Source organism: Yoonia sp. (genome assembly GCF_965660735.1).
Taxonomy (GTDB): domain Bacteria; phylum Pseudomonadota; class Alphaproteobacteria; order Rhodobacterales; family Rhodobacteraceae; genus Yoonia.
This window is the reverse complement of record NZ_CBFIBD010000015.1, coordinates 1-55,794: the sequence shown is the minus strand read 5'-3', so window position 1 is coordinate 55,794 and position 55,794 is coordinate 1. Positions and strand designations below refer to the sequence as shown.

52 protein-coding genes, 1 tRNA gene and 3 pseudogenes are annotated in these 55,794 nt (G+C 58.6%); 33 read left to right on the top strand and 23 right to left on the bottom strand.

The window, feature by feature from the left end; genetic code table 11:
* The 3 genes from ACTG4B_RS07850 to ACTG4B_RS07840 form a co-directional block, all read right to left on the bottom strand.
* A partial coding sequence (locus ACTG4B_RS07850) for a trypsin-like peptidase domain-containing protein (RefSeq protein ID WP_439155137.1) occupies positions 1–945 on the bottom strand: 945 nt, incomplete at its 3' end.
* 50 nt (positions 946–995) lie between these two features.
* On the bottom strand, positions 996–1,250 hold the full coding sequence (locus ACTG4B_RS07845) for a hypothetical protein (RefSeq protein WP_439155136.1): 255 nt from the start codon (positions 1,248–1,250) through the stop codon (positions 996–998).
* 60 nt (positions 1,251–1,310) lie between these two features.
* The gene (locus ACTG4B_RS07840; protein WP_439155135.1) at positions 1,311–1,844 is read right to left on the bottom strand and encodes an Hsp20/alpha crystallin family protein; all 534 of its coding nucleotides are present in this window, start codon (positions 1,842–1,844) and stop codon (positions 1,311–1,313) included.
* Positions 1,845–2,346: 502 nt separating this feature from the next.
* Here ACTG4B_RS07840 and ACTG4B_RS07835 point away from each other — a divergent pair.
* Positions 2,347–2,436: transfer RNA gene (locus ACTG4B_RS07835), tRNA-Ser, on the top strand.
* Positions 2,437–2,607: 171 nt separating this feature from the next.
* Here the strand turns inward: ACTG4B_RS07835 and ACTG4B_RS07830 are convergent.
* Positions 2,608–2,766, bottom strand: a pseudogene (locus ACTG4B_RS07830) (IS3 family transposase); the annotation flags it as partial.
* 250 nt (positions 2,767–3,016) lie between these two features.
* A complete protein-coding gene (locus tag ACTG4B_RS07825; protein WP_439155134.1) occupies positions 3,017–4,036 on the bottom strand; it encodes a LacI family DNA-binding transcriptional regulator in 1,020 nt (339 codons plus the stop codon).
* Between the two features lie 143 nt (positions 4,037–4,179).
* Here ACTG4B_RS07825 and ACTG4B_RS07820 point away from each other — a divergent pair, with 143 nt between their 5' ends.
* From ACTG4B_RS07820 to ACTG4B_RS07735, 18 genes and pseudogenes are all read left to right on the top strand, one after another.
* Positions 4,180–5,259: a sugar ABC transporter substrate-binding protein gene (locus tag ACTG4B_RS07820; protein ID WP_439155133.1), complete on the top strand. Its 1,080-nt coding sequence runs from the start codon at positions 4,180–4,182 to the stop codon at positions 5,257–5,259.
* Positions 5,260–5,337: 78 nt separating this feature from the next.
* Entirely contained in the window at positions 5,338–6,852 is a 1,515-nt protein-coding gene (locus ACTG4B_RS07815) for a sugar ABC transporter ATP-binding protein (RefSeq protein WP_439155132.1), read from the top strand.
* Positions 6,845–7,810, top strand: a complete 966-nt coding sequence (locus tag ACTG4B_RS07810) for an ABC transporter permease (protein WP_439155131.1) — start codon at positions 6,845–6,847, stop codon at positions 7,808–7,810. Before ACTG4B_RS07815 ends, ACTG4B_RS07810 begins: the two co-directional genes overlap by 8 nt.
* Positions 7,807–8,760, top strand: a complete 954-nt coding sequence (locus ACTG4B_RS07805; protein WP_439155130.1) for an ABC transporter permease — start codon at positions 7,807–7,809, stop codon at positions 8,758–8,760. Before ACTG4B_RS07810 ends, ACTG4B_RS07805 begins: the two co-directional genes overlap by 4 nt.
* Positions 8,761–8,763: 3 nt before the next feature.
* Positions 8,764–9,720 (top strand): SMP-30/gluconolactonase/LRE family protein, encoded by a 957-nt coding sequence (locus tag ACTG4B_RS07800; protein WP_439155129.1) that lies wholly within the window; start codon positions 8,764–8,766, stop codon positions 9,718–9,720.
* A complete protein-coding gene (ltnD, locus tag ACTG4B_RS07795; RefSeq protein ID WP_439155128.1) occupies positions 9,717–10,622 on the top strand; it encodes an L-threonate dehydrogenase in 906 nt (301 codons plus the stop codon). The genes ACTG4B_RS07800 and ltnD overlap by 4 nt, the downstream gene beginning before the upstream one ends.
* 62 nt (positions 10,623–10,684) lie before the next feature.
* Positions 10,685–11,641 (top strand): Bug family tripartite tricarboxylate transporter substrate binding protein, encoded by a 957-nt coding sequence (locus ACTG4B_RS07790; RefSeq protein ID WP_439155127.1) that lies wholly within the window; start codon positions 10,685–10,687, stop codon positions 11,639–11,641.
* 63 nt (positions 11,642–11,704) lie between these two features.
* Positions 11,705–12,157, top strand: coding sequence for a tripartite tricarboxylate transporter TctB family protein (locus ACTG4B_RS07785; protein ID WP_439155126.1), 453 nt, complete (start codon positions 11,705–11,707; stop codon positions 12,155–12,157).
* Between the two features lie 10 nt (positions 12,158–12,167).
* A complete protein-coding gene (locus ACTG4B_RS07780) occupies positions 12,168–13,661 on the top strand; it encodes a tripartite tricarboxylate transporter permease (protein ID WP_439155125.1) in 1,494 nt (497 codons plus the stop codon).
* 50 nt (positions 13,662–13,711) lie between these two features.
* The gene (gene otnK / locus ACTG4B_RS07775) at positions 13,712–14,980 is read left to right on the top strand and encodes a 3-oxo-tetronate kinase (RefSeq protein ID WP_439155124.1); all 1,269 of its coding nucleotides are present in this window, start codon (positions 13,712–13,714) and stop codon (positions 14,978–14,980) included.
* Positions 14,977–15,627 carry a 3-oxo-tetronate 4-phosphate decarboxylase gene (gene otnC, locus ACTG4B_RS07770; protein WP_439155123.1) on the top strand — a complete coding sequence of 217 codons (651 nt, stop codon included), beginning with the start codon at positions 14,977–14,979 and terminating at the stop codon, positions 15,625–15,627. Before otnK ends, otnC begins: the two co-directional genes overlap by 4 nt.
* Positions 15,624–16,388, top strand: a complete 765-nt coding sequence (locus ACTG4B_RS07765; protein ID WP_439155122.1) for a hydroxypyruvate isomerase family protein — start codon at positions 15,624–15,626, stop codon at positions 16,386–16,388. The genes otnC and ACTG4B_RS07765 overlap by 4 nt, the downstream gene beginning before the upstream one ends.
* Before the next feature lie 160 nt (positions 16,389–16,548).
* Positions 16,549–17,565: a LacI family DNA-binding transcriptional regulator gene (locus tag ACTG4B_RS07760; protein WP_439155121.1), complete on the top strand. Its 1,017-nt coding sequence runs from the start codon at positions 16,549–16,551 to the stop codon at positions 17,563–17,565.
* 93 nt (positions 17,566–17,658) lie between these two features.
* The gene (locus ACTG4B_RS07755) at positions 17,659–18,756 is read left to right on the top strand and encodes a TRAP transporter substrate-binding protein (protein WP_439155120.1); all 1,098 of its coding nucleotides are present in this window, start codon (positions 17,659–17,661) and stop codon (positions 18,754–18,756) included.
* A 64-nt stretch (positions 18,757–18,820) separates the two neighbouring features.
* Entirely contained in the window at positions 18,821–19,339 is a 519-nt protein-coding gene (locus tag ACTG4B_RS07750) for a TRAP transporter small permease subunit (protein WP_439155119.1), read from the top strand.
* Positions 19,332–20,939, top strand: a complete 1,608-nt coding sequence (locus ACTG4B_RS07745) for a TRAP transporter large permease (protein WP_439155118.1) — start codon at positions 19,332–19,334, stop codon at positions 20,937–20,939. Before ACTG4B_RS07750 ends, ACTG4B_RS07745 begins: the two co-directional genes overlap by 8 nt.
* A 6-nt stretch (positions 20,940–20,945) precedes the next feature.
* Entirely contained in the window at positions 20,946–21,665 is a 720-nt protein-coding gene (locus ACTG4B_RS07740) for a dienelactone hydrolase family protein (protein ID WP_439155117.1), read from the top strand.
* Positions 21,666–21,668: 3 nt separating this feature from the next.
* Positions 21,669–22,145 (top strand): annotated as a pseudogene (locus ACTG4B_RS07735) (alpha/beta fold hydrolase); the annotation flags it as partial.
* 51 nt (positions 22,146–22,196) lie between these two features.
* On the opposite strand, the gene ACTG4B_RS07730 reads toward ACTG4B_RS07735, so the two are convergent.
* Positions 22,197–22,991: an SDR family oxidoreductase gene (locus ACTG4B_RS07730; protein ID WP_439155116.1), complete on the bottom strand. Its 795-nt coding sequence runs from the start codon at positions 22,989–22,991 to the stop codon at positions 22,197–22,199.
* 342 nt (positions 22,992–23,333) lie between these two features.
* Positions 23,334–24,479 (bottom strand): helix-turn-helix domain-containing protein, encoded by a 1,146-nt coding sequence (locus ACTG4B_RS07725; RefSeq protein WP_439155115.1) that lies wholly within the window; start codon positions 24,477–24,479, stop codon positions 23,334–23,336.
* Between the two features lie 185 nt (positions 24,480–24,664).
* Between ACTG4B_RS07725 and ACTG4B_RS07720 the strand changes: the two genes are divergently transcribed.
* The 3 genes from ACTG4B_RS07720 to ACTG4B_RS07710 all read left to right on the top strand — a co-directional run bounded on the left by ACTG4B_RS07720 (position 24,665) and on the right by ACTG4B_RS07710 (position 27,154).
* Positions 24,665–25,360, top strand: a complete 696-nt coding sequence (locus ACTG4B_RS07720; RefSeq protein WP_439155114.1) for a hypothetical protein — start codon at positions 24,665–24,667, stop codon at positions 25,358–25,360.
* 128 nt (positions 25,361–25,488) lie between these two features.
* On the top strand, positions 25,489–26,319 hold the full coding sequence (locus ACTG4B_RS07715) for a MipA/OmpV family protein (protein WP_439155113.1): 831 nt from the start codon (positions 25,489–25,491) through the stop codon (positions 26,317–26,319).
* 145 nt (positions 26,320–26,464) lie between these two features.
* Positions 26,465–27,154, top strand: a complete 690-nt coding sequence (locus tag ACTG4B_RS07710; protein ID WP_439155112.1) for a hypothetical protein — start codon at positions 26,465–26,467, stop codon at positions 27,152–27,154.
* Between the two features lie 60 nt (positions 27,155–27,214).
* Here the strand turns inward: ACTG4B_RS07710 and ACTG4B_RS07705 are convergent, their stop codons facing one another.
* Positions 27,215–28,177 carry an alpha/beta fold hydrolase gene (locus ACTG4B_RS07705; protein ID WP_439155111.1) on the bottom strand — a complete coding sequence of 321 codons (963 nt, stop codon included), beginning with the start codon at positions 28,175–28,177 and terminating at the stop codon, positions 27,215–27,217.
* Positions 28,178–28,263: 86 nt separating this feature from the next.
* Between ACTG4B_RS07705 and ACTG4B_RS07700 the strand changes: the two genes are divergently transcribed.
* Complete coding sequence (locus ACTG4B_RS07700) at positions 28,264–28,977, top strand: helix-turn-helix transcriptional regulator (protein ID WP_439155110.1); 714 nt, start codon at positions 28,264–28,266, stop codon at positions 28,975–28,977.
* Positions 28,978–28,983: 6 nt separating this feature from the next.
* Here the strand turns inward: ACTG4B_RS07700 and ACTG4B_RS07695 are convergent, their stop codons facing one another.
* Positions 28,984–29,529, bottom strand: coding sequence for a hypothetical protein (locus ACTG4B_RS07695; RefSeq protein ID WP_439155109.1), 546 nt, complete (start codon positions 29,527–29,529; stop codon positions 28,984–28,986).
* A gap of 77 nt (positions 29,530–29,606) precedes the next feature.
* Between ACTG4B_RS07695 and ACTG4B_RS07690 the strand changes: the two genes are divergently transcribed.
* Positions 29,607–30,170, top strand: a complete 564-nt coding sequence (locus ACTG4B_RS07690; RefSeq protein WP_439155108.1) for a Crp/Fnr family transcriptional regulator — start codon at positions 29,607–29,609, stop codon at positions 30,168–30,170.
* A gap of 6 nt (positions 30,171–30,176) precedes the next feature.
* Here the strand turns inward: ACTG4B_RS07690 and ACTG4B_RS07685 are convergent, their stop codons facing one another.
* The gene (locus ACTG4B_RS07685; RefSeq protein WP_439155140.1) at positions 30,177–31,076 is read right to left on the bottom strand and encodes a LysR family transcriptional regulator; all 900 of its coding nucleotides are present in this window, start codon (positions 31,074–31,076) and stop codon (positions 30,177–30,179) included.
* Positions 31,077–31,166: 90 nt separating this feature from the next.
* Here ACTG4B_RS07685 and ACTG4B_RS07680 point away from each other — a divergent pair, with 90 nt between their 5' ends.
* Genes ACTG4B_RS07680 through ACTG4B_RS07670 form a run of 3 tightly spaced genes read left to right on the top strand, consistent with a single transcriptional unit; the run spans position 31,167 to position 33,331 of the window.
* The gene (locus ACTG4B_RS07680) at positions 31,167–31,877 is read left to right on the top strand and encodes a DUF4386 domain-containing protein (protein ID WP_439155107.1); all 711 of its coding nucleotides are present in this window, start codon (positions 31,167–31,169) and stop codon (positions 31,875–31,877) included.
* Positions 31,878–31,889: 12 nt separating this feature from the next.
* The gene (locus tag ACTG4B_RS07675) at positions 31,890–32,912 is read left to right on the top strand and encodes an NAD(P)-dependent alcohol dehydrogenase (RefSeq protein WP_439155106.1); all 1,023 of its coding nucleotides are present in this window, start codon (positions 31,890–31,892) and stop codon (positions 32,910–32,912) included.
* Positions 32,912–33,331 (top strand): DUF4345 family protein, encoded by a 420-nt coding sequence (locus ACTG4B_RS07670; RefSeq protein WP_439155105.1) that lies wholly within the window; start codon positions 32,912–32,914, stop codon positions 33,329–33,331. Before ACTG4B_RS07675 ends, ACTG4B_RS07670 begins: the two co-directional genes overlap by 1 nt.
* Before the next feature lie 402 nt (positions 33,332–33,733).
* Here the strand turns inward: ACTG4B_RS07670 and ACTG4B_RS07665 are convergent.
* The 4 genes and pseudogenes from ACTG4B_RS07665 to ACTG4B_RS07650 all read right to left on the bottom strand — a co-directional run.
* Positions 33,734–34,200 (bottom strand): annotated as a pseudogene (locus tag ACTG4B_RS07665) (IS5/IS1182 family transposase); the annotation flags it as partial.
* Positions 34,188–35,540 (bottom strand): MATE family efflux transporter, encoded by a 1,353-nt coding sequence (locus ACTG4B_RS07660; protein ID WP_439155104.1) that lies wholly within the window; start codon positions 35,538–35,540, stop codon positions 34,188–34,190. The pseudogene ACTG4B_RS07665 and the gene ACTG4B_RS07660, both read right to left, overlap by 13 nt.
* A 29-nt stretch (positions 35,541–35,569) precedes the next feature.
* Positions 35,570–36,307 (bottom strand): amino acid ABC transporter permease, encoded by a 738-nt coding sequence (locus tag ACTG4B_RS07655; RefSeq protein WP_439155103.1) that lies wholly within the window; start codon positions 36,305–36,307, stop codon positions 35,570–35,572.
* A gap of 10 nt (positions 36,308–36,317) precedes the next feature.
* The gene (locus ACTG4B_RS07650; RefSeq protein WP_439155139.1) at positions 36,318–37,052 is read right to left on the bottom strand and encodes an amino acid ABC transporter ATP-binding protein; all 735 of its coding nucleotides are present in this window, start codon (positions 37,050–37,052) and stop codon (positions 36,318–36,320) included.
* Between the two features lie 127 nt (positions 37,053–37,179).
* On the opposite strand from ACTG4B_RS07650, the gene ACTG4B_RS07645 reads away from it, so the two are divergent.
* Entirely contained in the window at positions 37,180–37,959 is a 780-nt protein-coding gene (locus ACTG4B_RS07645; protein ID WP_439155102.1) for a transporter substrate-binding domain-containing protein, read from the top strand.
* A 76-nt stretch (positions 37,960–38,035) separates the two neighbouring features.
* Positions 38,036–38,683, top strand: coding sequence for a glutathione S-transferase family protein (locus ACTG4B_RS07640; protein WP_439155101.1), 648 nt, complete (start codon positions 38,036–38,038; stop codon positions 38,681–38,683).
* A 65-nt stretch (positions 38,684–38,748) separates the two neighbouring features.
* On the opposite strand, the gene ACTG4B_RS07635 is transcribed toward ACTG4B_RS07640, so the two are convergent.
* The 5 genes from ACTG4B_RS07635 to xylF form a co-directional block, all read right to left on the bottom strand.
* Positions 38,749–41,961: an efflux RND transporter permease subunit gene (locus ACTG4B_RS07635; RefSeq protein ID WP_439155100.1), complete on the bottom strand. Its 3,213-nt coding sequence runs from the start codon at positions 41,959–41,961 to the stop codon at positions 38,749–38,751.
* Positions 41,954–42,934: an efflux RND transporter periplasmic adaptor subunit gene (locus tag ACTG4B_RS07630; protein WP_439155099.1), complete on the bottom strand. Its 981-nt coding sequence runs from the start codon at positions 42,932–42,934 to the stop codon at positions 41,954–41,956. Before ACTG4B_RS07630 ends, ACTG4B_RS07635 begins: the two co-directional genes overlap by 8 nt.
* Before the next feature lie 221 nt (positions 42,935–43,155).
* Positions 43,156–43,908 carry an ATP-binding cassette domain-containing protein gene (locus ACTG4B_RS07625; RefSeq protein ID WP_439155098.1) on the bottom strand — a complete coding sequence of 251 codons (753 nt, stop codon included), beginning with the start codon at positions 43,906–43,908 and terminating at the stop codon, positions 43,156–43,158.
* Positions 43,908–45,212 (bottom strand): sugar ABC transporter permease, encoded by a 1,305-nt coding sequence (locus tag ACTG4B_RS07620; protein ID WP_439155097.1) that lies wholly within the window; start codon positions 45,210–45,212, stop codon positions 43,908–43,910. Before ACTG4B_RS07620 ends, ACTG4B_RS07625 begins: the two co-directional genes overlap by 1 nt.
* Before the next feature lie 97 nt (positions 45,213–45,309).
* Positions 45,310–46,314, bottom strand: a complete 1,005-nt coding sequence (gene xylF / locus ACTG4B_RS07615) for a D-xylose ABC transporter substrate-binding protein (RefSeq protein WP_439155138.1) — start codon at positions 46,312–46,314, stop codon at positions 45,310–45,312.
* 247 nt (positions 46,315–46,561) lie between these two features.
* Between xylF and ACTG4B_RS07610 the strand changes: the two genes are divergently transcribed.
* On the top strand, positions 46,562–48,103 hold the full coding sequence (locus tag ACTG4B_RS07610; protein ID WP_439155096.1) for a CRTAC1 family protein: 1,542 nt from the start codon (positions 46,562–46,564) through the stop codon (positions 48,101–48,103).
* Here ACTG4B_RS07610 and ACTG4B_RS07605 read toward each other — a convergent pair whose 3' ends face one another.
* Both ACTG4B_RS07605 and xylA read right to left on the bottom strand, forming a co-directional pair.
* Positions 48,104–49,162: a sugar phosphate isomerase/epimerase family protein gene (locus ACTG4B_RS07605; protein WP_439155095.1), complete on the bottom strand. Its 1,059-nt coding sequence runs from the start codon at positions 49,160–49,162 to the stop codon at positions 48,104–48,106.
* Between the two features lie 25 nt (positions 49,163–49,187).
* Complete coding sequence (gene xylA / locus ACTG4B_RS07600; RefSeq protein WP_439155094.1) at positions 49,188–50,495, bottom strand: xylose isomerase; 1,308 nt, start codon at positions 50,493–50,495, stop codon at positions 49,188–49,190.
* Between the two features lie 116 nt (positions 50,496–50,611).
* Between xylA and ACTG4B_RS07595 the strand changes: the two genes are divergently transcribed.
* Positions 50,612–51,763 (top strand): ROK family transcriptional regulator, encoded by a 1,152-nt coding sequence (locus ACTG4B_RS07595; RefSeq protein ID WP_439155093.1) that lies wholly within the window; start codon positions 50,612–50,614, stop codon positions 51,761–51,763.
* On the opposite strand, the gene xylB is transcribed toward ACTG4B_RS07595, so the two are convergent.
* Positions 51,748–53,199, bottom strand: coding sequence for a xylulokinase (gene xylB, locus ACTG4B_RS07590; RefSeq protein ID WP_439155092.1), 1,452 nt, complete (start codon positions 53,197–53,199; stop codon positions 51,748–51,750). The two genes, ACTG4B_RS07595 and xylB, sit on opposite strands and share 16 nt — an antisense overlap.
* Before the next feature lie 63 nt (positions 53,200–53,262).
* Positions 53,263–54,288, bottom strand: coding sequence for a LacI family DNA-binding transcriptional regulator (locus ACTG4B_RS07585; RefSeq protein ID WP_439155091.1), 1,026 nt, complete (start codon positions 54,286–54,288; stop codon positions 53,263–53,265).
* Between the two features lie 158 nt (positions 54,289–54,446).
* Between ACTG4B_RS07585 and ACTG4B_RS07580 the strand changes: the two genes are divergently transcribed.
* Both ACTG4B_RS07580 and ACTG4B_RS07575 read left to right on the top strand, forming a co-directional pair.
* Entirely contained in the window at positions 54,447–54,620 is a 174-nt protein-coding gene (locus ACTG4B_RS07580) for a hypothetical protein (RefSeq protein WP_439155090.1), read from the top strand.
* A 34-nt stretch (positions 54,621–54,654) separates the two neighbouring features.
* The coding region (locus tag ACTG4B_RS07575; protein ID WP_439155089.1) for a TRAP transporter substrate-binding protein at positions 54,655–55,794 on the top strand (1,140 nt) is incomplete at its 3' end.

Sequence of the window (55,794 nt, the reverse complement as noted above, 5' to 3'; positions counted from 1 at the left end):
CCCGTTGACGGCGGTAATGACGTCGCCGGGTGCAAGACCGATATCGTCGGCCACGCTTTCGGGCACGACCTCAACAACCACCGCGCCACGGTCTATCGGCACATCCAGTGCCACCGCCAGATCAGGTGTCAGATCGCGTATCATCACGCCAAGTTGCCCGCGCCGCACATTACCAAATTCGATAATCTGATCCATCACGGATCGGGCCATGTCGATCGGCACAGCAAATCCGATTCCAACATTGCCCCCGCTGCGCGATACGATCGCCGTGTTGATCCCGACAAGCTGCCCATCCAGTGTCACCAGCGCACCGCCAGAATTGCCGGGGTTGATCGACGCATCTGTCTGTATGAAATCCTCATACCCCTGCGGGTTTATCCCGGACCGGCCAAGCGCACTGACGATACCCAATGTGACGGTTTGCCCAATGCCAAACGGGTTGCCGACCGCAACGACATAGTCGCCAACCAAAAGGTGGTCGGACGTGCCCATACGCAGCCCCGAAAGGTTCCCTGCGGGGATTTTTAGCACAGCGATGTCGGTGCCAGGATCACTGCCGACCAATTCGGCGTCCAATTCTCGGCCATCCTGAAGGGTAACGCTGATCGTATCGGCCCCGTCGATGACATGGTGGTTGGTCATCACATACCCCTCGTCGGCATCGACAATTACGCCCGACCCGACACTGGCGCGTTGCATGTCCGGCAATTGATCCGGCAGGTCAAAGAATTCCTGAAAAAGCGGGTCCTGAAAAAGCGGATTGATCTGCATGGGCCGGTTGGCCTCGGCCGCGATATTGACCACGGCGTCCGTGATGTCTGCAATCACCGGCGCGATCGTGGGGATTCCGCGTGCGTCCGACTGGGTCGGCACTTGGGCGGAAACCCCGCCAGAGAACGCTGCCAGAGACAGGGCAAATGAAGAAATGATGATAAGAAATCGCATTTTGATAGCCTTTCTTCCTGTGTGACATCTGAAACAGCGGGCACCGCATCTCAGGCAAAGTGCAAGCTGTCTGTGGCAATGACATCCCCCGCCGTGTTTCGTGCGATATCTTCGATCACGTCCATGTCGTGACGCCTGTCGACCCTGCCCTTTCGCGTCACCGTGCCGGCAGACGCCGGCACGTCGCCTTTCGGCGCTGCGACCGTGATGTTGCGGCGGGCGGCCGCGACCTGCGCCTTGTTGACGCGCAGTTCACAGCGCATGTCCGACAATACGTCAGGTCTTGGTTCTTGATCAGGTCGCATAGCGGTCTTTCCTTTCCTGTGCGGCTCTGCGGGGTCTTGCGATCCGCAAAGGCCGTCACATCAGACAGCCGCCCTGACCTTGATCTTGCGCGCCGGATGCTGCGCTTCGGGCAACTTGGGCAGGTGCACCGTGAGGACACCATTCTTGAAAGAGGCCGCGATCTGGTCCTGATCTATGCCGTCGGGCAAAGGGATACGTCGCGAAAAGCTGCCAAACCGGCGTTCGGATACATATCGCTTGCCGTCCTTGTCATCTTCCTCGGTCTCTTCCTTTTTCTCGCCGCTGATCGTCAAAGTGCTGTCCGTGACCTGCACGTCGATCTCCTCTTCGGTCATGCCCGGCAGATCGGCGATCAGCTTCACCTCGTTTTCCTTGTCGATGACGTCAAGTGTCGGGACCGCTGTCGGCAATCGTATCGCCGGGGCCGCGCCGCTGCGGCGGAGGGGCGACCATCCGCCTGCCTGCAAGAAATCGTCAAACAGATCGTCAATATTATTGCGAAGCGTCCAGAACGGTGTCCAGCCGCGGTCATAAACCGGGACAGCGGCCCCCTTGTCAGTGATCGCGGGTGAGCGGGTGTCGGTCTCGGTCATGGGATTTCCTCCATCGAAAGGTGATTGAAACAGGCGGCGAACCCAAGGACACAGGACCGGCCACGCCGCCGAATGCGCCCGGGACACAGGCCGTTGCAGCGGCTAGACCCTTCTATGCGCTTCAGCCTGTTTGGCATTAACGCCCGTTAGTGTCCCATTGCTCGGGCCACGAAAAATGCGCCGCATCATTTCACGGGCGGCAAAAGTGAACCCGTGATCATGACATGCGCACCCATCGCACCAAAATTGGAGCCGGCATCAAGCCGCAACAGGTCCAAGGTGCCTGTGCGTCCGGCGAGAATATCATCTTGCGTCAACCACTGTCGAAACGGCACTGTTTCCTTGATTTATCACGGCGAAACACCCGTGCCGATTTGTAAACACCATTCAGAAATGTCACCGATTGGCGCTCAAATCTTTGATTATGTGATTTTCCGCAAGAGGCCGGCCCAGTGGAATTTTGGCCTTGTTTCTTGGACTATCCCTCTCTAAACGGGTCAGCGGAGACGTGGCCGAGTGGTCGAAGGCGCTCCCCTGCTAAGGGAGTAGGCCCGGAAGGGTCTCGAGGGTTCGAATCCCTTCGTCTCCGCCATAATTTTGGCTTAACGCCTTGAAATTTAGTCATTTTCTGTATATCATCGCACCGACACCCTAACCTTATCCCTAACTCAAACGTTTGCTGACTTGCTATTTTGTGTGAGGAGCTGCGCACGGGCCCGGGCTGAAATCATTCACTCCGACCTGCCCCCTAAGGCTCCCTCATTCATAACGAGAGTCTGCGGGTCTGGATTTCATATCTTTCGGTTTCGGTTTGGGCAAGCGCGCCGGGCGCGGAGCTCTCAAATTGCTCAAGCCCCCGGCGCGCTTCTGTGGGTGTTTTGTTGCCAAGCGATGAGTGCGGCCTGACGTTGTTGTAGTCGTATCAACTATCGTTTCACTGCCGCAGTGGCTGCGTTGATGGACATTCTTGCCTCTTTTATGGTCCGCAAACCGGGTTGCCGAAATATTTTGCACACATACTGCACACTAATTGGAGCAGTCGAGCCACCTTAGATCTGAGACAGTCAATCGACAGAGATTGGTTGGCTCCCCAAGACCCGACGGCACAGACGGCCCATAAATGGGCATGTCTCTTGATATTATATCGACGGAGCCGCAGCACGGGGCCATTTTCAACAGGAGTCGCCACGCAGCAGTCGAAAACCGAGATTGACAACATTATTCTCTGGCGGCCCTTCCGGACCAGGCAGGCTGTCCGTCACGGACAGGGCGGCGCGGCGTCCCATCTCAAGTCGCGGCGTTTCGATTGTGGTCAGCCGGATGGGCAAGGCCTCGAGAAAAGAAAGCCCGTTAAAGCCCGCAAGCGCGACCGTGCCGGGTATGTCGATCCCGTTGCTCAGACAATGCATCATGCCGCCAGCCGCGAGGTCATCGTTGGAATAATACAAAGCCTGCGGCGCATCGGACTGCCCAAGCACATCCGCCGTGACTTTACGCCCCTCAACCATCGAAGACGGCGCGTCAATCACCTGAGAGAGCACCATTTGCGCACCCGCCTCGCGCACCACTTCGCAAAACCCGTTGAACCGCTTTGCGGCGCGCAGATCGCGGCCCCCCTGACTGCCGATATACCCAAACCGCCGATAACCCTTTTCCAGCATGTAGCGCGCGGTTGCGCGTCCGGCCTCGTGTTGGGAAATGCCGAAGACCGCCGAGATGGGCTCGCCGTCGATGTCCATCACCTCGGCCACGCGCACACCCGATGCGCGGATCGCAGCGCGGGTCGCATCTGTATGTTCCAATCCCGGCAACACGATGCCACGCGGACGCCATGCCAGTAATTCGCGCACGATCTCTTCTTCGCGCTGCAACGAGTATTCGCTGACGCCGAATACAGGTTGAATGAACTTGCCGGTCAGGGTTTCGTTCAGGCCATTGAGCACCTCGGAAAACACGCGGTTGCCAAGCGTCGGCAGAACCACTGCCACAAGGGGCGTGGTTTCTTCGCGCAGGGCACTGGCCAGCCTGTTCTGGACATAGCCCAGCTTGCGCGCTGCATGCTCGACCCTGTCGCGGACCTCGTCGGAGGTTTTGCCCGCACCGCGCATCACCCGCGAGACGGTCATCTGACTGACCCCCGCCTCGGCGGCGATATCGTCCATCGTTGGCGCGGCTGTTTTTCCCGAACGCATCGCGCATTGTCCTTTTCTGTTTGGAACCCTTCCGCTCACTTAAGGCCCAACGAATCGAGTTGACAAGTGTTTACGTAAACTTAATACATAGTTGAAGTATGTTTACGTAAACAAATAACCAAACGTGATCTGGGAGGATACCAATGAAAACCTTTTTGATGAGTTCGACGCTCATGGTGGCAGCCGCAGGAATGGCCGCTGCAGATACTTACCGGCCGGAGTGTTTCGCCCCTGCCCCCGGCACATCCACGATCAGCTATGAGGCCAAAACTGGCCCTTACAAGATGGCGTTCGTGAACGGCTTTGCCGGAAATGACTGGCGCATCGCCGCCATTCAGGCGTCGAAAGCCTGGGCCGCGCGCCCCGAAAATGCTGCGAAGCTTGAAGAGTTTACCATCGTCTCTGTCGGTAACGACAGCGCGGCGCAAATCGCCGCGATCGATAACTTCATGGCCGCCGGTTATGACGCGATTACCTTCATTGCCGTTAATCCAAGCGCATTCGAACCCGTGATCCGTCGCGCAGAACGCTCCGGCACCGTTCTGGTGCCCTTTGACAACGTTCTAGACACCGACAAGATCGTGCAGATCAACGAAAGCCAGATGGAGCTTGGCCGCCTCAAGGCGCAGACCGTGATGGATGCTCTGGGTGGCACAGCTGAAAAAATCCTGATGGTTGACGGCTTGCCCGGAAACGCAACTGACCGTGACCGGCGCGCAGGCATGATGAGCGTTCTGGAAAAGGTCGAAGGACTTGAAATTGTTCAGGTTGTTGGCAACTGGGACACGGGAACCAGCCAAAAGGTTGTTTCGGATGCGCTGGCGACCCACGGACAGTTTGACGGTGTTGTCTCGCAACACGGCTCTGCCGGGACCATCAACGCCATGCAGGCCGCAGGACACCCCATCGTCCCTATGGGCGTCGATGGTGAAAACGGCGTGCGGATGCTGATGGACGAGTTGGACATCCCCGGCATTTCGGCGGCACAAGCCCCGGCGATGTCCGCCGTGGCGCTTGAGGCGGCTGTGGCCCTGTTGGAAGGCAATGCCCTGCCCCAAACCGTCTATCTGCCGATCCCGCAGGTCAAAGCCGAGGATCTGGAAGCCGGGGTGAACTATTTCCCCGATCTACCAAAGTCCTTCAACACCGGAACAGGTTTCCCGGATTGCTTTGCGCCCTTCACGCCGGACGAGCTGCTGGGCCAGAGCGCCGACAACACCTGACGTCAACGATCTGACGCTTCAGTCCGGCGCACTCCCTTGCAGCCGGGCTGATTTTTCCTGTCAAACCGGAGCGTTCCTGTGAGCAAGACAGACGACGTCATCGTGCGCCTTGAGGGCGTGTCCAAGCACTATGGTGCCACGACAGCGCTGGATGGCGTCGATTTCGCCTGTAGAGCGGGCGAAATTCACGCAGTCCTAGGTGAAAATGGCGCGGGCAAATCCACACTGATGAAGCTCATCTCCGGCGTCATCCAACCCAGCGCGGGACGCATTTTCGTCGATGGGAAGGAAACGCCCTTGCCCACACCGCGTGCCGCCGTTGAGCGTGGGCTGATGTGCATGTTTCAAGAGCTATCGCTGGTGCCAGACCTCAGCGTGCGCGAAAACCTGATGCTGGGCGCTCCCGGCTCGGGTCTGGGCCGCCTGCCCGGCGGCATCGTGCGTCGTGCGCAAGAGGTTCTGTCACAGATCGACGGCGGCGGCATTCGGATGGGCGCACGGGTCGCGGACCTTAGTCTGGCCGAACGCCAGCAGATCGAAATCGCCAAGGCCTTTGCCCGCAATCCCAGACTGCTGATCCTAGATGAGGCGACGTCTGCGTTGAATGCCTCTGTGGTGGACAAGGTGTTCACCTTGATCCGGGCGGAATGTGCGCGGGGCGTTGGCGTGCTGTTCATCTCGCACCGCTTTCATGAAATCGAGGCGCTGGCCGACCGTATCTCAATCTTTCGCAACGGCGCACTTGTCGACAGCTTTGCCAACGGTGCCCATGACTACCCCGCGATCATCTCCAAGATGGTTGGCCAAAAGATCACGGACCTTTTCCCGACGAAACCCACGGCCAGACCTGAGGCGCAAGACGTGCTCCGGCTGGATGGGTTTGGCTGGAACGGCGAGTTGACGGACGTATCCATCACCCTTCGGAAAGGCTGCATTACGGGCCTTGGCGGCCTTGACGGGCAGGGCCAAGCGGCCGTGCTTCAGGGGCTGTTCGGATTGCTGAAAAAGACCGAAGGCCGGATTGCGCTGGCGGGCCAATCCATCACATTGCACAGCCCCGGCGACGCCAAGAACCCCGACATCGGTATCGCGCTGGTGCCCGAGGATCGAAAAACCGAGGCGCTGATCCTAGAACAAAGCATCGCTGCCAATATGGAGCTGGCCGCGGTCGGCGTGCGCGGCATCAACGCAGACGACCCGGGGCTTTATCAACCCTTCATCGATGCGTTGGAGCTGAAATGTGCCTCTCTTGACCAGCCCGTCTCGCAGCTCTCTGGCGGCAATCAGCAAAAGGTCGCGCTGACGAAATGGCTGGCGCTGAAGCCGCGCTGTTTGCTGTTGGCCGATCCCACGCGAGGCATCGACGTCAAGACCAAGACACAGATCTACGCGCTTCTTCGCAGGCTGGCAGATCAAGGCACCGCGATCCTGCTACTGTCCACAGATTACGAAGAGTTCATCCACCTGTGCGACGAAACCCACATCTTTTACAACGGACGCGTTGTGCGGCACCTGACCGGCGAGGCGGTCACCGCTGAAAACATTCTGGCGGCCACGCTCAACATCCCGGTACAGCAGGCCGCCCATGTTTGATCTTTTGCGCGCCAACAGACGCGAGGCCATCGCCCTTGCCGTGCTCTTCGCACTACTGACGGTTTATCTGACCACCCACCCGCGCGGCATGTCGACCTATGTAATGACGATCTGGGCCAACCAGTGCTTGATCCTGGCATTGGCCGCGATTGCGCAGTTCTTTGCGGTCATTGTGCGCGGCATTGATCTGTCCGTGGGGGCCGTGATGGCGCTGACCAACACGGTTGCTTCTTATGTGCTTGTGGGCAGCGGGATCGGATTGGCTGGCGGGATCGTTTTGGTTCTTCTGACGGGGCTTGCTTGCGGTCTGGTGAACGGGATTTTGGTGGTGTACGGGCGCATTCAGCCCATCGTTGTCACTCTGGCCACGGCGTCGGTTTTTGTCGGACTGGCACTGCTGCTACGCCCCACTCCCGGCGGGCAGATCAACTATGACTTCGCCGATGCAATGACGCTGGATGTGATGGGCGTGCCCACGGCGCTGATCATAACGGGCGTGGTGATCTTTGGCTTCTGGATGCCGCTGCGCCGGACCGGGCTTGGCCTTGGGCTTTATGCCATCGGCTCCTCTGAACAAGCTGCGTTCCAGTCGGGTATTCAGGTGCCTGTGATCCGCATGGCCTCCTTTGCGCTGGGTGGGCTCTTTGCGGGCCTTGCCGGACTTTATTTCAGCTTTGTGACCACGACCGGAGACGCCGGCATCGCGCCGAACTTCACCCTGAACGCCATCGCCGCCGTGGTTCTGGGCGGGGTGGCGCTGCGCGGGGGTGTCGGAAGTCTGATCGGCGCTGTGGCGGGCGCGTTCATCCTCAAGACCATCGGCGCGCTGATGTTCTTTTCGGGCCTGCCGCCACTGGCACAACCTTTCGTCGAAGGGCTTATTCTTGCCGCAGCCATCGCCATCGGCGGCGCGGACATTCTGCGCGTGCGCAATCGGTTGGAGGTGTTCGGACGATGAGTACCCAGAGCAAACGCCTGCCCGATCTCGACACACTCATGCCTTTTGCCGGGGCGGTTGTCATGATCCTTGGCGGCAGCCTGTTCTTTCCGCAAATTCTTGGCCTTGGGTACCTCGGCCAGCAATTGCAGATCGCGTCGTTCCTGGGCGTCATTGCGATGGGGGCGACGGTGGTTATCCTGCTGGGGCACATCGATTTGTCCGTGCCATGGATCGTCGGTGGCGCTGCGATCCTGTCCACGTCGCTCGCCGGAACCGGAGACCCCGTTCTGACTGCCCTTGCGATTCCGGCAGCACTCGTGTTCGGAGCCGCCATCGGCCTGATCAATGGCTTTGGCGTCGCGATCCTGCGCATTCCGTCGATGGTGTGGACGTTGGCAGTCAATTCGATGCTGCTGGGCATTGCCGTCCTCAACACGGGCGGCTTCAACCCCAAGGGCGAGGCGAGTGCCACGATGATTTGGATGGCCTCTGGCACGATAGCGGGAATACCCACTGCTTTCGCCCTCTGGATGGGGCTAACAGCCCTGCTCGCCCTGTTTCTCGGCCGCACCGGCTTTGGCCGCTATCTGTCATCAATCGGATATAACGAAAAGGCGACGTTCCTGTCGGGCGTGTCCACCCCGTCGGTGATCTTTGCCGCCTTTGCCATCGCAGGCCTCTGTTCGGCCTTCGGTGGCGTACTGCTCGCGGGCTATGCAAATCAGGCGTACCAGTCGATGGGCGATCCTTATTTGCTGCCGACCATCGCCGCAGTGGTGATCGGCGGCACCTCGATCCTTGGCGGGCGCGGCAGACTTTTGGGGACGGTCGGCGGCGTGTTGTTCATCACGCTGCTCACGTCGATCCTGTCGGTGATGCAAATCTCGAACGCGTGGCGCAGCATCATCTTTGGCGTGATCATCATCGTCATGCTACTGGTCCAGACCCTGCGCCGGAAGGAGAGCTAACCCATGTCTGCGCAATACGAAATTTTCGATCCGGCCTTTGCCGACATGATCGACACCACGACCCCACCCGAAATGATTGCGGATGGCTGCGTCTGGACAGAAGGTCCGGTCTGGCTGAACGATACCCTTTATTTCAACGACATTCCCAACAAGCGGATGATGAAATGGCAGCCCACGCATGGTGTTTCCGTGGCCCTTGCCAACAGCGAATTCGCCAATGGAAACACACTCGACCGCATGGGGCACATGGTTTCTTGCGAACATGGCGGGCGCAGGGTGATCCGCAGGCATGATCCCGAAGACCTGAACGCGGTCGAGGTGATCGCCGAGCGTTACAACAGCAAGCGCCTGAATTCCCCCAACGACGTTGTCGTCCGCTCAGACGGGTCGGTGTGGTTCACCGATCCGCCTTATGGCATCAATTCCGACATCGAAGGATACCCGGCCGAAAACGAAATCGGCGGCTGCTATGTCTTCTGCGCCGCTCCGGACGGGATATTGACGGCCGTGGCGACGGATTTTGACAAACCCAATGGCCTCGCCTTTTCCCCGGATGAGAGCAGGCTTTACATCGCAGATTCCGGCGCGATCCGGGGGGCCAGCTTTCCCGGGATAGACTATGATCTGCCGCACCATATCCGCGTCTTTGACGTGGATGGAACCACCCTGACAGGCGGCGCGGTCTTTGCAGAGATCACCCCCGGCGTGCCGGATGGCTTCCGTGTCGATCAAGCGGGATATGTCTGGACCAGCGCAATGGATGGCATCCACTGCCTCGCGCCGGACGGGCAATGTCTCGGGAAAATCCAACTGCCATCCCAAACTTCGAACCTGTGTTTTGGCGGGGCGGACGGAACGGATATTTTCATCACCGCATCCGACAAGGTGTGGCATGTCAGATCCACGCGACGCGACGCCGCCCATCAACACGCAAACCAACCATCGGGAGACCCGTCATGACAGCACCGCTCAAGGTGGCCCTTTTTGGTCTTGGATCCATGGGTTACGGGATGGCGCAATCGATCCTGCGGGCCGGTCATTCCGCCTACGGCTTCGATGTGAACGCAGACGCCGTTGCGCGGTTCAGGGCCGAAGGCGGCAGCGACGGCACCCTGACCGACATCGCCGCCGATCTTGACGCTGTCGTGGTCGTCGTTCTGAACGCAGCACAGGCTGAAACCGTGCTGTTCGGCACTGACGGCATCGTGCCGCACCTCAAACCAGGTGCGGTGGTGATCTGTTGCCCGACTGTGCAGCCGGAGTTTGCGCGGCAGATGGAGGCCCGCTGCAACGCGACCGACGTGCAATACCTTGATGCGCCCATCTCTGGCGGTGCGGCCAAGGCCGCGCAGGGCCAGTTGTCGATCATGGCCGCCGGCACGCCGCAAGCCTTTGATGCCGCACGCCCGGTGCTCGATGCCTGTGCTGCTACCGTGTTCGAACTGGGTGATGTGGCGGGCCCCGGATCGGCGATGAAGGCCGTGAACCAGCTTTTGGCGGGCGTGCACATCGCCGCCATGGCCGAGGCTGTAACGTTTGGCATGACCCAAGGCGTTGATCCTGAGACTTTTCTAAAGGTCATACCGCAATGTGCGGGAACGTCGTGGATGCTGGAAAACCGCGCACCCCACATTGCTGCGGGCGATTATACCCCGCATTCAGCGGTCGATATATGGCCAAAGGATCTGGGCATTGTGCTGGACATCGCACGCTGTGCCAAATTTGGCGCACCAATCGCAGCGGCGGCGCTACAACAATATCTGGCCGCCTCCGGAATGGGGCATGGGCGCGAGGATGATGCCGCCGTGGCAAAAGTCTATGCCCGCAACGCAGGTTTAACCCTGCCGGAAAAGAAAGCCTAGGAAGGCAATCCCCGGCACGGTGCAACACGAAACCAACGAAATTTTAAATGGGAGGAAAAACCATGAATACGACACTGAAACTGACCGCAGGGGTCATCGCGGGCCTTACACTGGCCGTCGCAGCACAGGCCCAGGAGTTCCCCGAACGCCCCGTCAACCTTGTTGTGCCGTTTAACGCAGGCGGCGGCACCGACCTGTTGGTGCGTGGCTTTGCCCCTGAATTTGCCGCAGCCCTCGGCGGGGACGTGTTTGTGTCGAACATGGCAGGCGGGTCGGGCACCGTTGCCGCAGCCGCACTAGCAGCGCAAAAGCCGACCGGCTATCAGCTTGGCTACTGGTCCGTGACCGTGGCCACCATCCAGCCGCAAATCAAAGACGTTCCCTACGATGCCGACAGCTGGGTGCCGATCTGTTCGGTCGCCGCCTCGCCGACGGTTCTGTTCACCAATGCCTCGAACGATCTGACGACCGTGGACGAAATGAAAGCCGCGGTTGAGGCCGCTCCCGGCAAATTTCTGTTCGGCTCGTCCGGCCCTGGTGCCATGACGCACCTGACAACCGTCGCCGCCTTTGCTGGTCTGGGCCTGATGGACAAGGTCAAGCACCTGCCCTTCCAAGGCTCTGGCCCGGCATTGCAGGCGATGGCCGCGAATACGATCCAGTTCTTTGGTGACACCGAGATCCTGATGCAGCGTGGCGACTTCCGCCCCCTGATCGCCTTTTCAGACAAGCGGCTGGAAAACTTCCCCGACGTACCGACCGCAACCGAAGTTGGAATCGAAGCGCCCCTGAATGAGCTTTACCTTTGGGGCGGCCTGTTTGCGCCCGCGGGCACCGATGCGGCTGTGGTTGCCAAGCTTTCCGATGCCTGCGGCACAGCGGTGAATTCCGAAGGTTTCCAGACGTTTGCGGCCGACACTCAGACCACGATCAACTACCGCAATGCCGAAGACTTCAACACCTTCTTCCGTGCGCAATACGAGGCGAACTCCGCCATCATCGAGGCCGCAGGGCTTTGATCCAAACGGTGGGCGCTGCCGCGTGCGGCACCCACCCCTCTGGGCTAAACGGAGACCCGTGACATGGGCATAATGAACGAACGACGGGTCACGTCACTGGTGCTGCTGCTGATCGCAGCCGCGTTGCTGTCCAATACATACGGACAGCAATATGCCGACCTTGGCGGCGCGTTCAGCCCGATGTTCTTTCCCCGCATCATCCTGTGGCTGTGGGTTCTTTTGGCCACGCTCGATCTGGTGTCCGAGTTCATCAAACGCACGGATACCAAACGGCCGGAAGTCCTGCGCGTTGTGATCATCGCGGTCAGCACGGTAGTGTTTCTGTGGTCGATGACGCGCTTCGGTTTCTTTCTTTCAGCGGTGCCGTTCACGGCGCTGGTTCTGATCACGCTGAATGCGCGCAGGCCTTTGCCGTTGATGGCGGTGTCAGTCGGTGTGCCGATGGCGCTGGTGGTTCTGTTCAACCATTTGCTGACCCTGCCCTTGCCAACTTCCCCCTTCACATGGTGGTTCTGAGGATACTGAAATGATTGAACTCCTGCCACAGGCTGCCGCACTCATCTTTACCGTCGAAGGTATCGCCGTGCTGGTGCTGGGGACCATACTGGGCGTCGTTCTGGGGGCCTTGCCTGGGATCGGATCTACCGTGGCGGTAGCCATGATCCTGCCCTTCACACTCAGCATGTCACAGGCTCCGGCCATTCTGCTGCTGTTGGCGGTTTATGCGGGTTCCGTCTATGGTGGATCAATCTCCGCCATCCTCATCAACACGCCCGGCACGCCGCAATCGGCGGCTACCTGTCTGGATGGCTACCCTATGGCGCAACGCGGCGAAGCCGGTCTGGCGCTTGGCTGGAGCACCATCGCCTCGACTGTCGGCGGGCTGGTGTCGGCGGTTGTGCTGCTACTGGCCGCACCGCAACTGGCGGCTTTGGCACTGAATTTTGGGCCGATCGAGACCTTTGCCCTTATCCTGCTGGGCCTAACCTGCATTGTATCGGTGTCTGAGGGTTCGCTGATCAAAGGCCTTGTCGCCGGCAGCATCGGGCTGTTTCTGGGCTGTGTCGGGGGCGATCCGATCACAGGCGAGGCCCGGTTTACCTTTGGCCAGTTCCAGCTGATTTCGGGATTCAACCTGCTAGCCGTCGTGATCGGGGTGTTTGCCCTGTCGGAAGTCCTAATCCGCGCCGCAGCCAAACTGGAACAGGACCAGACCCTTGTTACCTTCAAGGGGATCGTGCTGCCGCCCCTGTCCGCGTGGCGCGGGCGCTGGAAAGTGCTGGCAAAATCCGTGGCCATCGGAAACGGTATCGGCATCCTGCCGGGCACCGGGGCGGCCACTGCGGCTTTTATTTCCTACGCCGAGGCGCAACGGTCCTCGCCCAATCGCGCCAACTTCGGTAAGGGCGAACCGGACGGCCTGATCGCATCGGAATCCGCCAACAACGCGGTGACCGGGGGCGCCTTGGTGCCGACGCTGGCGCTGGGGATTCCGGGGGATGCGATCACAGCCGTGATGCTGGCCACGCTGACACTGCATGGCGTGACACCGGGCATCCGGCTGATGACCGACAACCCGGTGCTGATCGCCGCAATCTTTTCAGGCTTTTTCATCATCAACCTGATGCTGCTGCCCGTCGGCATGCTGGTGTCAAAGGCCGCAGCCCCGCTGCTGCGCCTGCGCGAAGCCTATATGCTGGCGATGATCGTGCTGCTTTGTGCGGTGGGCGTCTATTTCGTGCGGGGCAATCCGTTTGATCTGATGGTCATGGGGGGGGCCGGCATTGTCGGATTTCTGCTGCGCCGTCAGGGCATGCCGATGGCCCCGCTGGTCATCGGGATGGTGCTGGGGCCGACGCTCGAAATCAGCCTGCGTCAGGGGCTGATCATCACCGATGGCAGTTTCGCCGCCTTCTTTGTCGGTCATCCGATTGCGGCGGTGTTGGTGTTACTTGCGGTGGGAATGTTGTCCCTGCCTTTGATCAAGCTGCTGCGCGAGCGCGGCAAATCCCGCGCCTGAGGCGCAATCAAAAAGCGTGCCTCAGGCGCGACACGAAAGAGGCCAAGACCATGACAACCTTTATGGGCTGCATCGCGGATGACTTTACAGGGGCCAGCGATCTTGCGGGGCTTCTGGCGCGGTCGGGCGCCCGGGTTTCCTTGCGGATCGGCGTGCCGGACGGACCGCCAAAAGACACAGCCGCATTCGAAGTGATCGCGCTCAAGATCCGCACCGAACCTGTGGAGGACGCCGTGTCACAGGCCCGCGCGGCGCTGGCGTGGTTGCGCGCCGCCGGGGCGCAGCGGTTCTTCTGGAAATACTGTTCCACCTTTGATTCCACGGCGCAGGGCAATATCGGCCCCGTATCCGAGGCTTTGATGAACGGCCTTGGCGTCGCGCAAACCATCTATTGCCCTGCCTTTCCCGAAAACGGGCGCAGTATCTTCATGGGCAACCTTTTTGTCGCAGAGCAACCGCTGTCCGAGAGCCCGATGAAGGACCACCCGCTGACCCCGATGCGGGATTCCAATCTGATGCGCCTGCTGACACCACAAGTGACAAAGCCGGTGGGGCTTGCCAACCGACTGACCGTGGCGCGGGGGCATGCGGCACTCAGCGACCGGCTGGATGCGCTTGGCCGTGAGGGCGTGGCCCATGTTGTCGTGGACGCGGTCGCGGACGGCGACCTTGAGATCATCGCACAGGCCTGTGCGGACATGCCCCTGATGACAGGCGGCAGCGCAGTTGCCATGCCCCTGCCGCGGATCTGGTCGCAGGCTGGCGTACTGCCCTCCAAAGGTCTGACCCAAACGCGCCACAGCGTTGGTGCGCGCGCCATCGTGCTGTCGGGATCCTGCTCGGCCATGACGAATGCACAGGTCGCCGCATTCAAGGATCAGGGACCTGCCTTGCAGCTTGACCCCTTGGCGCTGGCCGATGGTGGCATGCAGGGCGCATTGGACTGGCTGGCGGCACAGGATGCGGGCGCCACGCCGCTGATCTATGCCACGGCCGCCCCCAACAAGGTCCGCGCGGTTCAGGAACGGCTGGGCGTGGTCGTCGCCGGACAGTTGATCGAGGACACTTTGGCCGCCCTCGCGGTTGCGGCCCACAGCGCAGGCGTGCGCCGGTTTGTCGTCGCGGGGGGCGAAACATCGGGTGCGGTCACACAGGCGCTTGGGGTCAGCCAACTCGATATCGGGGCGGAAATTGCACCCGGGGTGCCGTGGTGTTTCGCCAAAAAGGGCGACCACGACATTGCGCTGGCCCTGAAATCCGGCAACTTCGGCGCAAAGAGCTTTTTCTCTGACGCCCTGGCGAAACGAGAGGCTGCATGACACAAGAAGCGCGCCTGCGCGAACAGATCTGCCTGTTGGCAAAGTCGATGTTTGACCGTGGGCTGACCGGTGGCAGCACCGGCAACATATCGGCACGCACCGATGATGGCGGGCTGCTCGTATCGCCTACGGGCACCAGTTTCGGGCGGCTCGATCCGGCCCGCCTCAGCCGGTTTGACGCAAAAGGTACCCTGATCGGGGGCGATCCTCCAACCAAGGAAATGCCGCTGCACACTGCGTTCTATGACACGCGCAGCACGGCTGGCGCGGTCGTTCACCTGCATTCCTGCCATTCAGTCGCATGGTCGATGATGCCCGAAGTCGATGCGGATGACTTTTTGCCGCCGCTCACGCCTTACGGGCTGATGAAACTGGGGCGGGTCAAGCTGCTGCCGTTCTTTCTGCCCGGTGATCCAGCGATGGGCGAGGCGGTGCGTGGGTTGGCGGGCAAGCGGTCGGCTGTAATGCTGGCCCATCACGGACCTGTTGTGGCGGGCAAGGATATCGAAGCCGCCTGCAACGCCATCGAGGAATTAGAGGAGACCGCGCGACTGGCGATGCTCACGCTCGGCCAATCTCCGCGCATGCTGACACCGGACCAGATCTCGCAAGTGGTCACGAAATTCAACGTGGAGTGGGGCGCATGAAATTTTCTGCCAATCTGGGGTTTCTTTGGGCCGACCGCCCCCTGCCCGAGGCGATTCACGCCGCCAAAGCCGCGGGGTTTGCCGCCGTCGAATGTCACTGGCCCTACGACACGCCCGTCAGCGAGATCAATGCGGCGCTGTCAGAGACAGGCCTGCCCATGCTGGGACTGAACACGCGACGCGGCAACCTCGGCGCCGGGGAAAACGGTCTGACCGCCCTACCCGGCCGCGAGGCAGAGGCACGGGCCGCGATAGACGAGGCCTTGGAGTATGCCAGTCAGACTGGCACCGGCGCTGTGCATGTCATGGCGGGCTTTTCCGGCGGGCCGCGCGCCCATGCGACATTTGTCGATAATCTGCGTTATGCCTGTGATCAGGCCGAACCAGACGGCATCACCATCCTGATCGAGCCGCTCAACCACTATGATGCGCCCGGCTATTTTCTGTCCACCTCCGAGCAGGCCGCCGCCATCATCCACGAGATCGGACGCGACACTCTCAAGCTGATGTTCGATTGCTACCATTTGCAGATCATGGAAGGCGACTTGTCACGGCGTCTTGCGCGACTGCTCCCGCTGATCGGACATATCCAGATCGCGTCCGTGCCTGACCGAGGCAAGCCCGATCACGGAGAGCTGGACTATGGGTATATCCTGCGCGAGATCGACAAGCTTGGCTGGACAGGTGCCATTGGCGCTGAATACAAGCCAAACGCGCCGACTAACGACACACTTGAGTGGCTGCACAATCAAAACCACTGACACGTCTGTTTTCAACAAAAGATGCCTGACGCTGTGGTGCGAAGGCCAATGAGAAACGGGCAAGAAACCAGGATGCTAACGCTTGCCAGAATCAAATGTATACGATTTCATTAATTTTGTTGTTAGCGCAGCATTCGGCAAGAAACCAAAGGACTGAAATTTGAATACGTATCCAAAAAAACTGAACAGCACAGATATCGCCAGGCTTGCCGGGGTTTCGCAGGCAACTGTCTCGCGCGTGCTGTCGGGACGTGACAAGGTCAAGGAAGCCACCCGGCTGCGTGTTCTCAAGGTCATCAACGAAAGCGGCTATAGCCCCAACCCGTTCGCGCAGGCGATGCGCACAAGTCAAAGCCGCACCGTGGGCGTGGCCGTGTCCCGGATCACCAACCCGATTGTGCCTGAAATCCTCGAAGCCTTAGCCCAAAACTTTACCGCATTTAAACGTCGTCTGTTGGTCTGGAACACCGACTCAGAAGGTGAAGACGGGCTGATCCAAGCGATCCGTTCCGGAACCATAGATGGCGTAATCTTTACGGCCGCAAGCCACCAGACAAAGGCAATCAAGGTCGCGCTGGAGGCGCAAAAACCAGTTGTCTCCTTCAACCGCTATCTGGAGGGGGCAGCCTGTGATCAGATCGTTTCCTCAAATTTCGACGGTGCCGCGCAGATTGCCCGGTATCTTGTTGCGCAGGGGCGTCAGCGGATCGGGTTTATCAACGGTCCGCTGGACCGCACAACTCTAGCGGATCGCGAGGCCGGATTTCGCCATGCGCTGGCTGTGTCAGGACGGGACATTCCCCCGCAACTTTATGCGCAATCCGATTTCGAGCCCGAAGCATTTCGCCAAGCCGCCATCGACATGATGGCATCAGACACCCCGCCCGATGCCATTGCCTGTGGCAACGACCTGATCGCCATCGGCACTCTGAACGGGCTCAGGTCCATCGGCGCAAAGGTGCCCGAAGATGTCTGGGTGACAGGATTTGACGGGATCGAAATGACCGGATGGGACGTGATTGACCTTACGACGATGCGCCAGCCGATCGACGTCATGGCCGCGGATGCCGCCCGCGCCCTGATCGACCGAATTGAGGGGCGGTACATCCAGCCAAAGGTCGTCGAATACCCCACCGAATTCATTGTGCGCGGATCAACTACTCACGCAGCGCAGTAACAACCAATCTGCACCGATGCTGGAAGGAGGGTCCGGCACGCAGCGCAGAACCGCAAAGACCTGAAAAACTGAAAAAGTCCAAGGGAGGACACCATGACGACCAAAACAAATCGACGCAGCTTTCTGGCTGCCGCAGCGGCTGGCACAGCTGCTTTGCCACTGGCCGCTCCGGCCTATGCGCAGGGAAATCGCACGTTGCGCATGGCGACAGGCTGGCCAAAAAACTTTCCCGGGCTTGGCGTTGCATCTCAGCGTATTGCCGATGCAATCACAGCGGCCAGTGACGGACGGCTCAAGGTAGATGTCTATGGCGCAGGCGAACTTGTCCCGCCGTTTGAAGCCTTTGATGCCGTCGCCTCGGGAGCGGCCGACATGTACCACGCAGCGGAATATTACTGGCAGGGCAAGTCGACGGCGTTCAACTTCTTCGCCGGCGTGCCCTTTGGCATGACAACGTCCGAGCACAATGCCTGGGTCTACCACCGTGGCGGCCAAGAGCTGTGGGAAGAAGTATCAGCCGGATTTGGCGTCATAGCCTTCATGGCGGGCAATTCCTCCGCGCAGGCAGGCGGTTGGTTCAACAAGGAAATCAATTCCGTCGAGGACCTCAAAGGCCTGAAAATGCGCATCCCCGGTTTCGGCGGTACAGTGATCGAACAGGTCGGTGGCACGGCAGTCACCCTGCCCGGCGGCGAAATCTTCTCGGCGCTGCAGTCCGGCGCGATTGACGCAGGCGAAATGGCTGGTCCCTGGATCGACCTTGGCTTTGGTTTCTACAAGGCGGCCAAATATTTCTACAATCCCGGTTTTCAGGAGCCTACGTCTGCTGAAAGCCTTGGCATCAACCTAGAGCTTTGGGGCGATCTGTCCGCGGCGGATCAGCAGATCATCCGCCTGGCCGCAGCCCAGGAGAACGTCATGAACCCAGCGGATTTCATCGCCAATCACTCGCGCTCGCTGGATATTCTGATCAATGAACACGGTGTCGAGCTACGGTCCTTCCCCGATGATGTGATGCTTGCATTGGGTGCTGCGTCGAAAAAGGTGCTGGCGGATGCGGCTGCGGCAGATCCACTGACCGCAAAGGTTTCCGAAAGCTATCTGGCCTTCCTCGACGAAGTGGCTGGCTGGACCGAGCAATCCGAGCAGGCCTACCTGCGCGCACGTTCGCTTGTGCGCGCCGCCGGATAAGCCGCTACCGGGCTGCCTTATTGAAAGGTGGCCCGGCCGACCCTTCTGAGGCAAAGAGAAGAAAATGATTGTTGTAATCGAGAAAACCAACAAAATGGTGGCCCGTGTGGCCGCCTATTGCGCCCTGCTGATGATGATGGCGCAGGTCTTCTCCGTGATCGCGCGGTATGTATTCAGCTATGGGCTTATCTCGGTTCAGGAAAGCGTGATTTATGGCCATTCGATCATGTTTCTTCTGGGGGCCGCCTTTGTTCTGCAGATGAATGAACATGTGCGCGTTGATATCTTTTACGAAATGTTCAGCCCTCGCACCCGCCATGTCATTGACCTGATTGGACTGCTCTTTTTCGTGATCCCGGTTGCCGGTCTGATCTTGTGGGTTGCCACACCCTATGTGATGCGATCCTGGGCCAGCCTTGAGGGGTCGCGGCAGGCAGGTGGTATTCCGGCGATCTTTCTGCTCAAGACCGCAATGGTGGTGTTTGGTGTCTCCGTGTTGGCGCAAGCACTCGCCACATTTGCCAAGATCATCGGGCACAGCACCGACGACGCCTGGAAAGTTTCGGGTCGCAGTCATGGATAGTCTTCAGCTTTTCATGGTGTTACTGCTCTTTGGCTGCGCCTTTGGGTCGGTGCTGATCGGGATACCCGTCGCCTTCGCCCTGTCAGGCGCTGCGGTCCTTTTGTCATTGGTCGCATCGTTGTTCGGCCACTTCGACCTAAGTTTCTATTCGGCCATTCCGTCCCGCATCTTCGGCACAGCGATGTATAATGAGGTGCTGACCGCGGTGCCGCTGTTCATCCTGATGGGCGTGATCATGGAACGCAGCAAGGTTGCCGAGGACCTGCTGGTTAATATGGGCAAACTGGCGCGCGGGCTGCCCGGTGGTCTCGGGATTTCTGTGACATTGGTCGGCGCCTTGCTGGCGGCCTCGACAGGGATCGTCGGGGCCACGGTTGTCGCCATGGGTTTGCTGAGCCTGCCAACGATGCTCAAACAAGGGTACAAACCGTCCTTTGCCGCAGGATCCATCTGTGCTGCGGGGACATTGGGCCAGATCATTCCGCCCTCGATCGTTCTGGTGTTTCTGGGCGATCAACTGTCGGGCGCCTATATGGAGGCGCAGCGCGAGGTCGGAAACTTTTCACCCGACCCGGTGTCCGTCGGTGACCTTTTTGCCGGAGCCTTGATCCCCGGTGTCGGGCTGGCCCTGCTTTATATGCTGTATCAATTGGTGATTGGCATCCTGCGTCCCCAAGACAGCCCACCGCCCCCTGCCGACGCACCCGGTGAAACCGTGGCCCTGCGCGATATTCTGATGAGCCTGTTGCCCCCCCTTGCGCTGATCATCGCCGTTCTGGGATCAATCCTGGCGGGGGTCGCCACGCCGACAGAAGCCGCAGGGGTCGGATCCGCCGGGGCGCTGCTTTTGGCCGGATACCGCACTGCGGCCCTGTCCGAGCATGAGACAACAGCAGGCATGTCCATCCTGCGCCGTCTTGTCCTGTTTGCCATCTTTGCAGGGTTCGTACTGCCGCTGTTGCGCAGTATTGGGGATCTCCGAATGTCCCTTGATGTGGTGACAGTCTGGAACGGAACCCTGATCGCGTTTGCCATTGCGGCCACGGCTGTGTTCGCTGTGGGGATGTTTGCCGCAGTGCTGGTTCTGATCAAGACGCATCACCTTGACACCATCATGATGAGCACGATGCGGGTCTCCACTCTGGCCTTTGTGATCCTGATCGGGGCCACGATCTTTTCACTGATCTTTCGGGCCTTCGGTGGCGAAGAGGTGGTGCTGCATGTGATGGAGAAAATTCCCGGCGGGGCCTATGGCGCGCTGATTGCCGTGTCTTTGCTGGTTTTTGTGCTTGGGTTCTTTCTGGACTTCATCGAGATCATCTTCATCATCATGCCGATTGTCGCGCCCGTGATCCTGCGCTCGGACATTGATCCGGTGTGGTTCGGCGTTCTCATTGCGATGAACTTGCAAACTTCGTTTCTGACGCCACCATTCGGGTTTGCCCTGTTCTATCTGCGCGGTGTCGCGCCGCCCGAAGTCAGGACAGTGGACATCTATCGCGGCGTGCTGCCGTTCATTGCCATACAACTCTTTGCTCTGATGCTGGTCTTTACCTTTCCCGCGCTGGCCACATGGTTGCCATCGATCATTTACGGATAATCTCGCATGACTTACCTCACACCCAACAGGTCGATCCCGGCGACTGGCGGCATCATGGATACCTTTGTCGCCCTGCCAGAGGCCAAACCGCTGGGCACAGTTCTGATCGCGGTTGAGCTTTGGGGCATGACCACGCATATGCAAGACATCGCAGAGCGCCTTGCCGCGCAGGGCTATGCTGCCGTGGTGCTGGACCTGTTTCGCAGGCAGGCCCCGCCCGTGCCTGAGGATCCCGTTGCGCGCTGGTCTGCCACCTTTGAGGCCTTCGATGATGTCCGGTGCACGCGCGACTGCCGGATGGCTCTGGACTGGACGCGATCCGGGGCATGCGGCTTTGACGCAGGGTCCGTCTTTGCCTGGGGGTTTTGCATGGGCGGGCGGTTCGCCCACAACCTTGCCGCCTTTGATCAAAGGCTGGCCGGGGCAATCAATTTCTATGGCCGGATCAATTTCCCACGGATGCCAGACAAGCCCTTTCTGCCGATCGAGGTCACGCGCATGATCGACGCACCCTATCTGGGGCTCTTCGCCGAAACCGACGGGCTGATCCCAGAGGAGGACGTCCAGCGCCTGCGCCATGATCTGCGCGCCAATCCGAACGCCGAGGTCCGCGTCATGCCCGGCACACAGCACGCGTTTTTCAACGATCAACGCGCGGCGTATCACCCGGCTGCTGCACAAGAGGCATGGACCAAAGTGCTGACATTTCTCGAAAAACACAGGTGAGATATGCAATTTATCAAGACCGCCACAATCCGGCTGTGCGTAGATGTTCAGGGCACTGGGCCAAATCTGTTGTTTGTCGGTGGCACAGGCTGGGACTTGCGCCAGCAGCCCAATCCGCTGACCTCCCCATTAGTGGCGCATTTCAAGGTTGCCCTGTTTGATCAACGTGGCATGGGGCAATCCGACAAACCGCAGGGCCCTTATCGCATGTCCGACTATGCAGAGGACGCGGTGACATTGATGGACGCGCTTGAATGGGACCAGGCGCACTTGGCCGGATATTCATTTGGCGGCATGGATGCACAAGAGCTTGCCATCACTTTTCTAGATCGTTTTGACCGCGTAGTCTTGGCGGCCTCCTCTTCTGGGGGGCAGGTCAACAGGAATTGCAAGAAATCAGTTGTGTTTTTGCACCCGGAATACTCTCAGCGAGTTGGTTGCGTGATCCGTCAACTTCGCGGCGCGCTATCACAAGCATCGCACCTGGAATCTTTGCGGAGCAGGCGCAAGTCCACCCGCTCCTCTAAAAGATTACCCGCCAGGCGTTGCAGCCGATCCGGCGAGGATGCCGCCATCAATCGTCAGCTCTGTGCCTGTCATATATGCCGCTTCGTCCGAGGCGAGCATCACGGCAAGGGTTGCAACCTCTTTAACTTCGCCAAACCGCCGCATTGGTGTGTCCGCGACCATAGCAGCCTCACGATCTGCTCGGTCAGGACCATCGCCCAGCATCGGCTCCCACATTGGCGTCATGATCGCCGCAGGATGGATCGAGTTGCAGCGGATGTTCAGCCCTTGTGCCGCACAATAAAGTGCGACTGACTTCGTATGGTTGCGTATCGCGGCTTTTGAGGCGGCGTAGGCGGCGGCCATCGGGATGCCGACGAATCCCGAGCGGGACGAGATATTGACGATGCTTCCCGCACCCTTTGCCCGCATGGCGCGGATCGCGTAGCGACAACCGAGGAATGTGCCGTCGTTGTTCACAGCATGGACGGCCCGCCAATCGGCCAAGGACACGTTCTCAGGGTCGTGAGCGGGCGGCGCACCGTCGAACGGCCCTTCAAATCCCGTAATACCAGCATTGTTCACTAGCACATCAAGGACAGGAAAGCGCTCGGCTACCTTATTCCAATCGGCTTCGGAGGCCACGTCAAGGCGGGTGAAAGTTGCGCCGATCTCGTTCGCCATGGCCTGCCCGGTCTCGGCGTTGATGTCGGTCAGAATTACGTCGGCTCCTTCGTTGCGGAAGGCCTTAGAGATAGCGGCACCAATGCCGCGGGCACCCCCGGTTATGAGGGCGGTTTTGTTCTGTAATCTGGGCATGAAAGTTCCGTGTAGTTCGCGTTAATGAAAGCCGAGCATCGTTCACTCGAAGCGCAGTTCTGCCCCATGGGTGGGTTGCCGAAATACAGGTGGCGTTTGTCCATCGCCTTTCACCCCCTTCGAATAGGGACAGGGTATGAAACGCAATCCTAGCGGTCAAGCTGAACGAAGTCGCCGTAAGTGAGTGTTGGATCAACTTTGGGGACGTGGCGAAAATTCAGCATATGGGCAATCAGGATCATAAGCTCTTATGGCTTGTATCTGAAATCCTTAGGGCCGGCTTGCACGACAACGAGGCGCACATAAATCAGTAAGATTGGTGGCTGCCGAGTGCGCTGCCTTTCAGTCCTTGGACCTGGTAGCCGCGTCCCGATAGGCCTTGGGTGTCATGCCCGTTTCCCGCTTGAACGCTTTGTAGAATGTTGAACGCGAGTTGAAGCCGACATCCAACGAGACCGTCAATGAGTTTGCCGCACCCCCAAGTATGAGCGGTTTAGCAGCCTCAATCCTGTGATGCGCAATATAGTCAAAAAATGTTGACCCGATTTGTTCATTAAGCGTTTGCGAAACCTGATTGGGCAATGCGCCCACATGGCGGGATAGTTTTTGCAAGGACAGGTTCGGATCAAGATACAACGCATCTTGTGTCATTGCGGACCTAATCCGCGTCGCAAGCTGTTCTGCGTGTGCCTCTGTCAAAGCAGATCGCGCATACTTCGGCTCAGACGTATCGGTTGACGGCGCAAGTTCTTCGATCTCCGCTTCTGGTGGTTGAATTGGTGCAAAGGCCATAACGAACAACAAAAGGCAGGCCGTCAGGACGTAAATGAGTTCGTTAACGACGACCCAATCAAACCCTGTATTGTCGGCAACAAACATGAATGCGGTCGCGCCCCACAAGGTGACAAGGGAAACCACAAACCAGTCGAGCCACCGCAATTCGCGGTCCTCAAGGTTGGAATAGAGCGCCCGAAGTTTAGACCGGTAATCGCGCAATCGTCTAAGTGTCGCGACGAGATACAGGCAAGATGACGCGACCCAACAGAAGATCAGGACAAAAGTCGCCAGAACCAGCGTTGAAGGAACGATCCCTGCTGGCAGTTCACCTGCAATGAACATCGCAGTTTTCGCTTCAGTGGACTGCAACCAATAGCCGATCATCACCACGCTGCCCACGACCGGCAAGACAATGTCGCGCCGCCGCATAACCGAGAATCGGAGTTCAGTTGTCTTTGCCGCAACGTAATAAAAAACGGCGGGTGGCAGGATCAGAAGCAGGACCAAAACGAACGGCAAATAGAAGCCGTACATTGACGGGGTGTAGGCAAATACGAGTTGTGTTGAAACGATGCCGCCGAACACACCAAAGACCAACATGAGATAAAAACGTGCATGCCCGTCTTGCGTGCCACGGATTGCCGACATCGCGCCGGCCAGCGCCAGCCCCAAGCAGGCGGCAGAAAGGGCTATGGATCCATCCGTGTGCATACTGATGGATAGGCTGAATGCTCTACCAGCATCAATGCTCTGCCAACATCATTGTCCGAAGTGTCACTCCGGACTTGCAGAATTGTACGCGCCGTCCCGTGCGGACGAAAGATCAAAATTTCTAGGTCAGAAAGGGTTCAAATTTCACGGCCATAGATGTTCGGCCACAGCCGCAGAGAACCCCAATGATTATTCTTGTGACACTCACCACCTTCGCCCACATCGCATCCGGGGCCATCGCCGTTGTGATGGGCGCCATCACACTCGCCGTCCGGAAAGGTGCGAGGTCCCACATCAACACTGGCCGCGTGTTCACTGCGGCGATGGGCCTATCGTCACTGCTTGGTGCGGCGCTCGGGTTGATCAAGTTTGAGACCTTCTACATCACGTTTCACGCAGGTGTGTTGGGGATGACCTTGGTCCTGAGCGGGTGGATGCTCGCAAGGGTGCAGAACGGCCATCTCGGTGCCCCGTTCGTTGCAATTGGATTTGTGAACTTTCTGAATACCGCAGGACTGGTCGCCGCCGGTTTCTGCGCGTTGACTTTACCAGAACAAACTCTGCGTGGATTTTCTGCCGCCGACTACTTTTTCTTGGCGGGTATGGCGGGTGTCGCCTTCGTCAACGATCTTGTCATTCTCTTGCGCAAGACCCTGTCTGATAGACATCGGATCGCGCAGCACGTGTGGCGCATGTGTATGGGGTTTTTCATCGCGGCGGGTTCCGCGTTCACGGGGCCAGGTGCCAGCATATTCCCAGAGTCCATTCGCAACAGCGGCATTCTTTCGCTGCCCGAACTCACAATCATCCTGCTCATGCTGTTTTGGCTTTTCCGGATCCTGTTTGGGAAGCGCCGCCGCACGCTCCTGACGCAGGCTTGATCCAAGACACCAATAGGATGTTCCGCTCAGAGCACAAGACATCCGCAGTTTTTCAACCAAAGGCTCATCACCCTGAGCCACCCAAGTTTCACCAACGCTCAATAATGCGCTTCACAAAAGAAAAGACTATGAAAACTTTCACATCAATCACTGCGACCATGTTGGTCATCCTCCCTGCCAGCGTCTTTGCGCAAGATGAGGCTGAAGACACCTTTGCCGGACACGACATCTTTTTCACCGTTTCGGGTGGCGTGGTCTCTGCACCATCTTTCCTTGGCAGTGGCGAGACTTCGGTCTACGCGCTTCCAAACATCTCAGTTGCTATTGGCGACCGCTTAAATGTGTCCCTGCTCGATGGGGTCTCATATGACGTCTACAAAGACGACAATCTTACCGCAGGCGCGCTTTTGACCTATGATTTTGGGCGCGAAGATACCCCATCCGACCACGGATTGTTGCTATCCAACGTCGCAAAGTCAGAGATCGCAGGACTGGGAGACATTGAGGAGACCGCCGAGATCGGTGGATATATCGAATACAGCTACGGAAACATTCAAGCCAGCCTTTCGGTCCGCAAAGGTGTTGACGGTGGTCATGACGGGGTCGTTGGCGACGTAGGTGTTTCCTACAACGCGACCGTCGAAATCTTTGGCAAACAATCTGTCATCTCATTTGGCCCGACGGCCACTTTCTCAGATGACAGCTGTGCGAGCACCTTCTTTGATGTCTCCACCGCACAATCTGCGGCCTCCGGCATCAGTGAATATGATGCAGACGGTGGTTTCATGTCGTATGGTTTGCATGCGTCCGCTTACGTGCCCGTTAATCAGAACGTAGCACTTGTTGGCTTTGCGGCGTTTGACCACCTCACGGGAGACGTGGGCGAGTCTTCGATCGTGCAAGAGCGTGGGGCAGAGGAGCAGGTGACCGCCGGATTGGTCCTCAACGACACCTTTTAATGAGGTGATCACTAAGGGCGGCAGCAACTTATCGATGCTGGTCGTTGCCGCACCTTATGTGACGCACGATCCAAAAGAACACTTTCAATCACTTGCAGATCGAGACTGACGCTCTGCAAACCATCTTTATTTATCAGAGATTACAATGACACTTCAAAAAATTGGAGGGCTTGCAGCCCTCGCATGCGCCGCTACTTACCTGTTCGGTTTTGTATTCCTTTTCACCGTCTTGGCCCCCTTGGGATTTGCGTCCGGTAACACAGATGCCTCCGCCGTCGTGGCATTCATTGACGCGCAACCGGGGCTGCTGATCGTGTTTAATACAGTCATCTATATTCTAAATGCCTTTGCTTTGGCGGTCCTTGTTGTTGCGCTGGATGCGCGCCTCAAATCCAGCACGCCTGATTGGGCGACCATCACCCGTGCGCTTGGTTTGATGTGGGCCACTTTGGTTCTGGGTGCGGGCATGATGGCGAACGTTACTGTCGAACATGCGGCCGCCCTTTTTGTAATTGACCCTATTCAAGCGGCAGAAGACTGGGCGCAGCTTCAAGTTGTTGAGTTGGGTCTTGGCGGCGGCAATGAAATCGCCGGTGGGGTATGGATCTTACTCGTGAGTATTGCGGGCATGATGGGTCGCAGCTTGGGCAAGATCACCATTGGTGTGGGGTTGCTGACCGGCGCGGGTGGGCTTGCGACGCTGGTGCCAGCCATTGGGGATGTAGCCGGTGCTATCTTTGGACTGGGGGCCATCGCATGGTTTATTGCTGTTGGCCTGTCTCTAACCTTCGCGCAACGGGCATTCAAAGAACCAATGACTGCCGCGCAAACATAAAGACTACTTGCTGCGGCCCAATGAGTGGGCCGCAGTGTGACAATGGACGAACGAGACAAATCAGCTTGATGCAACAAGCTGCGTCGCCGTCTTCGCCGCCAACCATTTAAGTATTGCATCGGTCGTTTCGTCAGGCAGTTCCTGCTGAATCCAATGCCCGCAATCAAGGCTTGCCACATCCACGTTTGCGACGAAATCCGTCAGATTTTCCGATTTCGGGATCATGTCCTGCTCACCGTAAATCATCAACACTGGCTTGTTGATGATCGGGACTACGTCCGCCAAAATCTGCCAATTGCGGTCCATGTTCCGATACCAGTTGATACTGCTGGTGAATCCAGCTTCCTCGAAGGCCGCGACGTAGACGGCCAGATCTTCATCGCTTAGGACAGGCTCGCCCAACGGTGCCTCGGCCTGCGCAAGATTGATCATCATCATGCCGGGCGCGGGACGAACCGAAGGAACGTTCTTGCGGTACAAGTTGCGCAAGAACCGTGAAGTGTTTCGGTCTAGCAGCGCATCGGCAACACCCGGCTGCCTGTTAAAGTGAACAAAGTAGTTATCGGCGCCAAAGAACTCTTCCATGAATGCGATCCAAGGCTTTGGCGTGCGCGCCTGATAGGGCAACGCCAAGTTAATGATCCTGGACACCCGATCTTGATGGAGCTGCGCCATGCTCCAAACAACGTTCGCACCCCAGTCGTGGCCAACAAAAATGGCGTCTTTGTATCCAAAATGATCAAGCAGCGCCGCGAGATCACCTGTCAGCTGAGAGATATCGTAGGCGGTGACCTCATCCGGTCGTGATGAATTCCCATACCCGCGCTGGTTCGGGACGATGACATGAAAACCCGCAGCGGCCAGCGCTGGCATCTGATGACGCCAAGAGTAGGCATGCTCTGGCCAACCATGACACAGGACAATTGGGTTGCCCCTGTTGGCTTGCCCTGCTTCAAAAACCTCGAGTTCGATTCCGTTCACAGGAACGAACGTTGGATCGGGGAAATTTGCGATATGCGACATAAGACTGTTTCCTTGTTGAATTGCATCTTTGTCGTCTAGGATCAAAAGGTACCAAAAACTGACACCTTTTAGAGGGGCGCACAGAAATGAATTCCCGTATGCGGCAAGATGCTATCGTTCGATCGCTGCGTCGCAACGGAACATCTACGATAGAAACGCTGGCGACTGACGTTGGCGCCTCGCGGAGCACGATTATCCGTGACATCGCGGCGCTACGTGACGACGGCTTCATCATTCATACGGAACAGGGGCGTGGTGGCGGATTACGCTTGGACCCGCAATCTATTCAGATGACAGCACGCCTTTCTGTTTTAGAGGTCTTTGCGCTGATTATTGGGATTTCAAGCATGCGTGCCGCCGGAAATCTTCCCTTCTCAAGCCTCGCCGACGCCGGACTTTCTAAAATCGAGAAGGCTCTTCCGTCTGACAAGATCCGGGATTTGCGCCGGTTTTTGGATTGCCTTTATGTTGGTCCACTCGCTCGACAAGTCGACATCTCCAATCTCGGAGAGATGACACCTGATTTGCTGCCCGCATTTGAGACAGCTTTTCTCAGGCGGTTCTTTTTGCAGTTTCAGTATCGCGACGCGCAAGGAGCCGAGACCGAGCGGTATATCGAACCGCAAGCGATGCTGATCCTACCCCCACTTTGGTATTTGGTCGCTTGGGACCCTTCACGTGAAGATTTCAGGCATTTCCGAATGGACCGGATCCGCGCGCCCGCATACGTTGAGGGGGCATCCTTTCGGCGGCGCATCGTTCCCTTCGATGATGGCGTCCGCCCCATTCGCATCGTGTAGGATCAGCTATGACGCGTGTCGGACCCGATGCCTTGCCGCAAGAACCCCCATCAACATGACCAACGTCACTGCCGCTGTCGTAAAAATGGATTTGGCCACAGTCGCAACGCTGCTTGCATAAACAAGCGGAGTAGAAATATCAGGCCAACTCAAGATCATGGCGACAATCCCAAGGTTTTCGCTGTAGTCGCAAACAGCCGCGCCAACCGAGAGAATAATTCCAACCCGCCCAATGGTATAGGTGGGTATAGTCTGTCCAAGCCATCGCATCGCGGATATCAGGGTCAACGCGAGTAAGGCCGGATAAGTAGTATCGAGCGGTATCTGGTGGGTCATATAATAACTGCGACCTTCTGCGCCCAAGCCGTCAAGAAGCGCTGTGGCATCCTGTAGGCTGTAACCAAGGGGGCGCATGTCAAAGGGGACGTGCCCCGATAGATCTTCGATCTGCGCCAGCGTGATGGTTATCATCAGGTAATAAATCGCCGCACCGATCAGCCCAAAGCCAACAGTTGCCAAACCCAAATGTCTGGTCCAAATTCTAGCCATCATTTCTCAAACTCCTTTATTTGTGCCATAGATGCGCCCAAACAAAGCCCCCTGCATTATCATTTTATAAGGCCCGCAGTATGGATTTACGGACGTTTCTGATGCAATCGCCCGACTTGTCTCGGGGCGATTTAACCGACGGGTTTGCTGCCGAATGGACTACGGCAAAGGTGACGGCAAAGGCAGACATCATACGCCAAAACGATTGCGACAGCCGTGAAATCATCGTCTTGGAAGGCCACCTTGCCAGCACCATCTGTGATCACGACGGCAAAGAGGTCTGCGTGGGTCTGTACGTGGGGCCCAGTGTTGTGACCCCCGCGATTGCCCGCACGCGCGAGGGCCGGTCCCTTGTGTCGATCACGGCGACGACTGAAGCGAAAATCGCTCGGATCGACAGTGATCGGCTGACAGAGTTGATGATTGCATCTGAACCCATCCGGGACTGGGCTAACGGCGTGTTGCGAGGGGCACTCAGCCAGAAGGCAGATCGCGAGTGGTGCCTCGCGGCGCTTGGCGGGGCTGATCGGCTGGCGTGGTTTCGCGAAACCTATCCGGGTTTTGAAGACATCTTTAACCACGCGCTTATCGCGTCGTTCTTGGGTATCACTCCTGTGACACTCAGCCGCCTGCGCCACAGTTGAGCAGTCCTAGCGCTTCAACTCTTCGACCAGAAAGTCATAGACCCGCCTGATCCTCCGGCTTGTCGTCAATTCGCGGTGGGCTACTAACCAGATTGGAAAAGACAAAGGTTCCAGATCAGGCAAGACCCGCACAACCTCAGGTTCTGCGTCCCCGATATGCGCATCCAGAATACCAATGGCGGCCCCCTGTTTTACCAACTCCCACATCACCAGATAGCTTTCTGTCAGCAGCGGAAAATTCGCTTCTGTCAGGCCCAGCCCAAGAGTATTCAGCCCTTTGAGCATCGCACCACTGTGGTCCATGTTCACAAAGTCCGCGTGCCGCAGGTCATATGGCATCTTGGGATGCCCCAGCGAGGCGACATAGTCAGGCGTGGCATAGAGAATGGCGTCTGCCATGCCGATTTTCTTGGTGATCAGGTCAGGTTCGGTAGGCCGGAAATTACGGATCGCAATGTCTGCTTCGCGGCGTAGCAGGTCACTGGCGTGATTGGCCACGACGACTTCAACGTGAATGCCCGGTTCTTCTTTGCGTAGTTTCGTGATGATCGGCGGCAGCAGGACGGCAGCATAGGTTTCGCTGGCCGAAATGCTGATACTACCTTCTAGCGCTTGTGATTGGCCAAGGGCGGCCAGCGAAACGCGGCCTGCTGCGTCGCCCATCCCGCGCACATGTTCCAGCAATTCCATACCGCTTGGCGTCAGTGTCAGACCCCGGCCCACGCGTTCAAACAACACAACGCCTAGTTCTTTCTCTAGCCCGTCAACCTGACGCCCAAGGGTTGGTTGTGCCATGCCCAAAGCGCGGGCCGCCGCAGACAGCGATCCTTCTTCGGCCGTCACCAAAAAGGCGCGGGCTTTGTTCCAGTCAAATTTTACAGCACGCCAATCCATGCAGATGTGCATATCAAAAATCAGATTTTGGTCAATTCGCATAGCTATCCCGAAGGCGTAAACCTGTTTCCAAGACAAAACTTCAACCGCGAAGGAAACGAGATGACCACACCTTCACACACAAGCTGGGATCCCGTAGCTGCACGCACCGCTGGTGCGCTCTATCTTGCCATCGCCGTCTGTGGCGGTTTCAGCATCGGCTACGTTCCGATGCAGATCGTTGCCGGTGACGCGGCCACATCAAGCGCCAACCTGCTGGCCAATCAAGGGTTGTTCAAGCTTGGCGTTGTCGCCGACAGCTTGGTGATCCTGTTTGAATTGGCCATTACAGCGATCCTTTATCACATGTTCCGCCATGTCGGACCAAAGATGGCGACGATCGCGCTGATCTCGCGGGCAGGCATGATTACAGTGATGGGTATAAACATCCTGTTATGGGTCATGCCCTATATCCTGCTCACCGGAGCATCCGCACCCGAGACCGTTCATACCCTTGTCCAATTCAGTTTTGACGCTCATGCGATGGGCGTCTTTGTGTGGCAGTTATTCTTCGGTGTGCACTTGTTGGCACTTGGCTGGCTGATCCTGAAATCCGATGTGGTCCCGCATCTGCTGGGCCGGGGTCTGTTCATCGGCGCATTCGGCTATCTGGTGCAAGGCGTCGTCGAGCTGACATTCACGGATGTCGCCATACTCGATTACAGCGTCATTGCGCTATTGGTCATCGTCACCCTCTCAGAAATCAGCTTTGGCCTTTGGCTGCTGATCTGTGGTGGCCGCACATCCCCCCAATTCACGCCAGCAACCGCATAAAGGAGACTTTCAATGCTTGCCTATTCATACACACAATACGGTTCACCTGACGTGCTTGAGAAAGTCGAGGTTCCATCACCTACGCCAAAACCAAACGAGGTTCTGGTCCGCATCCAAGCCACCACCGTCAGCGCTGGCGACTGGCGCGCACGCAGCCTGACAATGCCAAAGGGACTGGGGTTCATGGGACGGCTGGTGTTTGGTTTGCGCGGCCCACGCAAACCGATCCTTGGTACTGAGTTTTCTGGTGTAATCGAAGCGGTTGGCGCAGAAGTCACCAACTACCAACCTGGCGATGCGGTGATTGGGTTTCCCGGTGCCACCTTTGGTGCACATGCGGAATTTATCACGATGCCAGCGAACGGAAAGCTGACCATGAAACCGGACAACATCAGCTTTGAACACGCCGCCGCCATCCCCTTCGGAAGCACGACGGCCTACGACTTTTTGGTCAACAAGGCCAAGCTGCAAAAGGGCGAGACCGTCCTGATCAACGGGGCCTCTGGGTCTGTCGGGTCTGCATGCGTTCAGATCGCCAAGCACCTTGGCGCCCATGTAACAGCCGTTTGCAGTGGCAAGAACGCCGAGATGATCCGCGCCGTGGGTGCCATCCGCGTGATCGACTACCGCACCCACGATGTCATTGAGGAGGGCATTGAATATGACATGGTCATCGACACCGTCGGGACCCTGCCATGGGTGCAAGCACAACACGCCGTCCGATCTGGTGGTAAAATGGTCCTGATCGCTGGCAAGACTTCGGATATGCTGCCTGGTGGCCTCAAAGCGCGCCTGAAGGGCAAGAGAATGGTGGGCGGCGTCGCATCCGAGCACCGAAAGATACTTGAGGCCGTCGTGAAGCTTGCCGCGCAAGGCGAGTTGCAACCGGTCATCGACAGAAGCTATGCGTTTGACGACATGAAAGCCGCCCATGCGCATGTCGACACTGGCCACAAGAAAGGCAATGTGATCGTTTCGGTTAGTCAGAGCGACGCAAAGCATTGCACCCCAAGTCTGCATCTGGGGGCGGCATAGTGAACAAATTAAAACCACTGAACACGGTCGTCGTAATCATCGGCGCCGCAATCATCTTTCTGGGATTAAACATAGGGCTTGGTGGGATAAAGACTCTCGGCTGGCAGTCGTCACGAGACTTCGTTGCGATCACGGATGCGGCAGTATTTAGTGCGCAAGACAGCCATATCAGATTTCTTGGCGGGGTCTTGTTTGGTGTTGGTGCCACATTCCTGATCGGCGGCTTCGCGCTGCGCGCGTTTCGCCAGCCCCTGATCATTCTGTCCTGCATAATCGCACTCGCGGGCCTTTTTCGATTAAGCGGCATGGACTTGGATGTGATATTCAACGCGGCCATTGCCGCATCACTCACACTTGAACTTATCGGGTTTCCACTCCTTGCGAGGTGGCTGGTCGTATCTGCACCTCGAGACGTGTAGAGTTTTCGAGGATCGGAAAATTCTGTAAGCAGGCGCTGTCGCGATTTGTAAGACAGTCCATTTATTTGCAGTATCGAAAGCCCCCTGAAAGGGAAATTTGATAAAGGTCAAAGCAGTTGCGATCAACGACCGCTTTGGCGAAACGCACTACCTCAAAGAGTTTCTAGTGCTGCAAGTGCGAGCAATTGCTGCGTGAGCAAAGGCCGCACCTGCACAAGACGGCTTTTCCCGCATAGCAGACCTTGGTTCATGCCGCAGCGAATGTCCGGTATCCGCTGATCCTGTTGAAAAACAACGTGTTGCTGGCGCAGAATGTGCGGCTCAAAACCGAGGGCGAGTGCCTTTCTTGTCAGGCTTTGCACGATTGCTGCGGTGCGGGAAAGATCTTGGCCAGTTTGCAGAGGTTTTGGCGATGTCGCGGGCGACCTGACGGGCATCTTCGTGTTCTTCGCGGGTGATGGAGCGGAAGTCGGTGTTTGGGCAGCATTTTACGTTCAATGGACAGGCCTGACAGGTCCGCTTCAGTGCGCGGTATTTGGCAACACCTTTGCCGTCGAGGCCGCGATTGGGATCGGAATGGTTTCGTCGGAACTGTTTGCGTGCCGCGCCTTCAGGACAGATGTATTGGTCATTGTCGGCGTCCCATTCAAAATCGGCCCGCGACCAGGTGCCGTCGGTGCGCCCGGCTTTGTCCAGCACCGGAATGTGGGGATCGATCTTTTGCCCTCAACATCGACGATGACACTGTGATCTGTGTCGATCAGATAATTGGTGGAATAAGCAAAGAACGCGGGGCCTTTGCGCGCTGCTGTCCATTGGCTACTAGGGTCGGAATGGGACGTGAACTTTACTTCATTTAATCCCGCGGCCCGAGAGCAGCCGCATCCTGCAATCCGCCTATTGTCTGTCGCGCCACACGCTGCGCCACCAGCACAGACAGCAGCCAGCCGCTGCTGACTGCGGCGGCTATACCCAGCCAGACCCCCCAGACAGTGAAATCCAGCACCCCGATGAACACCCAGATAAAGAATGCGACGGCAAACCCCTGACGGTAGATGCTGATCCACAGCGTCCAAACCGGTTTCTTGAGTGCCTGTAGCAAAGAATTTATCGAAAACAGCATCATGTAGACCGGAAACAGGAAAGCATCGACCGACAGATAGCTTGACCCGACGCGGATCACTTCTGGATCATCGGTGAATACCGACATTGCAAATGCGCCGCCGAACAGCAGCAACGGCGTCGCGACGACGGTCATTGCAAAGCCGGTCATCCAGCAAAACCGCAGCGCGGCGCGCACGCGGTCATAGTCCTTGGCGCCGAAATTCTGCCCCGCGATCGGCAATAACGCACCTGTCATGCCCAAGACCGGCAACAGCAGGATCTGTTCGATCCGCAACGCAACCCCATAGGCTGCCACCGCGTGTCCACCGAACTCCTTGAGCGCGAACTGGACGACGAAGCCGGAGACGAACATGATCATCATCGCGGAACTGGCAGGGACCAACTGTGCGGTGATCTGGGCAAAGCGCGCGCGCAGCGGACGGAACGCAGACAGCGGGACAGACTGCATGACCGCAAGGCGCATGATGCGCGACAATATGAACAGCATCACGCCCGTCTGGCTGATGACTGTGGCAACGGCGATGCCATTGAACCCCATGCCACCCCAGACCCCGGGAACGCCGAACATGAACAACGGGTTCAGTGCGATATTTGCAAAAAACGCGACCATCAGGGCGCGTTGCATGCTGCGGCTGTCGCCGTGTGCCTGCAAAATTCCGTTGCCGCCATAGGCCATGAAAAATCCGGGCAACGCAAAAATCAACCAGCGGAAATACCCCATCGCTGCGTCGCGATATTCGCCGGGTTCTGACACGAGCGCGATAAGATACGGGCCAATTATCCAACCGATGGCCATAGAGACCAACGTGGCGATCACACCAAACGCCAGCCCTTGCGCAATGAAAATCTGCGTCTGTGATGGATCCCGGGCGCCCTTGGTGTTGCTTACCAGCGCACTTAGTGCGGAACCAAGTCCGAACCCCACGGCCATGAGAACGAAAAACGCCTGATACCCGATCGCAAGCCCTGCTTGGGCATCTGTCGATAACATCCCTGCATAATAGACATCGACGACGTTATACAGCGTCGCAAACAGCATCCCAAAGGCGGCCGGAATCGCGAGAGCGCGAAAATGACCGGACATTGCGCCGGTCGTCAGATCATCGTTCTGTGTCAGGTGTCACTCGCTTTCATGCGCCGTTCCAGCCAGCGCACACCAGCCGATACGATCAGGATCAGGACCAGATATTCCAGCACCAGAACGGTGTAAATTTCGAGCGGGCGGTATTCCGACACGACCAGTTCATTCGCCTTGCGTGTCAGTTCCTGCATCCCGATGACCGATACAAGCGACGACATTTTCAGCATATAGACCAACTGATTGCCAAGCGCCGGCAAAATGCGCCGGATCGCCTGTGGCAGGATCACATAGCGCATCGTATCCCGGTAGTTCAGCGAAATGGATTGCGCCGCCTCATATTGCCCCTTTGAGATGGATTGAATGCCGGCGCGAAAAATCTCGGCCTGAAAGGCGCTGTCGCTGAGCGCCAGGGCAAACACACCGGCCCAGAACACATTGAGTGTGATCCCCGATACCGCCGGCAAACCATAATAGACCCACAAGATCAGCACCAGCACCGGCACAGAGCGGACGATTTCCACATAGATCCGGTTGAACATCCGCCAGCCGTGTCTTGCGGACAGCCCCGGCATAGCGACCAGCAAGCCCACGACGACCGACATCAGGATCGCGGTGACAGACATGCCGATGGTATAATACATGCCGCTTGCCATGAATTTCAGGTTGTTCCAGCCGGACGTTGTCGTGGGATCGACCACATACCAACCCCAATTGCTGGAACAGCCTGACAAAAGCAGCAACGCAGGGGCGAGGACAACAAAGCGTTTCATGGGCCGGCCTTTAATGATTCAAGATTTGCTTGATGAATGTGCCGAACCGTTTGGATTTCGGCGCAATGAACACATCTTCTGGCGCGCCGACCTCGACGATTTCACCTTTGTCCATAAAGACCATACGGTCGGCCACGCGCCGGGCAAACCCCATTTCATGGGTAACGACGATCATGGTCATCCCCGACGAGGCCAGCTCTGTCATGACATCCAGAACCTCTGCGATCATTTCAGGATCGAGCGCCGATGTCGGCTCATCGAACAGTAATATCCGCGGCTCCATGCACAGCGATCGCGCGATCGCAACACGCTGCTGTTGTCCCCCCGACAGCTGGCGGGGAAACTTATCGGCCTGATCGGGAATCTGCACCCGTTCCAGGTGTTTCATCGCCCGCATCCGCGCCGCTTGCTCGGACAGCCCCAGAACGCGGCGCGGGCCCAGACAAAGATTGTCCATGACGGTCAGATGCGGGAACAGGTTGAACTGCTGAAACACCATGCCGACGGTGCTGCGGATTTTTTCCAGATCAGCTGGCTTGTCCGTCAAGGTCGTTCCGTCGACGATAATGTCACCAGCCTCATGTGCCTCAAGCCGGTTGATGCAGCGGATCAGCGTTGACTTGCCAGACCCGGATGGGCCGCAGATAACCACGCGTTCGCCCAAGGCCACGTCGAGCGACACATTTTTCAACGCCTGAAAGTCGTCAAAGAACTTTGACACGTTCCGCATGGAGATGATGGGCATCGCTGTTTCGGTCCGATCTGTCTGTCTCACACGCAGATTCCGCGCAAAAAGTGATATTCTGGTGTCGTTTGCATTTCCAAACTTCTCCTGCATTCTAGATGTAACTAATGCAACACAAGGGAAACCCATGAAATTCTTTAAAATTGCCGCCGTTGCGGTAACGATCGCAGCAAGCGCCGTCCAGGTCTCGGCGCAGTCCGCACTGAACGAAATTCTGTCAGAAGGCGTGTTGAAAGTCGGCACCACAGGCGATTGGAACCCGATGTCCATGCGTGATGTCGCCACAAACACCTACGAAGGCTACGACATCGACGTGATGACGGCCCTGGCGGCCGATCTGGGGGTCGAGGTCGTTTTCGTGCCGACGGACTGGAAAACGCTTGTCGCGGGTGTGACCTCTGGCCAATACCATATCACGGGGTCTGCGTCGGTTTCACCTGCCCGTGCCAAGGCAGCCGGTTATTCCAACAGCTACTTTTCATTGGCGACCGTGCCGTTGACGTTGAAAACAAATGCGGACCGTTTCAATGACTGGGGCGATCTGAATGTCCAGGGCGTCTCGGTGGCGGCCACCCTTGGCACCACACAAGAAACGCAGGTAAAGCAGTATTTCCCGGCAGCAACCCACCGGATCGTCGAGGCGCCGGCCCGTGATTTCCAAGAGGTCCTTTCGGGCCGTGCGGACGCAAGCATCACATCCAACGTGGAAGCCAACAAGCTGGTGGCACAATACGATCAACTGATGATCGTCCCCGTCGCCGCAGGGCGTTCGCCAACGCCAATCGCCATGCTGCTGCCGCAGGACGATCAGGTCTGGATCAACTATGTGAACACCTGGATCACGCTGAAGCGGGAACAGGGGTTTTTTGACGATCTTGGCGTCAAATGGCAGTTGATGGCCGAGTGATCCGCTTTCCGCAATCGACGACCAAAGGCCAACCCTGCGTGGTTGGCCTTTCGCTTTTACCGCCAAGAGGTGTGCCATGCTGACGATCTATTCGGTTCCTGTTGCCGTTTACTGTGCCAAGCTGCGCATCATGTTGCGTCACAAGGGAATTCCGTTCGAACAGCTTCCCCCGCCGGGCGGATACGGGTCGGCCGCATACCGCGCGATCGTGCCGTCGGGCAATCTTCCGGCGATGATCCATGATGGCTTCATGCTCTCTGACTCCGAGGCAATCGCGGAATATCTGGAAGACGCATTTCCCGATATTCCGATGCTCCCCGAACCTGTCAAACTGCGCGCCAAGGCACGCGAGTTCAGCCGGTCCCACGATACCCGGCTAGAGCCTGCAGTGCGTGCAATTTACCCGCAAGTCGCATATGCGACACGCAACGCAGACGCCGTAAAAACCGGCGGTGCGTTGATTTCCAGGCACCTTACATCCCTTGCGCTGTTGCTGTCGGCCAACCCGCTGGACACGCGTAAACTCTGGTTATGTGATTGTGGATTTGCCGTGACATTCGCCTGGATCAAGGCCTTCGAGACCGCACTTGATCTGCCTGTCGACTGGCCCAAAATCGTGACCGATTACGATGCCCGCCTGCAGCGATTTGACGTCGTCGCCCAGGAACTGGCCGACTATCGGCCAGCGATGGACGCGTATTTGGCAAAGGCAAAGCCCTCTTGAGCGCCGAAAATGAGCGGCACGTGGCCTTGTCTGTCAGAATTGCCGACAACACTGCGGCACCAGATCTAGGTTCTGAACACCCGATAGATTGCCGGGATCACCAAAACCGTCAGCAAAGTCGAACTGAGCAAACCAAACAGCAGTGACAGCGCGAGGCCCTGAAATATCGGATCGGTCAGGATCACGGCCGCGCCGATCATGGCTGCCACCGCAGTCAGCAGGATCGGTTTGAAACGAATGGCGCCCGCTTCGATCAGGGTTTCGACCTTGTCCTTTTCCGGGTCCGCGTGGCGGATAAAATCGACAAGCAGTATAGAATTCCGCACGATGATACCGGCAAGCGCGATAAAGCCGATCATGGAAGGGGCTGAAAACGGTGCGCTGAACAGCCAATGACCGGCGATGATGCCCAGAAAAGTCAGCGGGATCGGCGTCAGGATCACCAGCGGCAGCTTGAACGAACCGAACTGCGCGACGACCAGAATGTAGATCGCCAGCAGCGCCACTGCAAAGGCCGCGCCCATGTCGCGGAAGGTGATCCACGTCACCTCCCATTCGCCGTCCCACAGCAGTGTGACCCCGCTTTCATCCTCGGGCTGGCCGTTCAGGCGGATTTCCGGCTTGGTGCCGTCGTCCCATTCCATCGCATCCAGCGCATCGGCGACGGCCAGCATGCCATAAAGCGGGGCTTCGAAATCGCCTGCCAGTTCCGCCATGACCATTTCAGCCGCGCGACCATTGTGGCGGAAAATCGGGAAAGAGGCGTATTCTTCCTCGATCACGACCACATCGCCCAGTTCCACAACCCCGCGCGCACCGGGCAGGACGTTGGCGGGGATCGGTGTAGAAAGGAACCGCTCATCGACAACGCGATCTGACTTGTCGCGTTCCACGGTAATCGGGATCGGATACCGACCTTCGCCGCGGTGCGAATAGCCCACCGTCGTGCCGGCATTCAAAATCCCAAGCGTCGTGAAAACATCCTGTTCCTGCACGCCAAAGAATTCCAGCTGATCGGTCGAGATGGTGACCCGCAGTCGGCGTGGCTGCACGCCAAAACTGTCATCGACGTCTACGATGAACGGGACGCTTTCGAATGCCGCACGGATCTTGGCTGCGGCGGTACGGCGGGTTTCACCGTCAGGGCCATAAACCTCGGCCAGAAGCGTGGCGATGACCGGCGGGCCGGGGGGGGGTTCGACCGTCTTGAGGCTCGTGCCGTCGGGCATGTCGCTTGCCGCGATCCGCGCGCGCAGGTCCAGCGCAATCTCGTGGCTGGTGCGCGTGCGGTGTTCCTTGTGATCAAGGGTGATCTGGACATCCCCCATCTCGGGGCGCGCCCGCAGATAGTAATGCCTGACCAGCCCGTTGAAATTGAACGGCGCGGCATCCCCGGCATGGGTCTGCACCGAAATGACCTCTGGCACCTCAAGCGCGATGCGGGCGACGTCCTGGGCAACTGCGTCGGTCGCCTCGACCGATGACCCTTCGGGCAGGTCGATGACAACGGACAGCTCTGACTTGTTGTCGAACGGCAACAACTTGACGGTCACGTCCTTGGTATAAAGCGCGCCAAGCGATCCAAAGGATAGCGCCGCGGCCAGCAACAAGAACACAAGGCTGCCGGATTTTGTCCGCAACAAAGGGCGCGCGATCGCAGAATAAATGCGGCCAAGCGTGCCGCCGTGATGGCTGCCGTCTTCATGTTCGGAACCATGCATCGGGGCGCGACCTGCCACCTTCATCATCAGCCACGGCGTGATGATCACGGCCACGAAAAAGGAAAAGATCATCGCGGCCGAAGCATTCGCCGGAATCGGGCTCATGTAGGGGCCCATCAGGCCCGATACGAACAGCATCGGAAGCAAGGCTGCCACCACGGTCAGCGTGGCGACAATCGTTGGATTACCAACCTCGGCCACGGCGCGAACGGCTTTTTCTGTCCGACTTGCCCGATCCGGCATCGCCCAGTGTCTCGCGATATTTTCAATGATCACGATGGCATCATCGACCAGAATCCCGATGGAAAAGATCAGCGCAAAGAGCGAGACACGGTTGAGCGTGTAACCCATGACCCATGCCGCAAAAAGCGTCAGCAGAATCGTGACCGGGATCACGACGGCGACAACGATCGCTTCGCGCCAGCCAATTGACAGAAACACCAACGCCACGATGGACACCGTGGCAAGACCCAGGTGGAACAATAATTCGTTGGCCTTTTCGTCGGCTGTCTCGCCGTAGTCGCGGGTAATATCGACCTGAACGGTGTCAGGGATCAGGGTGCCTTCAAGCAGATGGGTCCGGTGCAGGATTTCCTCGGCCACGGTCACCGCGTTCGCACCAGAGCGTTTGGCGATGGCAAGCGTCACCGCCGGTGTGCGGATAATCCCGCCATCCTCGCCGCGCGTGACATTGGCGACGATACGGTCCGAAGTATTGGGCACAAAGCGCACATCGGCCACGTCGCGCACATAGACCGGCCGGTTATCGCGGGTTGTCAGCAGCAGATTGGCCACGTCTGCCGGGGCCTTCAGTGTTTCTCCGGCGACAAGTGCGATCTGTTCGCCGTCATCACGGACAAGACCCGTCGAAAACGACCGGTTGGCCCCTTCGACCTTGCCCGCAAGCTGTTGCAGCGTCACACCATAAAGCGCAAGGCGTTCAGGGTCGGGGGCGATCCGGATGGCTTCCGGGGCTTCGCCGACAAGATAGGTCAGGCCGACATCGCTGATCTTGGCCAGTTCAACCTGCAATTCGCGCGCGACGCGGGTCAGATCATTCGCGGTCAGGCTGCCCTGCGCATCCTTGGGTGACAATGTCAGCGCCACGATCGCCACATCGTCAATGCCCCGTCCAACGATCAGGGGCTGTTCGATGCCGACCGGGATGCGGTCAAGATTGGCGCGGATCTTTTCGTGGACACGCAAGATCGCGGCATCCGACGACGTGCCGACGACAAAACGTGCGGTGACCATCGCCTGATCGTCAGAGGTCTGGGAATACACATGTTCGATCCCGTTGATGCCCTTGACGATGGTTTCCATCGGTTCCGTCACCAGCTTGACCGCGTCCTCCGATTTAAGACCCGGCGCCTGGATATGGATATCGACAAGGGGCACGGAAATCTGTGGCTCTTCCTCGCGCGGGAGGCTGACCAGCGCAACCAGCCCGACCGCCAGCGCGGCAAGGATCATCAGGGGCGTCAACGCAGAATGTATGAACGCCTTGGTCAGCCCTCCGGCGATGCCAAGTGGCGTCTTGTCGGACCCATTACTCACTGTCGGTCACCAGCTGCTCATCACCTTCAAGACCGGACAGGATTTCAACCAGCGCCCGACCGTCGACGGTATGGGGCGCCCCGACCACGACGGTGCGCGGCCGCAGGGTGCCATCCGGCCCCACCACCGTCACGAAATCAAGACCCATCCGCGAAGTGACAGCATTGACGGGAACAACAACGGCCGAAGATGTGGCCACGGGAAGCCGCACAAGAACGCGGGCATCCACGAAATCGGTTTCAAGACCAGGAACCTCTACATCCGCGATGACGCGGCCATTCTGGATCTGGGGATAGATTTTGGCCAGCCGCCCTTGCCGTGCGCCGTCGGGTGCTTCGATGCGGATGGTGTCCCCCTCTTCAAGATACAGAGCGTGGCGTTCCGGCACGGCCAGCCGCAGGAAAAAACCACCGCCACCGATTGTGGCAATCGTTTCGCCCGGCATGACGACCGAACCGGCGGCGACCGGCACCGTCAGAACCGTCCCCCCGATCGGGGCCAACACGTCACCTTCGGCTTTACGCTGTTCAAGCACGTTGCGCTCTGCCTCGGCTGCGCCGATCTGGCCGCGGATCACATCGACCTGCGTCCGCAGGGCATCAAGCCGCTGTGCTGTGGTTACGCCCCGTTGCAGCAGGTTTTCCCCACGTGCCAGTTCTGCTTCGGCATTGGCAAGCTGCGATCCAAGCGATTGCAGCGACGCATCCACCGCAGTGAGTTGAAGCGCAAGCTTTTCATCCACAACCCGGCCAATCTGCTGACCTGCCGAAACGGTCATCCCCTCGACAGCACTGACCTCGACAAGGGTTCCGCCCAGCCGCGAACGCGCAGGGATCTGGTCGCGCGCCTCGATCCGACCAAAAACGGCCTTCCAGTCAGTGATCTCGATATTGCGGGCAAAAACGTCATCCTGGGCCCAGACCATCATGGGCATCAGGGCAAGCAAGGTTCCAATCAGCAGGCGTCTTGGCATTTGAAGTATCCCCGATAACAGCGCGCTGCATCATATGCATTTTTGTGAATAGGTTGCAAGTTTTGTCGCGGCATCCGATCAACCGAACACCCCTGCCCGGATTTCGGAATAAGACCGGCTTTACCACTTGCATCGATCGTGCGGCTATGTCCGCATCAAGGTCGGCAGAATAAAAAAGGCAGCCGAAGCTGCCCCTTTTTCCGATGTCCGGCTGGCGCGCGTCAGGCCGCGTCGCGTTTGGGGTTTTTTCCCATGATGATCATCGACAGAATGTCATCTTCTGTCACGTCCTCGACCCGCTCGTCGCCGATCATCTGGCCGTTTTTCATCACCGATACACGGTCACAAAGGTCCATCATCTCGCGGGTGTCGTGGCTGATCAGGAAAATACCAAGACCCTGGGCCTTCAGTTCCTTGATCAGATCCGCGACCATCGCGGTTTCATGCACGCCCAGTGCGGCTGTCGGTTCGTCCATGATCAGGATGCGCGCGTTGAAATAGACCGCGCGCGCAATCGCGACCGACTGGCGCTGCCCGCCCGAAAGCGACCGCACAGGTTCTGAAAACCTTTTGAAGTTGGGGTTCAGCCGCGCCATGATCTTGCGCGATTCCGCTTCCATCTTGGCGTCGTCCACCAATCCCAGCGGGGTGGTGATTTCACGCCCCAGAAACAGGTTCGACGCCGCGTCAAGGTTATCGGCTAGCGCCAGCGTCTGATAGATCGTTTCGATGTTCTGCGCGCGCGCATCACGTGGATTATTGATCTCCACCTTTTTGCCATCGACAAAAATCTCGCCTTCGTCGGCCTTGTAGGCCCCGGCAAGGATCTTGATCAGCGTCGATTTGCCTGCGCCGTTATGGCCCAAAAGGCCAACGACCTCGCCTGCGTTCAGGCTGATCGAGACGTTATCCACAGCCTTGATCCCACCAAAGTGGATCGAGATGTTCTTCATTTCCAGAAGTGGCGTTGTCATCATACGTCTCCTGTCTTGCGGCGATACACAATGTCGATCCAGACGGCAAAGACCAGAACCGCACCGACCACGATATTTTGCAGCGGGCTGTCAACGCCCACCATCCCCATGCCGGACGTCAGCGACTGCATGATCAGCGCGCCAAGGATCGCGCCATAGATCGTCCCTGCCCCACCGGCCAGTGCCGTTCCGCCGATCACGGCGGCGGCAATCACGCGCAATTCGTCCAGTGTGCCGATATCGGTTGTGTGGGCCTGCAAACGGGCCTGCGCGACGATTGCGGACAGACCACACAGAAAGCCCATGATCGCGAAAATCTTGACCGTCAGCAGCCGGGTATTGATCCCCGAAAGCTCTGCCGCGTCAGGGTTGCCGCCGGTGGCGAAAATATAGCGCCCCAGCCGTGTCTTGCGGGCCACGATCGTCATCACAATGGCCACCACAATCAGGATCAGCACCGAAATCGGCAGACCATGCCCCTGTGTGAACCCGTCCGGCAATACCTCGCCGCGTTCTTCAAAGATGCGGCGCAGCTTGCCGCGTGGCACGTCATAGGCATTCAGGATTGCAACGAACCCCATGATGGCCGCAACAAAGAGCCCGCCAATAGTGTATTCGGCCCAAAGCGGCTTGGTCGGGAAATCATGTTTGATCCGGTTGCGCCGGGCACTGTAGACACCCCAGACCGCAGCAAGCGATGCCAGAATACCCACGACCCAACTCCAGAATTCGCCCAACGTGCCCTCTGCGCCGCCAAGCAGAATGAAGGTGCCGTCAAGCGGTGCAATGGTCTGCCCTTCGGTCAGGAACCAGCCCGCATAGCGCCAGACCAGAAAACCACCCAAGGTGACGATAAACGCGGGGATCGCCTGATAGCCGATCAACAGACCGTTGAACGCCCCGATAAAGGTGCCGACAACCAGCCCCGACAAAACCGCCAGCGGCGCGATCCAGGGCGACCCAAGTTCAAGCCCGAAATACCCGGGCAACACCTGCGTCTGCACCATCGCGATAACGGCAGAACATACGGCCAGCAGCGCGCCAACCGACAAATCGATATTGCGTGTGACGATGACGAAGACCATTCCGGTTGCCATGATAGCAACGGACACGGTTTGAACCGTCAGGTTGAAAATATTGCGCGGGGTCAGAAAATTACCGCCGGTGGCAATGCTGAAGCCAATGGCGATCAGCACAAGCGCGCCAATCATCCCAAGCAAACGCATATCGAGCTCGAGGCTTTGGAAAAGGGTTCGGTTGGCGTGTGTCGGCGTGGCGCCGGTGGGGTGCGTGCTGTCGGTCATGTCATATCCCGCAAATCAATCTTCGGAAAGTCCATTACAGGTGCGCCGTCCCGATGGGTGATCGGGACGGCGCCTGTAGCTTAACGATCAGGCCTGATCAGTTGCAAGGTGCCGGGCCGTTTGTAACGCCCTGGCACAGTGCCTCTTGGGTAATCCAGCCTGCATCAACAACCACCGAAAGGTTGTCAGCCGTGACCGGCACGGGGCCAAGGAACACGGCGTTCATTTCGTTGCCGCCGGGTGTGGTGAACTTCACTGCGCCGTCAACATCCTCTGGCGATGTGCCACCGGCCAGTGCCACGGCGATTTCAGCGGCAGCCTTGCCCAGTTCGCGTGCGTCTTTCCAGACGGACACGGTCTGTGTGCCAGCAGCAACACGGTTCAGCGCAGCATGGTCACCATCCTGCCCCGAGACGGGAATGCCCTGCATACCCTGGGCTGTCAGCGCCGCAACTGCACCGCCGGCAGTGCCGTCGTTGGATGCGACAACAGCGTCAACGTTGTTGTTCTGCTCGGTCAGGATCTGTTCCATGTTCCGCTGCGCGTTCGCAGGCTGCCAACCATCGGTATAGGCTTCACCCACGATCGTGATCGCACCGCTGTCGATTGCCGCTTGCAGGACTTCCTGCTGGCCACCGCGCAGGAAATCTGCGTTCGGATCGGTGGGCGAACCCTTGATCATCACGTAGTTGCCGGTCGGCTGTGCCGCCAGAACGGCAGCCGCTTGCAGGCGCCCCACTTCGACGTTGTCGAACGTCAGGTAGAATGCGCGTGAATCTTCGATCAGACGGTCATAGGCAACGACGGGAATTTCCTCGTCCACGGCGGCCTGCACGGCGGGAATGACCGCCTGCGTGTCCTGGCCCAGCACGATCAGCGCATCAACGCCCTGCGAAATCAGGTTTTCGATATCGGTCAACTGCTTGGCAGCGGATGACTGTGCGTCGGTCGATACATATTCCGCGCCAGCAGCTTCCAGGGCGGCCTTGATCGCGGCTTCGTCGGTTTTCCAGCGCTCTTCCTGGAAGTTCGACCAGCTTACGCCCACTGTCAGGCTGTGCGCATCGGCAAATGCCATCGCACCGGGCAGCGAAGCGGCCATGGCGACCGCAAGAATCGTTCTTCTTTTCATTGAATGTCCTCCCATTTCACAACGGTATAACGCCATCATCAGGCTTATTTTACCGACTGAATTTATTGCGCTAACAAACGAAAATGTCAAACAAAATAATTTCCATGAAACATTTGTAACAGCACAGGGCACACGGCGGCCGTTCTGCAAAGGCGCGGCTTGCAACGGCGCTGTGCCTCGGGCAGTTTAGCGCTAACAAAAATGGATGAAGAACCCCATGAAACCGAACAGAAAAAAGCAACCGGCGAGGATTTTGGGATATTGTGTTGCGGGTTGGGGGCTCGGTGCAGTTGCGACGGCCGCTGCAGCGACCCCGATATTTCAGGACAGACCGGCGGCCCTTCCGGTTGCGCATGTCTACACAGGCGGCTGGGCGCATTTCGTGGGCGGTGGCGTTGCCATTTTCGACTGTAACGACGATGCCCTTCCCGATCTTTTTGCCGCGGGTGGCAAGGCCCCTGCGACGCTTTTGGTCAACGCCTCTGATCGGGGCGGTCCCATCACATTCACGCCCGGCGCGCTGGCAACCCTCACCGATGTGACGGGTGCCTATCCAATCGACCTTGACAGCGATGACATCATCGACCTGATGGTATTGCGCAACGGTGCGAACGTGCTGCTGCAAGGTCAGGGGAACTGCCTGTTCAACACAGGCGACACCTTTGGCCTGCCCGATGACACCCGCTGGTCCACCGCTTTTTCTGCCACTTGGGAAACGGGGCAGACCCTGCCGACGCTGGCCATCGGCAATTACGTCGATGCCACCGACCCTGCCGGCCCGTTTGGCACCTGCGACACCAACTGGCTGATCCGCCCTAACGGCGACCGCTATGCGCCCCCCCTGGCCCTTGACCCCGGCTTTTGCCCCTTGTCGATGCTGTTTTCCGACTGGCAGCGCAGTGGCACGCCCATGCTGCGTATCTCGAACGACCGGCAGTATTACATCCGCGATGGCTATGAACAGATGTGGCAGCTTGATCCACTGCGCGAACTGACCCCCGCCGATGGTTGGGACAGGTTCCAGATCTGGGGCATGGGCATCGCCAGCCATGACATCACCGGCGACGGCCTGCCAGAGGTCATGCTGACCTCTATGGGGGATCAGAAACTGATGACAAATACCGGTGCAGGCTTTGACGCGGTGCCCTACGCGACGGGCACATATGCGCAGCGCCCTTTCACAGGTGACGACGGGCGGCCATCGACCGGTTGGCACGCAGAGTTCGGCGATATCGACAATGACGCGCGCGCGGACCTGTTCATCGCCAAGGGCAATGTGGACCAGATGCCGGGATTGGCGATGCGCGACCCCAATAACCTGCTGATGCAGCAGCCTGACGGAACATTCGTGGAAATGGCGGATCAGGCGGGCATCGCCACCACAGACAGGGCCCGGGGTGCGGGGCTGGCCGATCTGAATGGCGATGGCTTGCTGGATATCGTGGTGGTCAACCGCCGCGCCCCGCTGGAGGTCTGGCAGAACATGACGCCGGACGCGGGCAACTGGATCGCGGTTGATCTGCGCCAGCCCGCCCCCAACACCCGTGCCATCGGCGCCTTTGTCGAACTGCGCGCCGGGGACCGGGTGCAGACCCGCGAGGTGACAATCGGCGGCGGCCATGTCAGCGGCAGCCTGATCCCGCTGCATTTCGGTCTGGGCGCGGCAAAGGCTGCAGATCTGCGCGTGATCTGGCCCGATGGGACGGCAACGGACTGGATATCCGCCGCCGCCAATCAGGTGGTGCCGATCAGGCGGTGATCAGTCCGTCAGCCCCAGCATCGCGCGGTTCGCCGCCCGGTCCGCACCGGATTTGGCAAAATCGTCAAAGGCGCGTTCGGACACGGTGATGATGTTGTCTGCGATGAACTGCGCACCTTCCGATGCGCCGTCCTCGGCATTTTTCACGAAACATTCCCATTCCAGCACGGCCCATCCATCAAACCCATAGGTAGACAGTTTCGTGAAAATGCCGCCGAAATCGACCTGCCCGTCACCGGGGCTGCGGAACCGCCCTGCCCGTTTTGCCCAAGGCTGAAACCCGCCATAGACGCCTGATTTCCCATCGGGGCGGAATTCGGCATCCTTGACGTGAAAGGTTTTGATCCGGTCGTGATAGTGGTCGATGAATGCCAGATAATCGAGCTGCTGCAACACGAAGTGCGATGGATCATACATGATGTTCGCACGGGGATGCTGATCGACCTTTTCAAGGAAATATTCCCAGCTGTGCCCGTCGTGCAAATCCTCGGTCGGATGAATTTCATAGGCCAGATCAATGCCATGCGCGTCAAAATCATCCAGGATTGGCCGCCAGCGGTTCGCCAGTTCGGTGAACCCTTCGTCGATCAACCCTTCGGGCCACTGCGGAAAGGGGTAGAGGTATGGCCACAGCAGAGAACCTGAAAAGGTCGTGTGCCGGTCCAGCCCCAACCGTCTGGACGCGCGCGCGGCCAGTCCCAGGTGTTCAGTCGCCCAGGCGCGGCGGGCCGCAGGATCATTATGGACCGCCTCTGGCGCAAAGGCATCCATCACCGTGTCATGAGCGGGATGCACCGCAATTAACTGCCCCACGATATGCGAGGCAAGATCGCAGATTGCGATCCCGTGACCGGCCAGCATCCCCACCAGATCATCGCAATAGGTCTGGCTTTCGGCGGCCTGTTTCATGTCGATCAGCCGTGTGTCCCACGTGGGGATCTGCACGCCCTTAAACCCTTTGGCAGCAGCCCATTTCGCCATGCCTTCCAAGGTGTTGTAAGGTGCATCATCACCTGCGAATTGCGCCAGAAACACGCCGGGCCCCTTGATTGTGCGCATCTTCTTTCCTCCTATCGTGGCCGATTCAGACAAAGCGGTTGACGTAGTTTTCCAGAACTTCCTGCCGGCCCGACTGCGGCGCGGGGTTGATGCCTTGCGACAGAACGCGCGCCTGAATGCTGTCCAGATCGCTGTTCAGCATCTCTTGCGCCTCTGCGCCGGTCCAGCCTGCATAGCGGTCTGCAAGCGCCGCATCCAGACCGCCATCCTCGATCATCGCGGCAGCCGCCTTGAACCCGCGCGCACACACATCCATGCCACCCACATGGGCCGCAATCAGGTCCTGCGCATCCAGCGACTGGCGCCGCAGCTTGGCATCGAAATTGGTGCCGCCTGTGCCCAGCCCGCCAGCCTTGAGAATGTGATAATACGCCAGCGCCACTTCTGGCACGTTGTTGGGAAACTGGTCGGTGTCCCAGCCGGACTGGTAATCGTTGCGGTTCATGTCGATCGACCCCAGCATCCCTTCAGCGGCGGCCACGGCGATTTCATGTTCGAACGAATGCCCTGCCAGAATGGCGTGACCCTGCTCAAGGTTCAGCTTGACCTCGTTTTCCAGACCGTATTTGCGCAGGAACCCGATGCAGGTGGCCGCATCAAAATCATACTGGTGCTTGGACGGTTCCTGCGGCTTGGGTTCTACAAGGATCGTGCCCTTGAATCCGATCTTGTGCTTGTAATCCACGACCATGTTCAGAAACCGGCCCATATGGTCCAGTTCCTGCCCCAGATCGGTGTTCAGCAGCGTTTCATACCCTTCACGCCCACCCCACAACACATAGTTCTGGCCGCCCAGCTTGTGGGTGGCATCCATGCAGCCCTTGACTGTCGCGGCGGCAAAGGCAAACACGTCGGGGTCGGGGTTGGTCGCGGCCCCCGACATCCAGCGGCGATCACTGAACATATTGGCCGTGCCCCACAACAGGCCGGTTTTGCTGGATTCCATCTTTTGCCCGATGTAATCAGTGATTTCTTCCAGCGTGGACAGGTTGTCGGCGAAATTGCCCTGTTCGGGGCGCAGATCGGCATCATGCCAGCAAAAGTAGGGGACATTCAGAAGATCGAACATTTCGAACGCCACATCGGCCTTTTGTCTGGCACGGCCCATATCGTCCTGCGGATACCACGGGCGCTCGAACGTCTGTCCGCCAAAGGGGTCGCCCCCTTCCCAGGCGAAGGAATGCCAATACGCCACGGCAAAGCGCAGATGGTCCGCCATCCGCTTGCCCATCACGATTTCGTCGGGGTTATAGTGACGATAGGCCAACGGGTTCGTGCTGTCCGGGCCTTCAAATGTGATCGGGGCGATGCCGTCAAAGAAACCTGTGGTCATTTGTCTTGTCTTTCATGATCTGGATTTACCCGCGCCGCCATGTCGCTACGCGTTTCGCAAAAATGAATAGCCAAATATAATTTTTGTGTCAAAATAAATAAAAAGAGAAGGCCGCCATGCAAAATACGCTCACTTACGCGATCCCATTGCCCGATCCCCGCAGCGCGGGGCGGTTGCGCGTGCTTGATGCAATCCGCAGGGCGGGACAGATCGCGCGGATCGACATTGCCCATCAGACAGGGTTAAGCCCGGCGACGGTCACGACGATCACATCCGATCTGCTGCAGGCCGGATTGATCACACCGATCATTGCCGATGACCGGCCCACCGGCCTGCGACGGGGGCGCCCCCGCGAGGCGCTGAAACTGCGCGGAGAGGCCCGGCTGATTGCAGGGCTGAAAGTCGCAAAAGACGTCATTACCGTGCTTTTGGTGGACTTCGAAGGGCAGGAAATCGGCAGCCATGAATATAAACTACCCCAGTCGCAGTTCACGGGCACCGGGCTTTGCACCGAAATCATCGCCGCTGTCAGCGAAACCTGCGCCCAGAACGGGCTGGCGATTGAATATCTGTCAGGGATCGGGATCGGACTGGCAGGCCAGATCAACGGCACCACCGGATTTGTGCATTGGTCAACCTCGCTCAGCCGACGCAATGTCGATCTTGGGGTGATGCTGGCCGAACGCGCGCCCTGCCCCGTCTTTATCGAAAACGATGCAAATCTTGTGGCAAAGGCCGAACAGCTGTTCGGTGACGGACGCGGGGTGCGCAACTTTCTGGTGGTGACGATCGAACACGGGCTGGGTCTTGGCATGGTGATCGACGGGCAGCTTTATCGCGGCGCACGCGGGTGTGGCGGCGAATTCGGCCATACCAAGGTCGAACCGGATGGTGCATTGTGCCAATGCGGCCAGCGCGGCTGTCTGGAAGCATACGCAGGGGCATATGCCCTTGCGCGCGCCAATGCCGCCGAAAGCGACAAGGCCCGGCGTCTGTTTGCGATGGGTCTGGCCAACCTGGTGAATGTCTTTGACCCCGAATTGCTGATTCTGGCCAGCCGGGACGGCGCAGCGCACCCGCTTTGCGCCGCGACGGTTCTGGCCGATGTCAGCCAGCTTGTCGTGCAGGTCGACGTGCCAATGCCGCATATCCGGGTGCATGGCTGGGGGGATTTGCTGTGGGCCAAAGGCGCCGCTGCCTATGGGATCGAACAGGTCGCGGCACTTTCGGTCCGCGACCTTGGCGCGATCGCTCAGACAGCGCCCTGAATCGCAGGATAGAGCGCACGATACCGTTCCCAGCCCGCTGCATATTGGTCTTGCAGGTCGGAACGCGGATCGACGGTTTCGGCAATCGCGGGCGGCGTCATGATATCGGCCACCGGCGCGCCGGTATCCGCGGCAATGCCCAGACGGGCGGCACCCAATGCCGCACCAAATTCACCACCCGCCGGGATCGACAGCGGCAGGTCCAGCACCGTGGCCAGCGTTTCCAGCCAATAGCGCGACCGCGCCCCGCCGCCCATGGCGATGACGGATGTCAGTTCGGTCCCTGTGCCGTTCAGCGCCGCCAGACAATCGCGCAGCGCATAGGATACACCTTCGATGACCGCCTGGGTCAGATCAGCGGGCCCCTGTGCGATATCAAGGCCCACAAAGGCCCCTCGCACGTCGGCATTGTTATGCGGTGTCCGTTCGCCCGACAGATAAGGCAGGAAGGTCAGCGATGACGGCCCGCTGATCCGGTCGGGCAGCGCGCCGGCCAGATCAGCCGCCGACTGGCCCGTCTGGCGCGACAGCCAGTTCATGCAGTCGGTCGCCGCCAGAATGACCCCCATCTGATACCAGCGATCCGGCACCGCATGGCAAAACGTATGCACCGCCGATCCCGCATCGGGTGCAAAACGGTCCTTGGCCGCCAGCAACACCCCCGAGGTGCCCAGCGACACAAACCCCTGCCCTTCGGCGAAACATCCCGCACCGCAGGCAGCAGCGGCATTGTCACCGCCGCCACCGGCCACGACAACTGGTCCGGTGATGCCCCAGTCCTGGCGCAGCGCATCGCGCAGATGGCCGCTGACAGCACTGCCTTCGCACAGGTCCGGCATCTGGTCACGGCGCATATGCCCCGTGGCCAGCGCCAGATCCGACCAGTCACGCGCACCCACATCCAGCCAGGACGTGCCGGCGCTGTCGGACATGTCACCGACATGTTCTCCGGTCAGCCAAAAACGCAGATAATCCTTTGGCAGCAGAACCTTGGCGACCTTTTCGAATGTTTCCGGCTCATGCTCTTTTAACCAAAGGAGTTTCGGCGCGGTGAAACCCGGAAACACGATATTGCCGGTGATCTCACGCATCCGCGGCTGCGCATCCAGCCATGCGGCCTGTTTTGCGGCGCGCGTGTCGTTCCACAGAATGCAGGGCCGCAAGACCTGATCATCCGCGTCCAACAACGTCGCGCCGTGCATCTGCCCGCTTAGCCCGATACCGCGCAGCGACGCCACCGCATTGGGCTGGCGCGCCCTGAGCGTATCCAGCGCATGTTCACAGGCGCCGATCCAATCGGCGGGGTCCTGTTCGGACCAGCCCTGCCGGGGATGCGGATTGTCATAGTGCATTTCCGCCGTGTCGATCACCCTGCCCGCGCGATCGGTCAAGATCGCCTTGAGCCCCGATGTGCCCAGATCCAAACCCAAATACATGATAATTTCCTTTTATTCGGTGTCTGAAATTAATCGGCAATCGCAGCGCCAGTCAACATCCGATCAGCGCTTTGGCACAGCACCCAGCGACGCGCGCAGCTTGACCTCTGCGCCCAGATCAATCGGGGCGACAGCCGGCCGCCGGTGCACCATATCCACCAGCGCCCGCGCCGCCCGGCGGCCCATTTCACGGTGCGGCACATGTACGGTGGTCAGGGGCGGATGCACGACCTGCGCCAGCTCGATATCGTCAAATCCGGTAATCGACACATCATCAGGCACCCGCAGGCCCAGTTCCCGTGCGCGGCGCAGCGCCCCCACTGCCAGCACGTCGTTGCCGCATAACACGACCGTCGGCCGGTCAGGCATCCCCATCAGCCGGTCAAAGGCCGCGGCGCCGTTTTCGATCCCGTAGGGTGTTTCGATCAACTGCAATGCAGCAGGGTCAAGTCCAGCTGCGCGCATGGCGTCCCGAATGCCATCCAGCCGTTCGCGCGCCCGGTCGTTCATCGCCACATCGGCCGAAATCAGGGCAAGGTTACGGTGCCCGCGCTTTAACACCTCATCGGTCAGGTCACGCATCGCGGCTCTGTTGTCAAAGCCGACCGAGGGCCGGTCGATCGCAGGGTCATAGGCCCACACCACCAGCGCCGGCACGCGCTGCGCCTCTAAAAACCGGTAAATCTCTGCATCGCGTTCATGGCCGATCAAAAGCAGCGCATCGGCCCCCCGCGCCACCAGCGACCGGATCTGTTCCTGTTCGATATCCGGCCGGTAGGACGAGCTGGCCACCAGCATGGTAAACCCATGTTCGCGCAATTCTTCCTGAAAGGCCTGCAAGCCACGCGCAAAGATCGCATTTTCCATCGTCGGGATGATCGCGCCGATCGTATTGGTCCGACGCGATGCCATCGCACGCGCGCCAAAATTGGGGGCATAGCCCAGATCGCTGATCGCCTTCATTACCTTTTCGCGGGTGGCTTGCGTGACTTGATTGGGCAGGTTCAAGCAGCGCGAAACGGTCGCGGTCGATACATTCGCACGTGCCGCCACGTCATGAAGTGTCGGGGTCGGTCGGTCTGATGTCATGCAATCCCCTGCGCGATCATACGGGCCTTTTGGGCGTGAATTTTCCACGTCTTATCATGGACCTTGCACGATCTGGAATGGAAACTCTTGCCACAGCGGATTGTAAGCGTTTACATTGTGGGTGTAGAATCGGTTTTGCGACTGGGAGGAGACGCATGATGCCGCTTTTAGGAGCAATCATCCTGTTTTGTATTTTCACCGCCAATGTCGGCCTTGGCGCGATGGGCGGGAGCCCGTTTCTGGGCAATGTCGGTGAAATGCTGGTTCTTGTCGCGGCGGCGGTGATGTTCGTCGTAGCGATCTTGAAAAGCGAAGCTGCCACCAGAAAGTAGGCAGTTCAACAACGTCCATAGGGAGGACAATTCCATGAAAACCAAGCACGATCAGCTCAAGTCGGCCGAGCGGCGCAATTTCCTCAAGCTGGCAGGGACCGGTGGTTTTACGGCTGCATTGGTGGCCGGGGCCGCAGGCACATTGTGGTCTACCGAGGCCGCAGCACAGACCGCGATGGAGGAAAGAGACCGCGAAAACGCCGCCGAACATGTGATGACCATCGCGACCGCCTATGTGCTGGGGGCGACGCGCAGCTATCCGATCATGCAGTTGGACCTGAAGGAAAACATCCAGAACGCCACAAACGGCAAGGTCTATGTGAAACTGGCCCCTGGCGGGCAGTTGGGCGCAGGCGGGTCGCTGGTGCAAAAGGTGCAGGGCGGCACAATTCAGGCAGCCCAGCATTCGCTGGCCAACTTTGCCCCCTTTGCCAGTGTCGTTGATCTGATCAACATGCCGTATCTTTGCGGTTCCAACCAGCGTTTCACCAACCTTGTGCATTCCGATGCCTGGGCCGCCGAGGTAAACCCAAAGGTCGAGGCCGCAGGCTTCAAGCCGTTGTTCTATGTCAATATCGACCCCCGCGTCGTGGCGATGCGTGCAGGCGGTGCCGGGCCGGTTCTGACCCCCGGTGATCTGTCTGGCGTCAAATTCCGCGTGCCCGGCTCGGCCATGTTGCAGCAATATTACCGCATGGTTGGCGCCAACCCGACACCCGTGGCATGGGGTGAAACGCCTTCGGCCATCAAACAGGGCGTGGCTGACGCGCTCGACCCATCCGTGGGGGCGCTTTATGTGTTTGGCTTCAAGGATATCCTGTCACACGTGACCTTTACGCAGGCGGTCCCGGACAGCCAGGTTTATTCGTGCAACCTGGAATGGTTCAACTCCATGCCTGCCGATGTACAGGACGGGATCATGGAAGCATCCGAGATCACACGCCACCAGAACCTTGCCAAGGTGCCGTCGGCCCGCAACTATGCCATGGCCGAACTGCGCAAGGCCGGTGTTCAGTTCCATTCCCTGTCTGACGACCAGCTGGCCGAATGGCAGGACACAGGCGGCTATCAACGGTCCGAGTGGGACAGCTTCAAGGTCGAACTGGCCGGATCCATGGAAACCTTTGACAAGATGGTCGAGGCCGCAGGCACACAGGGCCGCTACTACGTCCAC

Excerpts from the sequence above, each read along its gene's own strand:
- ACTG4B_RS07845 (WP_439155136.1), bottom strand. The coding sequence starts at position 1,250 with ATGCGACCTGATCAAGAACCAAGACCTGACGTATTGTCGGACATGCGC.
- ACTG4B_RS07840 (WP_439155135.1), bottom strand. The coding sequence starts at position 1,844 with ATGACCGAGACCGACACCCGCTCACCCGCGATCACTGACAAGGGGGCC.
- ACTG4B_RS07825 (WP_439155134.1), bottom strand. The coding sequence starts at position 4,036 with ATGCGTTCGGGAAAAACAGCCGCGCCAACGATGGACGATATCGCCGCC.
- ACTG4B_RS07820 (WP_439155133.1), top strand. The coding sequence starts at position 4,180 with ATGAAAACCTTTTTGATGAGTTCGACGCTCATGGTGGCAGCCGCAGGA.
- ACTG4B_RS07810 (WP_439155131.1), top strand. The coding sequence starts at position 6,845 with ATGTTTGATCTTTTGCGCGCCAACAGACGCGAGGCCATCGCCCTTGCC.
- ACTG4B_RS07805 (WP_439155130.1), top strand. The coding sequence starts at position 7,807 with ATGAGTACCCAGAGCAAACGCCTGCCCGATCTCGACACACTCATGCCT.
- ACTG4B_RS07800 (WP_439155129.1), top strand. The coding sequence starts at position 8,764 with ATGTCTGCGCAATACGAAATTTTCGATCCGGCCTTTGCCGACATGATC.
- ltnD (WP_439155128.1), top strand. The coding sequence starts at position 9,717 with ATGACAGCACCGCTCAAGGTGGCCCTTTTTGGTCTTGGATCCATGGGT.
- ACTG4B_RS07790 (WP_439155127.1), top strand. The coding sequence starts at position 10,685 with ATGAATACGACACTGAAACTGACCGCAGGGGTCATCGCGGGCCTTACA.
- ACTG4B_RS07785 (WP_439155126.1), top strand. The coding sequence starts at position 11,705 with ATGGGCATAATGAACGAACGACGGGTCACGTCACTGGTGCTGCTGCTG.
- ACTG4B_RS07780 (WP_439155125.1), top strand. The coding sequence starts at position 12,168 with ATGATTGAACTCCTGCCACAGGCTGCCGCACTCATCTTTACCGTCGAA.
- otnK (WP_439155124.1), top strand. The coding sequence starts at position 13,712 with ATGACAACCTTTATGGGCTGCATCGCGGATGACTTTACAGGGGCCAGC.
- otnC (WP_439155123.1), top strand. The coding sequence starts at position 14,977 with ATGACACAAGAAGCGCGCCTGCGCGAACAGATCTGCCTGTTGGCAAAG.
- ACTG4B_RS07765 (WP_439155122.1), top strand. The coding sequence starts at position 15,624 with ATGAAATTTTCTGCCAATCTGGGGTTTCTTTGGGCCGACCGCCCCCTG.
- ACTG4B_RS07755 (WP_439155120.1), top strand. The coding sequence starts at position 17,659 with ATGACGACCAAAACAAATCGACGCAGCTTTCTGGCTGCCGCAGCGGCT.
- ACTG4B_RS07750 (WP_439155119.1), top strand. The coding sequence starts at position 18,821 with ATGATTGTTGTAATCGAGAAAACCAACAAAATGGTGGCCCGTGTGGCC.
- ACTG4B_RS07745 (WP_439155118.1), top strand. The coding sequence starts at position 19,332 with ATGGATAGTCTTCAGCTTTTCATGGTGTTACTGCTCTTTGGCTGCGCC.
- ACTG4B_RS07740 (WP_439155117.1), top strand. The coding sequence starts at position 20,946 with ATGACTTACCTCACACCCAACAGGTCGATCCCGGCGACTGGCGGCATC.
- ACTG4B_RS07730 (WP_439155116.1), bottom strand. The coding sequence starts at position 22,991 with ATGCCCAGATTACAGAACAAAACCGCCCTCATAACCGGGGGTGCCCGC.
- ACTG4B_RS07725 (WP_439155115.1), bottom strand. The coding sequence starts at position 24,479 with ATGCACACGGATGGATCCATAGCCCTTTCTGCCGCCTGCTTGGGGCTG.
- ACTG4B_RS07720 (WP_439155114.1), top strand. The coding sequence starts at position 24,665 with ATGATTATTCTTGTGACACTCACCACCTTCGCCCACATCGCATCCGGG.
- ACTG4B_RS07715 (WP_439155113.1), top strand. The coding sequence starts at position 25,489 with ATGAAAACTTTCACATCAATCACTGCGACCATGTTGGTCATCCTCCCT.
- ACTG4B_RS07710 (WP_439155112.1), top strand. The coding sequence starts at position 26,465 with ATGACACTTCAAAAAATTGGAGGGCTTGCAGCCCTCGCATGCGCCGCT.
- ACTG4B_RS07705 (WP_439155111.1), bottom strand. The coding sequence starts at position 28,177 with ATGTCGCATATCGCAAATTTCCCCGATCCAACGTTCGTTCCTGTGAAC.
- ACTG4B_RS07700 (WP_439155110.1), top strand. The coding sequence starts at position 28,264 with ATGAATTCCCGTATGCGGCAAGATGCTATCGTTCGATCGCTGCGTCGC.
- ACTG4B_RS07695 (WP_439155109.1), bottom strand. The coding sequence starts at position 29,529 with ATGATGGCTAGAATTTGGACCAGACATTTGGGTTTGGCAACTGTTGGC.
- ACTG4B_RS07690 (WP_439155108.1), top strand. The coding sequence starts at position 29,607 with ATGGATTTACGGACGTTTCTGATGCAATCGCCCGACTTGTCTCGGGGC.
- ACTG4B_RS07685 (WP_439155140.1), bottom strand. The coding sequence starts at position 31,076 with ATGCACATCTGCATGGATTGGCGTGCTGTAAAATTTGACTGGAACAAA.
- ACTG4B_RS07680 (WP_439155107.1), top strand. The coding sequence starts at position 31,167 with ATGACCACACCTTCACACACAAGCTGGGATCCCGTAGCTGCACGCACC.
- ACTG4B_RS07675 (WP_439155106.1), top strand. The coding sequence starts at position 31,890 with ATGCTTGCCTATTCATACACACAATACGGTTCACCTGACGTGCTTGAG.
- ACTG4B_RS07660 (WP_439155104.1), bottom strand. The coding sequence starts at position 35,540 with ATGTCCGGTCATTTTCGCGCTCTCGCGATTCCGGCCGCCTTTGGGATG.
- ACTG4B_RS07655 (WP_439155103.1), bottom strand. The coding sequence starts at position 36,307 with ATGAAACGCTTTGTTGTCCTCGCCCCTGCGTTGCTGCTTTTGTCAGGC.
- ACTG4B_RS07650 (WP_439155139.1), bottom strand. The coding sequence starts at position 37,052 with ATGCCCATCATCTCCATGCGGAACGTGTCAAAGTTCTTTGACGACTTT.
- ACTG4B_RS07645 (WP_439155102.1), top strand. The coding sequence starts at position 37,180 with ATGAAATTCTTTAAAATTGCCGCCGTTGCGGTAACGATCGCAGCAAGC.
- ACTG4B_RS07640 (WP_439155101.1), top strand. The coding sequence starts at position 38,036 with ATGCTGACGATCTATTCGGTTCCTGTTGCCGTTTACTGTGCCAAGCTG.
- ACTG4B_RS07630 (WP_439155099.1), bottom strand. The coding sequence starts at position 42,934 with ATGCCAAGACGCCTGCTGATTGGAACCTTGCTTGCCCTGATGCCCATG.
- ACTG4B_RS07625 (WP_439155098.1), bottom strand. The coding sequence starts at position 43,908 with ATGACAACGCCACTTCTGGAAATGAAGAACATCTCGATCCACTTTGGT.
- ACTG4B_RS07620 (WP_439155097.1), bottom strand. The coding sequence starts at position 45,212 with ATGACCGACAGCACGCACCCCACCGGCGCCACGCCGACACACGCCAAC.
- xylF (WP_439155138.1), bottom strand. The coding sequence starts at position 46,314 with ATGGCCGCTTCGCTGCCCGGTGCGATGGCATTTGCCGATGCGCACAGC.
- ACTG4B_RS07610 (WP_439155096.1), top strand. The coding sequence starts at position 46,562 with ATGAAACCGAACAGAAAAAAGCAACCGGCGAGGATTTTGGGATATTGT.
- ACTG4B_RS07605 (WP_439155095.1), bottom strand. The coding sequence starts at position 49,162 with ATGCGCACAATCAAGGGGCCCGGCGTGTTTCTGGCGCAATTCGCAGGT.
- xylA (WP_439155094.1), bottom strand. The coding sequence starts at position 50,495 with ATGACCACAGGTTTCTTTGACGGCATCGCCCCGATCACATTTGAAGGC.
- ACTG4B_RS07595 (WP_439155093.1), top strand. The coding sequence starts at position 50,612 with ATGCAAAATACGCTCACTTACGCGATCCCATTGCCCGATCCCCGCAGC.
- xylB (WP_439155092.1), bottom strand. The coding sequence starts at position 53,199 with ATGTATTTGGGTTTGGATCTGGGCACATCGGGGCTCAAGGCGATCTTG.
- ACTG4B_RS07585 (WP_439155091.1), bottom strand. The coding sequence starts at position 54,288 with ATGACATCAGACCGACCGACCCCGACACTTCATGACGTGGCGGCACGT.
- ACTG4B_RS07580 (WP_439155090.1), top strand. The coding sequence starts at position 54,447 with ATGCCGCTTTTAGGAGCAATCATCCTGTTTTGTATTTTCACCGCCAAT.